The sequence below is a fragment of the Streptomyces sp. NPDC031445 genome (genome assembly GCF_055581365.1).
Genome location: NZ_JBVIJO010000010.1, coordinates 173,015 through 229,989 on the forward strand (window position 1 = coordinate 173,015; position 56,975 = coordinate 229,989).

Consider the following 56,975-nt stretch of genomic DNA (forward strand, 5'->3'; position numbering starts at 1 on the left):
ACTACTCGGTCGGCGTCGGCAGGGACCTCGACCACGGCGGCCTCTCGGTCACCGGCGGCCTCCAGGACAACGGCCAGTCCGTCCTGCGCGGCGACGACGAGGTCATGGGCTCGAACTTCGGCGGCGACGGCGGCGACACGCTCACCGACCCGGCCGACGGCTGCCACATCGCGGAGGAGTACGTCTACCTCGCCGTCCAGGTGACCCGGAACTGCGCGGTCAACGACGGCGGCTGGGTCACCGACCCGGGCAAGGCCACCTCGTACAACGTCGCCCCGGCCGACAACGCCACCGGCGAGGCCCGCTTCATCGCCCCGCTCGCGGCCGACACGAAGGACAGCTCGACGTGGATCGCCGGCGGCCGGCACATCTGGGTGCAGACCCACGGCTACGCCATCCGCAGCGGCGACGAGTGGAAGAGCGTGTACGACCTCGGCGCCGGCCGCACGGCGACCGCCGTCGCGGCCTCGGGCGGCACGGTGTACGCGGCCTGGTGCGGACCCTGCAACAACCAGGGTTTCGCCCGCGGCATCTCCGTCGGGCACGTGGGGGACACCTCCCGGACGAAGTCCGGGGGAGGCACCGGCTGGCACGACATCAGCCTGCCCGTGGACGGGACCGTGCCCAACCGCTACCTGAGCGGCTTCGCCGTCGACCCGAAGAACGCCGACCACGTCTTCCTCGCGGTCAACGGCTTCTCCCGGCACTGGACCGAGGGCCCCGGCGCCGGCGTCGGCCACGTCTTCGAGTCCACCGACGCGGGAACCACCTGGAAGGACATCTCGGCGAACCTGCCCGACGTGCCGGCCAACTCCGCGGTCGTCACGCCGAACGGCGGTCTCGCCGTCGCCACCGACCTGGGCGTCGTCTACCGCGCGCCCGGCCGCACCACGTGGCAGCGGGTCGGCAGCCTCCCGGCCGTCGCCGTGCTCCAGCTGAAGCCGAGCCCCGACGGCGGCACCCTGTACGCGGCCACCCACGGCCGCGGCATCTACGCCGTCAAGGTGCGCGACCGCTCCTGACGCACACCGCGTGGTGAGGGCAGGGGTGACCCCGGGCCGTCCGGGGTCACCCCTCCCGCGGGTACGGGGTGACCGTCACGTCGAGGACGAACGCGACCCGTGCCGCTCCCGCCACGTCCGGCGCCTTGGCCGACGCGGTGATCCGGGCGACGCCGCCCCGGGCGCCCGCGGACCGCAGCGTGGCGTGCGCGGTGCCGTCGGCGTCCACGCGCCATCCGGACACCTGGACGAGGGCCGGTGCGGAACTGCGCACGGCCGTCCACCGCTCGTCATCCGTGCGGGGCCGCAGCACCAGCGACACCACGGTCCCGGGGCGCACGCACACCCGCCGCCGCGGCGGATCACCCGGCGCGACGGCGACCTCCGCCCGCCCCGCGACACATCCGGTACCCGTAGTACCGCTCGTCGGCGTGCTGCTCGCCGGCTCCGGCGAGCGGTCCCCGGACGCTCCTTTGGCTGCTCCGCCGCCGGGGGACGTGCCGCAGGCGGCCAGGACGACCACCCCGGCGACCGTCCACCCCGCGAACCGGCACCGCATCCCCGTACCTCCCTGCGTCAACCGCGCGATCGACCGGCTCCCCGTGTTCGAGCGGCGGTCGCTCAACGGCGCCTTGCGGGGGCGGTGTTCGCCCCGACAGACCCGGCGGGCTCGTCCTCGTCGCAGGCCAGGTGGGGGCTCTCCTTGGAGCCTGAGCCGCTCGCTGCTACTCGCCGGGACGCGTGTCCTCGGGGGCCAGCAGCACGGCGATTCCGCCCGTGTGCGCGACGGCGTCGCTGACCCGCGGGTTGAAGAGGGCCGCGACCGAGCCACGGTGGTGGGGGCTGACGACGAGCAGGTCCGCCTTGAACTCCTCGGCCGCGGCGGAGATGACGGAGGGAACCTGCTGCGTCAGGCTGTGCGCCAGGTGCCCCTCCGCCTCCACACCGAGCCCGCGGAGGGTTGCCAGGGCCTCTTCGAGAATCGCCTTGCCCTGTTCCTCTTCCTCCAGCTTCACGACGGTGTCGCCGGCGACCATGGACGTCACGACGTGGAGCACGTGGACCGTCGCGTTCGCCGGGCGGGCCAGCTCACCGGCCATCAGGAGGGCCGTCTTCCGGGCGGCGCTGGGATCGATGGCCACCAGGATGCGTTCGAACACGGCGTTCTTCCTCTCTGCGACCGCTGCGGCCGGGGCCCGGCGGTGGGGTGATGATGGACGAGGACGGAAGCCGACGTCCATCCAAAAAATATGACTGGTCATCTTATAAGTCAATATCAACAACGTACTGTTCCGACATTGTCAAGCAGACCGACCAATTGAGGTTATTCCTCAGGTGAGCGCCAGGGGAAAGCTGATCGAACAGAGGCGTGACCGCCGCGCTCCACCGGTGAACGGGGCCGACCGGCCCCCGGCCGGCACCGCACCGATGCCCCCTCGACCGTCACAGGCGATGCCGACGAGTGGTCGGCGGCTCGTACTGGCCGTCGGCCCGTGGTCAAGAGCGGGACCACAAACATTCCACTCCGGCACGCGACGCTGGGGCCGACGACCGGTGTGACGCACACGGACCACGCCTTCCGCGCACACTCGCCCCTCTCACACGGAGTTACCCATGGCCACGTATCGCGCAGTCGAGGTCGCCCCCGACGGGGGCCTGCGTCCCACTGAGCGGGAACTGGTCCCACCGGGCCCGGGGCAGGTACGCATCCGGGTGGAGGCGTGCGGCATCTGCCACAGCGACTCGGTCGCCGTGCGTCCGCATGACGAGGGGGAGCCGGGCCGGGTCCCAGGACACGAGGCCGTCGGCCGCGTCGACGCCCTCGGCGACGGCGTCACGGGGTGGAGCGAGGGCGACCGGGTGGGGGTGGGCTTCCTCGGCGGGCACTGCGGGGTGTGCGCGCAGTGCCGGCTGGGCGACTTCGTCGGCTGCACCGACCAGCCGTACACGGGTGTGCACGTCGACGGCGGCTACGCCGAGTACATGTACGCCCGGCAGACCGGCCTGGTGTCCGTGCCGGAGGAGATGAGCGCCACCCGGGTGGCGCCGCTGCTGTGCGCGGGGTTCACGGTGTACAACGCCCTGGTCGAGCACGTCCGGCAGCCGGGCGGCCTGATGGCCGGTGACCTGGTGGCCGTGCAGGGCATCGGCGGTCTCGGACACCTGGCCCTGCAGTACGCGCGGGCTCTGGCGCTGCGGGTGGTCGCGGTCGCGCGCGGGGCCGACAAGGAGGAACTGGCCCTCCGGCTGGGCGCGCACCACTACGTCGACAGCACGGCCACGGACGCCGCCGCGCAGCTCACCGGGCTCGGGGGCGCCCGGATGGTGCTGGCCACGGCGGCGGGCGGGGACGTGAGCCCGCTGCTGGCCGGCCTGGCCCGCCGGGGCCGGCTGGTCCTGGTGGGGGTGTCACCGGAGCCGGTCCGTGTCGCACCGCGCCAACTGGTCTTCGGCGCCGTGCAGGTGTCCGGCTCCCTCACCGGAACCCCGGCGGAGAACGAGCGGAACCTGGCCTTCGCGCAGGCCCATGACGTGGCTCCGATGGCGGAGCGGACGTCGCTGGCCGACGCGCAGGCGGCCTACGACCGGATGCTGCGCGGCGAGGCACGGTTCCGCATGGTCATCGGCGTCTGACGGCGGCGCACGCGCGTACGCCCACACAGCCCGACCGGCGCCCCGGAACGGTGCGCCGTCCTTCCTGAACAGGAGTCCTCAGTATGTCTGTTTACGTGGCCGATGCGGCCGAGACCCGGTACGTCGAGGGGCCTTCGGGTGAGCGTTTCGCCTACCGCAGGTTCGGCCGGACGGGCGGCCGTCCGCTGCTGATGCACATGCGGTTCCGCGGCACCATCGACCACTGGGACCCCGCCTTCCTGGAACCCCTGGCCGCCGAACGCGAGGTCGTCGTCTTCGACAACCGGGGCATCAACCTGTCCACCGGCGACGCGCCGGCCTCCATCGAGGACATGGTGGAAGGCTCCCTCGCCTTCATCCACGCGCTCGGCCTGACGGACATCGACGTCCTGGGCTGGTCGATGGGCGGCATCGTCGCCCAGGGCGTGGCACTGGCGGCCCCCGGCATCGTCCGTCACCTGGTGGTGGCGGGCAGTTCGGCCGGCGGTGTGCCCGACCTGCCGCCGCCCTCGGACCGCACCCGGCAGACCATGGCGAAGCCGGCCAACGCCGCCGAGGACTTCCTCTACCTCTTCTTCCCCGAGACCAAGGAGGCGACGGCCGCGGGCCGGGCGTCCCTGGAACGCCTGGAGCACCGGCTGAAGGACTCGCGGGCGGTCGTCGGCCCCGAGGCCGTACGCGGCCAGCTCGGTGCCATCGGCTCGTTCGGTGGTTACTGGCACCGGCAGGAGGAACTGACCCTGCCGGTCCTGGTCGCCAACGGCGCCCACGACGTCATGATCCACGCCTACGCCACCTACGCGATGTCGCAGAAGCTCCCCCAGGCCAAGGTGATCCTCTACAGCGACGCCGGGCACGGCTTCCTCTTCCAGCATCCCGACGACTTCGCCCACGACGTCAACCGCTTCCTGTCCGCCTGACCTGACCCGCACTGCCGCACGAGGGCCGTCCGCCCCCGCCGCCGGTGAGGCGCGCGGGGGTGCGGCTCCTGCACCGGGCACCGAACGGGGTCACCCGTCGGGTGTCCCACGCGGACGTACGTGGCCTCCGCGAGCCCGCGGACACACCTGCTGCGCACGGCGTCAGGCCGAAGCCCGGTCACATGTGTCGCACACCCGCCGGGGCGTGGCCTCCTCGGACACGGCCAGCACGAAGTGGACGATGCCGTCGCCGTCCTCCGTGCCGTCCCGCGTACCGCCCAGGGCTCCCGCCGGCGCGACGTGTGCGCCGAGCGAGTCGCAGATGGCGGCCATACGGCGGTTGTCGCGCGTCGTGACGACCACCGCTCGCCGTATGCCGAAGAGCGGCGCCCGGGACAGCGCCCAGCGTGCCAGTGCCGTGCCGAGGCCCCTGTCCTGCCAGCCGTCCTCCACGAGCAGGGCCAGCTCACCGCCGCCCTCGGTGCCGTCGGGCAGCAGGTGGGTGAGGGCGACGACCACGTCAGGGCGGTTCACGGGGCTCGTCACCCAGCTCGTCCCCTGCCGGGTCAGCCGGGTCCATTCGTGCTCACGCAGCGCGAAACGCCCGGTCTGGTAGCGGCTGAAGAGCGTCTGTGGGGAACAGCGGCCGTGCAGGGCGTTCACCGCGGTGAGATCCGCCGCCTCGGCTCGCCGGGTCACGGTCGTCCGGCCCGAACGGGTGCGGATCCGGTGGCCCCCGGCTCCGGGCGTGCCGGCGGAAGGGGCTGTCGGGGCATCAGGTGTCACGGTGAGGTCCTGTATCGGGCGTCGGGCGCAGGCGTCCGCGCCGTGGTCGACATGTGGGAACAGTCCAGCGGGGAAAAGGGCTGCCCGCTACCGTCGAACGACTGTCGGCGGGGAAGAAGTGACCGACGCCCCGGCGGTCGGCCGCGCCGTCCCCGGTGGCCGCGACGGTGGGCTGTGGAATCTCCTCCGGCGGGCGCACCGCACGTGACCACGAACCTCCTGGTGAACCTCGGGACGGCCACATGTGACCCGTCACTTCCCGAGGCGCCGGCCCGGTCCCGTCAGGAGGCGCGGGCGGGTTCGGGGGCGGCCTTCACCAGGCCGGCCCGCTGCCAGTCGGCCACCTGCTCGTGGAGGAGCCGGCGAACCGCCGGGACGTCGGCGTTCCACGCGCTGCCGAGCACCGCGGCGGCGGCCCGGACGTTCCCGCCGTGCTGCCGCAGGGCGATCCACATGGCGGTGGCCTCGGGTGCGTAGGAGTAGGGGGCGCCCTGGGGCGACAGCAGCGTGAGCGCCCCGTCCTCCGCGATGCCCGCCGTCACCCCGGCCTCGATCACGATGTGCACGTCGTCACGACTCCCTTTCCGGCGGCGCTTGCGGAAAGCACGCCTCATGTGTCCGAAGCCGCTTCGCTCACGTTCCCCGATGTGAGCCGAAGACACCTGGGTCCGCCGTGGGCAGGGCGCCAACGTGCGACCTGCCTGCCCGAACCGTCGGGACCCGGGTGCGCGGCGCCCCGTCTCCCGGCCGTCTCAGAAGCCGGTGAGGGTGATCTTGCCGATGGCGGTGCCGGATTCCATCATGCCGTGGGCCTGCCGCAGGTTGGCCGCGTTGACGGGGCCCAGGTCCCTGGTCGCGGTGCTGACCATGACGCCGGCGTCCACCAGACGGGCCACCTGGGTGAGGATCTTGCCCTGCCGGTCCATGTCCGCGGTCCGGAACAGGGAGCGGGTGAACATGAACTCCCAGTGGAAACCGATGCTCTTCGCCTTCAGCAGGCCGACGGGCAGATCCTCGACGTCGTCGATCGCGACGATCTGCCCGAACGGGCTGAGGACCTCGGCGTAGGCGGTCAGGTTGCGGTCGGTCCCCGCGGTGCTGAAGACGTGGTCGATGCCGTTCGGGGCCACCTCGGCGAGCTGCGGCGGCAACGGCCGGTGATGGTCCACGATGTGGTGGGCGCCCATGCGGCGGGCGAAGTCGACGGTCTCCGGGCGGGACGCCGTCCCGATCACCGTGAAGTCGGTGAGCGCGTGGGCCAGTTGGCTGACCACGGCGCCGACACCACCGCCGGCCGCCGTCACCAGCAGCGAACCCGTCTCGTCGATCGGGTCCTGGTGCAGTCCGATCCGCTCGAACAGACCCTCCCACGCGGTGAGGGAGGTCAGCGGCAGCGACGCCGCCTCGGTGAAGGTCAGCGTCGTCGGCTTCAGGGCGACGAGACGCTCGTCGACCGCGTGGTACTCGGAGTTGGCGCCCGGCCGGTCGAGCGCTCCGGCGTAGAACACCTCGTCGCCGGGCCGGAAGTTCTCCACTTGGGAGCCGGTCGCGACGACCGTGCCGGCGGCGTCCCAGCCCAGCACCCGCTCACGGCCCTTCGGGTCCTGGTTCTTGCGGACCTTGTGGTCGACCGGGTTGACGGCGACGGCCTCGACCTGGACGAGCAGGTCACGGGGGCCGGGTTCGGGGACGGGCAGCTCGACGTCGAGGAGGCTCTCGTCGTCGGTCACCGGCAGGGACGCGCGGTAGGCGACGGCGCGCATGGTGGTGGTCATGTCGCAGGGTTCTCCTGGTCGGACGGGTCGTGATGAGGACGAGGCCGCTCGGGCGGCTGGACGGCGGTGCGGCTGGACGGCGGTGCGGCCTCGGGTTGCGTGGCTCGGTACCGGGTCACGCCCCCGCGCACCGGTCCGCCGCGGTGGCGCCCGTGTGAAACCGGGCCCACCGCGGCGGAGGCGCGCGGTGCGCGGGTCAGGACACCGCGACGTTCTCGAGCCGGACCGAGACGACGAGCGGGTCGGGGACCTTGTCGCCGTTGTCGTCGCGGCTGTAGATCATCCGGGTGGTGGGGATGACCAGGCCGGACACCTCCTGGTGGCCGGAGACGTAGTGCGCGGCGGGGGTGTTCCCGGCGATCTCCACGCTGTAGTCGCGCCGGCGGATCAGACCCTGCGCGTCGACGTACACGGTCTGCTCGGTGCTGAGGGTGGCGATGCTGTCGGGGAAGGTGATGTGCAGGCGCCGGAACTTCTCCCCGTCCTCCGTCCACGGGCCGATCTCCTCCGTCCGCACGCCGGGGTAGGTCAGCGAGAGCGGCTCGGCGAGGTACGTCCACATGGCGCTGCCGGAGAAGTAGGCGAGCTGGAGCCTCGTCCACGGCGTCATCAGGTCGTGACCGGCGAAGGAGGCGCGGGGATCGGTCAGTTCCTCGATCACGTTGCCGTCCTGGTCCTCCACCGCCACGCGGCCGGCGGAGAACGCCGTGTGGTGGCCGGGGTGGAAGAACGGCTTCTGGGTGACGTACTCGCGGCGCAGGTCGACCGTGACGTCGACGTCGTTCAGGGCGCCGGGGTGGCCCTTCATGCCCCACAGGGCGCCGCCGAAGAACTGCCGCGCGGTGATCCGGCTGGCCTCTTCCCAGCGGGCGCGTCCGCCGTAGGCGTCGAAGATGGTGCTGAGCAGGTCGGACATGGTGTTCTCCCGATGATCTGGCGACGGTCAGCCGAGGAAGGCGTTGACGTCCTCGGCGGCTTCGGCGGGGTACTGGAACAGCGAGGCGTGGGCGGCGTCGGGGTAGATCCGGATCCGCGCGTCCGGGATCAGGCCGGCCATCAGGTGGCTGTTCCTCGTGGGGATCATCAGGTCGTCGTCGCCCTGGATGATGAGCGTGGGGCACTGGATGCCGGTGAGGCGCTGCAGTGCGGAGTGGTCCGGGATGCCCCACTCCAGCACGGCGTCGTACTGGGCGTCACGCGAGGCGAGGCTGCTGGGCACGTCCCGGCCCTCGGTGCGGGCCGTGAACCGGCCGAGGAACTCCACGCCCTTGGCCTGGCTGGTCTCGGTGTGGGCGAAGAAGATGTAGAGCAGGTCCTCGCCGGTGGGCACCTCGGCGCGGGCGTGCGTCTCGATGTCCTTGCGCCAGCCGTGCATGCCCGGGGCGCCCTTGGGACCGGTCCCGGCGAGGACGAGACGGCGGACCAGGCGGGGCCTGACCAGCGCGATGTCCTGGGCGGCGAAGCCGCCGATGGAGAAGCCGAGCAGGTCGACGCGTTCCAGGCCGAGGGCGGCGGTGAAGGTGATGATCTGCTGGGCCATCTGCGCGATGGTGGTGGCGAAGGCGCCGGTGGAGGAGGCGACACCGGGGTAGTCGACCAGGATCACCTCGCGTTCGGCGGCGAGCGCGTCGACCAGGGCGGGATCCCAGTTGTCGAGGTTGCCGGTGAAGTGCTGGAGCATGACGAGGGGGACCTCGCCGCCGGAGCCGAGCCGGCGGTAGGCGTAGCGGACACCGTCGGCCTCGACGAACTGCGTCGGGGCGGTGTGGTGGGTAACAGCGGACATGTCTCTCCCTGCCGGACGGGGGTCGGAATCTGGGGGTGGCGCAGCCGGGGCGGCTTTCCGCGGGCTCGCCGTCCGTTCCGGAACGGGCCACGCGCTGCCTCCCGAACAGCATGCGGAACGGGCAGTGGAAACTTTGTGGCGCGTGTCTTGACGGGGTCGCTTCCGCGCCGCTCCCCGCCCGCCGGGCGAGCGGGCCGGCCGCCGGCGGAGTCCGAACGCCGCCTGGGCGGTGCCCGGTTGAGCCGTGCAGGCCCCCGCGGGCCCGGCAGCGAGCCGCCGGGCGCGAGCCGTATCCAGCCGTGCTCCGTCTCCGGCCGCGCGCCACGTCGTACGGCGTGCGGGCCGCCACGCCGTACGGCCTGCCGGTCGCCCCGCCGTACGGCCTGGGCGGCGGTACGGCACTCGCGGCCCGCGCACACACCTGCCGCACCGGCTGTGTTCAGCACCGGGTGTGTTCAAAGGGCCCATTCCTCCAGGTGTGCGTCGGCCCGGCCGGGCAGCGGCCGCGCCACGGGCCGCGCGGAGCGGCGGGAGTGCACGTACGAGCGCCGTGGAGCGGCCGGACGGTCCGCTTCCGCTACCCGGCCGAGCTCGTCCGCGTAGGCAAGTACCAGGTCGTGCGCGCCGTACCGGTCGCGGCCCCGGACGTCCAGCAGACGGGCGCGCACCAGCTCCCCGGCGGCCGCGGCCGCCGCCTCCCGCGTGACACCGGCAGCCCTCGCCAGGGCGGCCGTGCCGACGTCGGGGGCCCGGAGCAGGGGGAGCAGGCGGAAGACGCGCCTGGCCTCGGCACCGAGCGTCCGGTAGGACCAGGAGAAGACACCGCGCACGGCGTTGGCGCTGTCGTCCTCGTCGAAACCCCCGAGGCCGCCCTGCGCGGCGGCCAGTTCGGCGGCCAGCCGGGTCAGCGGCTGCTCGGGACGGCTCGCCGCGCGGGCGGCCACGAGGGCCAGGGCGAGCGGCAGCCGGCCGCAGCGCGCCACGATCTCCTCGACGACGGCCACGCCCGTGTCGGTCCGCGCGGGACCGACACGGCGCAGGAAGCACGCCGTCGCCTCGGCCACCGAGGGCACGTCCAGGGAGAGCAGCCGTGCTCCGTGCGCGGTGGCCAGACCGATCAGCCGGCTCCGGCCGGTCACCACGACCATGCACGCGGAGGTTCCGGGCAGCAGCGGCCGTACCTGCTCCGCGTCGGACGCGTTGTCGAGCACCACCAGCACGCGACGGCCGGACAGGACGCTGCGGAAGAGCGCCGACCTGGCCTCCGTGGAGGCGGGGATGCGGTGCCGGTCCACGCCCAGTGCTTCCAGGAACCCGTGCAGCACGTCACCCGGATCCGCGGGGTCACCGTGGTCCGCGAAGCCGCCCAGATCCGTGTAGAGCTGCCCGTCGGGGAAGTCCGCCGCCACGCGGTGGGCGAAGTGGACCGCCAGCGCGGTCTTGCCGACTCCGGGGATGCCGTCGACGGCCAGGACACGCAGGCCGTCGCCGCCCCGGTGCGCGGTGTCCAGCGCCTGGCCGAGGGCCCGCTCGCGTCCGGTGAACGAGGGCAGGTCCGGTGGCAGCTGGGCGGGCTCGATCCACGGCGCCCGGGACGGCGGGAGCGGCGCCGCGGGCGGCGTCCCGGACCCGGTGGCCGCCTGCACCCGGGGCTCCGCCGGCCCGCCGCGCAGCACGCTCTGGTGGGCGGCCCGCAGCTCCGCCCCGGGGTCGACCCCCAGCTCCTGCGACAACCGGGCCCTGATGGTCTGGTACTGCATGATCGCTTCCGCCTGCTTGCCGTCCGCGGCCAGCACGAGCAGCAGGGACGCCTGGAGCGCCTCGTCGAGCGGGCAGCGGTCGGCGGCCTGCCGGACGGGCAGCAGGACGGAGCCGGCCCGGCCGCAGCCCAGGGCCGCGGTGGCCGCCTCGCACACGGCCGGAGCGTACTCGTGTTCCACCATGGCGAAGGCCGGGTGCACCGCGGCGACGGCGCCCAGGTCCTCCGCGCAGTGGCCCTGCCACAGGTCCAGCGCCTCCAGGTACAGGTCGACGGCCCCCGGGAGGTCGCCCGTGGCGGCCGTGGCGCGGGCCCGCCGGACCAGGTCGCGGAACCTGAGCAGGTCCAGGCCGTCCGCGTCGACACGCAGCAGGTAGCTCCCCGCCTGCCGGACGAGCCACCGGCCCGGCGACCTGATCGGCAGGCCCGGTTCCAGCAGCCGCCGCAGCGAGCCGACGTACCGGTGGACCGCGTTCACCGCGCTGACCGGTGGCTCACCGTCCCACAGCAGGCCGATGAGTTCCGTCAGCGGGACCGGCCGTCCCGCGCCCGCCAGCAGCGCGGCGAGGAGCAGGCGTTGCTGGCGCGGGCCGAGCGGGAGTTCCTCCTCGGCCCGCCAGGCCCGCACCGGCCCCAGCAGCGTGAAACGCACCGCTTGTGCCGGCCCTTGTACTTCGCCGATGCGTAGACGCGGTGTCACGGGCATCGAGGCGTCCTCCTTTCACCGTCCGGACGGTTTCCCGGCAGCGGTCCGCCGCCTGTGCACCGCCGTACCCCTCCACGGGGTGGTGCTCCGTCCGGCGGCCACGCCGAAAAACTAGGTCCCGGCCGCACGGTGGTCATCAGTCGGTTGACTCACCGCGGTGGACGGCACCCCGGCCTCCCCCCGGCGGGCCCGCCGCGACCCCCGTGACGACCGCCGAAGCCCGCGTCCCGGCGGCCCGGCGGACGTGTCGTCCCGCCCCCGTGTCCGCCGTCGCGCGCCCCGTCACAGCAGCACGGGGGAGGGTGTGTGGCATCGCGCCGCGGACGGACTGGTCATTCGACTGATGCGTCCACCCGTGACAGCGGCGAGGCTGGACCGGGGCGGCCGGTGTGTGACGCGCCGGCCGTCCCGCCCACCGCTTGTGCACGGCCGAGGAGGACGAAGAGCGAATGAACGTTGCGGAGGAAGCCGTGGAAGACGTGGACCTGCTGGTGGTGGGTGGCGGCAAGGCCGGCAAGACGCTCGCCATGGACACCGCGCGGGCCGGCCGCAGAGTGGTCATGGTGGAACGCGGGATGATCGGCGGCACCTGTATCAACGTGGCCTGCATCCCCACCAAGACGCTGGTGACCAGCGCCCGGCTGGCCCGCAGGGCCGGCACCGCGCAGTCGCTGGGGATCCGGCTGGGGACGCCTCGGGTGGACCTGGAGCTGCTGCGCGCGCACAAGGACGGCGTGGTCTCCGGCATGGTCGAGCTCAACCACCGGCAGTTCCTGGACAGCGGCATGGACTTCGTCCTGGGCACCGCGCGCTTCGTGGCGGAGCGGACGGTGGAGATCGACCTCAACGACGGGGGCCGCCGTGTCGTACGCGGCACCGACGTGGTGATCAACACGGGGACGACGCCGCACATCGCGGCCATTCCCGGCCTCGCCGAGGCGGAACCGCTGACCAGCGAGAGCATCATGGACCTGCGCCGCGTCCCGGACCGGCTCCTGGTCCTCGGCGGCGGTTACGTCGGCCTGGAGTTCGCGCACATGTTCGCCGCGTTCGGCAGCCGGGTGACGGTCCTGGAACGCGGCCCCCACCTGCTGCGCGGCGAGGACCGGGACATCGCCACGGCCCTGGCGGACTGCCTCCGGGAGGACGGCGTCGAGCTGATCACCGACGTCACGGTGAAGGAAGTGGTCCGGGAGCGGGAGACGGTGCGGGTGCTGCTGGAGGACGGGCGGACGCTGACCGCCGACGACATCCTCGCGGCGACCGGCCGGGACCCCGTCACGCGCGACCTCGGCCTGGAGGCGGCGGGGGTGCGGACCGACGACCGCGGGTTCGTACGGGTGGACGACAGGCTGGCGACCGACGCCCCGCGCACCTGGGCGGTGGGCGACGTGGCCGGCAGCCCGCAGTTCACCCATGTGTCCCTGGACGACTACCGCATCGTCAAGGCCAACATCGACGGCGGCTCCCGCAGCACGGCCGGCCGGCTGGTGCCCTGGAACCTGTTCACCGACCCGGAACTCGCCCGCGTCGGTCTCACCGAGGAGCAGGCCCGTGCCACGGGCCGTTCCATCAGGGTCGCGAAACTGCCGGTCAAGGCCATCCCGAGGGCGCGCACCCTGCGGGAGACGCGGGGTCTGTGGAAGGCGGTGGTCGACCGGGACACCGAGCAGATCCTGGGTGCCGCCCTGCTCGGCCCCGAATCGGCGGAGGTGCTGTCCGTGGTGCAGACGGCCATGTGGGCCCACATGCCGTACACCCGTCTGCGGGACGGCATGATCGCGCACCCGACCATGGCGGAGGGACTCAACGCGCTGTTCGCCTCCTGGGCGGACTGAACGGCCGAGCCGTCCGCCGCCCGGCGGCGACCGGAAACGTTCCCGGTCGCCGCCGGCATGCCGGGCAATTGCGTACGTCGGGGACGCCCGGACGGGAAATCAGGGACTCAAGCGACCCAACTTCCGGATGTACCACGCCGCTCGCGTGCGCCTCGCGCTTCCTGCCGCGCGCCACGGCCACCGTCAGGACCGGTAGTTCTCCACCTGGGACTGCGGCCGCACACGGGCCTCGTCGGGGTCCTCCCCGAACTCGGTCCTGGCCCGCCGCTGCCGCAACAGGTCCCAGCACTGGTCCAACTCCCGTTCGAGCGCGCCGAGCCGGTCACGCTCCGCCGCGCGGTCCGCGCCGCCCCCGGCGAGGGAGTCCCGCAGCCTGCGTTCCTCGTCCGCCATCTCCGTGATCCGGTGCAGGATGCGCTGGTCGGTTTCCATGGGTGTGCTCTCCTCGTTCATCGGAATGCGGCGGCCCGGCCGGCGCGCCTCATCACGCGGTCGGGCGACGACATGTCATCCGGCCGGGCACGGCGTGGGGCACGGGACGCCCTCGGCCCCCGATTCTTCCCTCCTCACCGTCCGGTGTGATCCGTTGTTTGACTTACCGGTCCGGACGGGAGCCGCCGCCACACTCGATGGCATACGGTGCCCCCACCGAGCGGGAAGCGGGGCCCCGGCGGAGTGGAGCGTCCCGGACCGCGGCGCTCCGCACAGGCTCTCCGCGGTCGGGCAACCCGCGCTCGTGGTGCACGGGGACGACGACCGCGTCATCCCGCCCGCCGCGTCCCGTCCGCTTGTCTTAAGCGCTCCGAAACCCGGCCGATACCAGTCGACCGACAGATGCGTCGCCCGCCCGCCGGCAGCCACCATGTGAGCGCCGGCAGGGGCAACCGCCCTCCGGCGTGGGAGGAACGTTGTCGTTGGTGGGCCGTACGTCCGAGTTGCACGCACTGGAAGCACTGCTGGTCGAGGCGGAGAACGAGGGAGCGGCGCTGCTGCTGCGGGGCGACCCCGGGGTGGGGAAGACCGCGCTGCTGGACGCCGTGACCGCCCGCGCCCGCTCTGGCGGGGTGCGCGTGCTCCAGGTCGTCGGGGTCGAGAGCGAACAGGAACTCGCGTTCTCCGCGCTGCACCAGCTCCTCTATCCGCTGTTCGACCACCTCGACGGGCTGCCGGCCTTCCAGAGCGGTGTGCTGGAACAGGCGCTCTCCATCCGTGAGGGCTCGGCGCCGGGACGCTTCGCCATCTCGGCGGCGGCGCTCGCGCTGCTCCAGGCCGCGTCCCGGCGACGGCCCCTGTGCGTGGTGGTGGACGACGTGCACTGGATCGACCGTTCCAGCGCCGAGGTGCTCACCTTCATCACCCGCAGGCTCGGCAGTTGCCGGGCGGCCTTCATCATGGCCGCGCGCAGCGCCGCACACGGCTTCCTCGACCCCACGGGCCTGCGCGTGCTCGACGTCGGACCGCTGCCGGCCCCCGACGCGCTGGCGCTGCTCGACAGCAGTCACCCGGGACTGGCCGAGACGACCAGGCGGCGCCTGCTGGACGAGTCGGAAGGCAACCCGCTCGCGCTGGTGGAGCTCGCGAGCCAGCTCACCGACGCCCAGCGGGACGGCGCCGAAGCCCTGCCGGCGAACCTGCCGCTCAACAGCCGCCTGGAGAGCGTGTTCGCCGACCGCGTCCGGCAGCTCGGCTCCGTCACACGTTTCGCCCTGTTGCTGACGGCCCTGGACGGAGAGCGCCCCGGCAACCTGGGGGACATCCGGGCGGCCTTCGGCGCGGGCGGCGAGGAGTGGGACGACGGCCTGCTGGAGACCAGCGAGCGCACCGGACTGGTCCGTGTCGACCACGTAGCGGAGCAGGTCACCTTCCGGCACCCCCTGGTCCGCTCCTGCGTGGTGCACATGTCCCCGGCCGGACGCCGCAGAGCCGCGCACCGCGCGCTGGCCGGGGTCCTGACGGCGGAGCCGGAACGGCGTGCCCTGCACCTCGCCCACGCCGCGGACGACCCCGACGAGGCGGTCGCCGTCGAACTCACCCGCGCCGCGGAGCGGGCCGTGGCCCGTGGCGGCGCCGCGGAGGCCGCCACGGCGTACCGCCGTGCCGCCGAACTCAGCCAGGACCCCACCGAGCGCACCCGCCGCCTGGAACAGGCCGCGTTCGCCGCCGGCATCGCCGGACTCCTCGGAACGGCCCACGAACTGGCCGGCCAGACCACGGAGTCACTGCGGGGCGCGGCAGCCGCGGGCTACGTGCAGTTCCACCGGGAGGGGGACATCGACGCGGTCTACCGCGTCCTGCCGCCCGCCATGGAGGCGGCGCGCGGAAACACCGTCCCGGCCGACACGGACGCGTTCGACGACGCGTTCTACGTCCTGCTCAACGCGGCGGTGTGGGGCGGCCGTGCGGAACTGTGGCCAGCCGTGTACCGCGCGCTCGACCGGGTCTCCGAGTCCGCGCGCATGTGCTTCGACTGCGTCGCCGACCCGGCGCGCACCGCTCACGACGTGCGGGAACGACTCGACAGGGCGACGGCCGCACTGTCCCCCGACACCCCCCTGTGGCGCGTCACCTGGCTGATCTACACCGCCATGTACCTCGACTGCTTCACGTACTACGACGGCGTGTGGCGGGAGGCCGTCGGACACGGCGCGTACGACAGCCTGCGCTTCGGCGTGGTGGCCAGGACCCACGAGGCGTTCATGCGGGGGGAGTGGGACAGGGTCCAGACGATCGCCAGTCAGGGCTTCGCGGACGCCACCGAGCACGACTACCACCTCATCCACATCATCTTCACGTACGGGCTGGCCATGGTCGCGTCCGGCCGCGGGGACGAGGAAGCGCTGCGCCGGCACTGCGACACGATCACCGCGTGGGCCCAGCCGCGCCGCATGCAGCTGCTGATGTCCACCGTGAACGAGACCTGGGCCCGCGCCGCGGTCGGCCGCGGGGACTTCGAGGAGGCCTACCTGCTGACCTCCGCGTTGACCCCGCCGGGAGAACTGCCCTCGCACTTCCCCCACTTCTCGCGCGTGTACCTGGACCTCGTGGAGTCCGCGATGCACACCGGCCGGACCGAGGCGGCCCGCGCACACGTCGAAGCCGGCCGGCAGGCGCGTCTGGACGCCATCTCACCGCACCACGCGCTCATCCTCGCCGCGGCCGCCGCGGTCGCCGCGCCCGACGACGAGGCGGGTGCGCTGTACGAGGCGGCCCTCGCGGTCCCGGACGCCTCGCTGTGGACCTTCGAGTACGCCCGCCTCCGGCTGTGGTACGGCGAGTGGCTCCGCCGGCGCCGGGAGTACACGGCCGCACGCGTCCAGCTGAGCGTGGCGCTGGACCTGTTCGAGCAGCAGTTGAGGGCTCCGCTGTGGGCGCAGCGCGCGCGGGACGAACTGCGGGCGGCCGGCGTGGGCGTCGGTGTCGCGGACGCCAGGGCCGGGGTGCGGATGAGCGCGCAGGAGCGTCGTATCGCGGAGCTCGCGGCGAGCGGCCTGTCCAACAAGGAGATCGGCAGGCAGCTCAACATCTCGCCCCGCACCGCCGGCGCCCACCTCTACCGGGTGTTCCCCAAGCTGGGCATCACCACCCGCGCCGCCCTGCGCGACGCGCTCAAGGCCTTCGACGAGGCGAACGGCACGTGACGGCCGCGCCGGCCGGGCCACAGTCCCCGGCTGGTCCGAGCTGATCTGCCGGCCAGGACGAGGCGAGGCTCACAGGGTCGCGAGGTACTGGTGGACCGAGCGGACCGCGCCGGCGCCGTCGCCGACCGCGGCGGCGACCCGCTTCATCGAGTCCAGACGCACGTCGCCCGCGGCGAACACGCCGGGCACGCTGGTCTCGTACGGCAGCGGCTCGCGCCCCAGTTCCTTCCAGCGCGGTCCGAGGTCCGCCACCGGCAACTGCCGGTCCGTCGGCACGAACCCGTCCGGGTCCAGCACCACTCCACCGAGCCAGGCCGTCGCCGGCCGGGCCCCGATGAAGCAGAACAGGCCCGCGCAGTCGACACGGCGTGTCCCGGCGCCCCCGTCCCGGGTGGTCAGGGACACCGCGTCCAGGTGCGGCCGGCCGTGCAGCGCCGTCACCTCGGTCCCGGTGAGCACGGTGATCCGCGGGTCGTTCACGATCCGTTCCACGAGGTACGCGGACATGCGGGCGCCCAGATCCCGTCCCCGTACCACCAAAGTGACCCCGGAGGCGTACCGGGCCAGGTGCAAGGCGGCCTGGCCCGCGGAGTTGGCGCCGCCGACCACCGCGACCGGCCGGCCGGCGACCGCCTGCGCCTCCAGGTCGGTGGCCGCGTAGTAGATGCCGCAGCCGGTCAGTTCCGCCCAGCCGTCGAGGGGGAGCGCCCGGTACTCCGCTCCGGTGGCGACGATCACCGCCCGCGTCTCGACGCGGGTTCCGTCCACCAGGGTCACGACGTGGCCGCGGCCCTCGGCGCCCAGCCCGGCGACACCGCATGGACTGGCGATGCGCACACCGAACTTCAGCGCCTGTACGGCGGCACGCGCGGTCAGGTCGGCTCCGCTCAGCCCGAAGGGGAAACCGAGGTAGTTCTCGATGCGCGCGCTCGTGGCGGCCTGGCCGCCGACGGCCACCCCGTCCAGCAGTACCGTCTCCAGACCCTCGGAGGCGCCGTACACCGCGGCCGTCAGCCCCGCCGGTCCGGCGCCCACGACGGTGAGGTCGGCCGAGCCGCGCCCGGTACCGCGGTAGGCGAGATTGAGCCGCTGGCTGAGCACGCCCGGTGTCACACGGGGCGTCGCCTCGCGCGAGGACAGTGCCGCGGGCAGGTCCTCCTCGGTGAGACCGGACGAGCGCATCGCCTCCCCGCCCTGCGGGGAGCCGCTGTCCAGCCACCGGTGCGGCACGCCCTGACGGTCCAGGAAGGTGCGCATGGCCAGGCCCTCGGCCGTGCCGGCGTCCCCGACGATCCGCAGCGTCTGCCGCGTCGCCTGGCGCAGCAGCCGGCGCCGCGCGAGGATCGCGCGCAGGAGCAGGTCGGAGAGTTCGGTCTCCTGGGCCATCAGCCGGCGGAAGGCCGCGGGCCGCACCCGGTGGACGGTGCCGCCGGAGGCGACGCGCACGGTCAGCCCGCGCCGCTGTCCGGTGAGCAGGTTGAGTTCGCCGGCGAACTGGCCGGGGCCGTGCGTCATGAAGACGTGCCCGTCACCGCCCTCCGAGGACGGGATGACCGCCTCCAGCGTCGCCGTCCCGCACAGGAAGAGGTCGACCGAGTCGTCCTCCACCTGGTACAGGACGTCTCCCGCCCGGACCTCCTCGCGGGTCGCGTACCGGGCGGCCAGTGCGAGCTGACCGTCGTCCAGCCGCACTCCGGCGGCGGTGGCGAGATCGTCGGGGCGATCACCGATCTCGGGGAATGAGGTTGCCATGCCCGAAGAATGCCACCGGGTCACACCGCCGGGCGACGGATCGCCCCGTGTGTGTGGCTCCGGCGACGCACATGTGCACGACAGGACAGTGTCGTTGCACGAACGGCCCCACACGTTGGGAGTGTGTGCGGTGGTGTGCGGGCATCGCCTGGTACGGCTCCGTCCTGCGGGCGCGTCGCGTCCCGGAGTACGACCCGTGGACCTCGCGCCCCCCTGGCCGCGCCCCGGCACTCATCGCGCCGTCGCCTCACCGCGCCGGTGCCGTGCTCGGTCCGCCGTCCCAGAAGCCCGTCATCGCCCGCGCCGTCGCCCGGGGGCGCCGCACGTGCGGTGCGTGCCCCGTGTCCGCAAGGACGGTGTGCCGGGCGTCCAGCCGGCGTGCCATGTCCGCGAGCAGGGCCGGCGCCCAGGTGCCGTCCCGGTCGCCGTGCACCACGTGCACCGGGAGCCCGCTCACCCCGGCCAGTTCCGCGGTCCGGTCGGGCTCTTCCAGCACGTTCCGTCCGGTGGCCAGCAGCTGGGTGCGGCTGGTGCGCAGCCAGCGCGCGCGACCCTCCTCGGCGCCGGGCGACGCGGCCCGCTCGGCACGCGGTCGCCGCAGGGCCTGCCACACCTGCTCCATCGTCATCGTGGTGAGCGCCCCGGTGAGCAGCTTCACCTCCGCTCCGCGCTGCTCCCCGACCCGCCCGGGCCCCGAGGACAGCAGCGTCAGGGACGCGAACGCCGAGGGTGCGGCGAGCGCGGCGCCCCGGGCGATCTGGCCGCCCGTGGAGTGGCCGGCCAGATGCGGTCGGGTGCCGAGCGCCTCGGCCAGTGCCACGACGTCCGCGCCGAGTTCCTCACGCCGGTACGCCGTCGCGTCATGGCCGCCGTCCGTCTCGTTCTGGCCGCGCGGGTCGACCGCGAAGGCCCGGTAGCCGGCCTCGGACAGCAGCGGCAGCAGCGGGAGGAAGTCCTCCTTGTCCTCGGCGTAACCCGGCAGCAGGAGCACCGTGCCCCGCGCGGCCGGCACCGGCTCGGCACAGAGGGCGGCGAATACGCCTCGACGGGTGCTCAGATCACGGCGGACGAGGGCAGGAAGGGATATGTATGTCACGCCGTACAGGCTATGTCGGTTTTGCCGGACTCGTCGCGCCGAAGCCGGACTTGAGACCCCGCGGCATGCCGGGCCCGTCGTCACCGCCGGCGGTCAGGTGTCCATCAGCGCGCGCACCCGGTCGCTGTCCCGCTGGGCGGTCTGCCGTTCCTCGGGCGTCGGCAGCTCCAGGCGTACCGGCATGTCCTTGTGGTGCGGCGTGCCGGCGATCGGGTCGCGGTCGGCGGCGTCGGTGAGCAGGTTGATCCGCGGGCCGTGGGTGACACGCTCACCGCGGCCGTCGGGGACCGACATGCCGAAACCGTGGGGCAGCGCCACCTGCCCGGCCCGCAGCGTCTCGTCGGCCTCGGCCCGCGCGACCAGGCGTCCGGTCCGCGACACCACGGCCACCCAGTCGCCCGGGGCGACACCGGCGGCGGACAGGTCCTCGGCGCGGGCGCGCAGGGCGCCCTCCGGGTCGGTCCTGCGCCAAGCGGGCGGGCGCAGGATCTGGTTGGCGTTGTGGCTGCGGCGCTGACCGTTGATCAGGGACAGCGGGAAGCCGGGGTCACGGCGGTCGGCGGCCGGGTCCAGGGACGTGAGCCAGCCGAGCAGTTCCGGCACGGCGAGCGTGACGCGTTCGCTGCGCATCAGGCTCCACACCTCGTCGTACTCGTGCGCGCTGAAGGCGAGACCGCTCGGCGACCGCAGGACGCGGTCGAAGAGTTCCTCGCCGAGCGCGGTCCCGGACGCCTCGGTGTCCAGCGCCCGTCGGACGGCGGGTCCCAGCCGGTGCGCGGCGGTGTGGCAGCCGGGCCACAGGACCGCCGCGGCGGCCGCGCCCTCGGGCAGCGTGCGGCCGAGCGTGCGGTACAGCAGCGCGGGGGCGATGCCCGGAGCCTCGCGCAGGGTGGCGGCGGCGTGCCGCAGCAGGTTCGGCCGGTCGGTGCGGGCCAGCTCCGTGAGCCGTTCGAGCTCCGCCCGGTCCGGCAGGGCGCCGAGTTCCTCCAGGAGCCGGGTGTAGATCTCGGCCTCCACCAGGGTGCCCGGCAGCGGGGCGAACAGCGGCCGGCGGAGCTGGAAGTAGTTCGTCGGCCACTCGAAGTCGAAGAACGTCCACTCCCACTTCTCGTGCTGCGAGGCCGCGGGCAGCACGTAGTCGGCCAGCGCGGCCGTCTCCGTGTAGGCGATGTCGACGACCACCGACAGCTCGCACTCCGTGAGGGCGCGCTCGACGGACGCCGTGTCCGCCGCGGTGTTGGCCGGGTTGGACGAGTCCACCCAGACGGCACGGGCCCGGTGCGGATGGTCGGCGAGGACCTCTTCGGCCAGGGTGTTCATGGGCAGGTACCCGCCGATGTACTCGAACCCGGTGATCTGCGAGCGCTCCCCGCGGGACTCCTTCCACAACGGGATCAGCCAGGAGTGCAGGGCGTTGGTGCCCGGCCGGCCGAAGTGCCCGGTGACCAGGTACAGCAGCTTCTCCAGGTAGCTGTTGAGCGTGGAGTTGCGCCCCTGCTGGACGCCCAGTTCGACGCGGACGGTCATCGCCCGGGCGGCCAGGATCAGCTCCACGGCCCGCTCCACCTCCGGCCGCTCCACCTCGGCGTGGGCGATCCACTCGTCCACGGGGATGCGCAGCAGGGCGTCGGCGACCTGTTCGTAGCCCTCGGTGTGCGCCCGCAGGAACGCCTCGTCCGCACCGCCGCGCCGCACGACGAGGGCGAGGATCGCCCCCAGCAGGTAGGCGTCGGTTCCGGGCCGCAACGGCAGGTGGACGTCGGCCACCTCCGCCGTCTCGGTGCGCCGCGGATCGATGACGATCATCTTCCGGCCGGGGTCGTTCTTGATGGCGTTCACCTCGGTGCGGGCACGGTTGAAGCCGTGCGCCAGCCACGGGTTGCAGCCGATGGCCACCAGCAGGTCGCACTCCTCGACGCCCTCGGACGTGTGGCAGACCTGCCCGCCGAACAGTTTGCCGTTGACCCAGAAGTCCCCGGTCTTCTCCTGTGACAGGGCGCCGAAGAAACGCGTGGAGTTCATCCAGCTCATCAGCGCGTTCCCGTACGCGCCACCGGAGTGGTTGCCCTGGCCCCCGCCGCCCACGTAGGCGAGCGCGCCCGGGCCCGACGGGTCGGTGGTGTCCCTGATGTCCCGCAGGCGTCCGGCGATCTCGGTCAGCGCGGTGTCCCAGTCCACGGGCTCGTGGCCGCCGTCGGGGCGGCGGCGCAGCGGTGTGGTGAGACGGTCCGGGTGGTCGCCGTACCACGTCAGCCGCTGCGCCTTCTGGCAGAGGTAGCCCCGGGTGCGCGGGTTCTCCTTGTCGCCGCGTACGCGGGTGATCGCACGCCCGTCGGTCGCGACCTCGAGACCGCAGTTGACGTAGCAGAGGCTGCACGCCGTCTTGTGCCAGTCGGTCATACGTGTTTCCCGCTTCCGCGCCGGCCCCGCACCGGGTCACGGTCCGCTCGGCGAGCGGCGACGTCCGGGTATCTGCGGGGTACACCTTCCGGACCACAGGGTTTCTTCACCGAACTCTCCTTGTCAAGGCGGTGACTTTGCGTGTTCCACCGTCACCCCGCCGGGTGTGCCGGGTGACCCCACAAGGTGTCGTCGGCCTCGACGGCCGTCCGTGCACGGTCCGGCCCTCACAGCGCGCCGTTGCGGATGGCGTAGGCCACCGCCTGCGTCCGGTTGCGCAGGCCCAGCCGGGTGATGACGTCGTGCAGCACGTTCTTGATCGTACGTTCCGAGTAGTTGAGGCGTCCCGCCACCTCGGCGGTGCTCAACCCCTCGGCCAGCAGCCGCAGGACGTCCACCTCCCGGGCGGACAGGTCGGACGGGCCCGGCTGGTGCCCGGGCAGCGAGCGCAGTCGCTCGACCAGGGCGCGCACCAGGGTGGGCGGCAGCGGCGACTCCCCCCGCAGAGCCCTGCGGCTCGCCCGCACGATGTCGGCGTGACCGACCTCGCCGCGCAGCAGCACCCCCACCACTCCGCGGTCGACCGCGTACCACAGGTGCCGCTCGCTGATCGAGTCCGCCACCAGCAGCACCGGCAGTCCCCGCCCCTGCTCCGATCCGGTCACCTCCTCGACACGCTGGAGCGTCGCCAGGGAGACCTTGTGCGCCAGCACCAGCGCCACGTCCGCACCGTGCCGGTCCTCCCAGGGCACCACGCGCACACCCGACGCCGCACGGAGGTAGGCCTGCGCGCCCTCCTCGGTGAGCATGTCGCTCGCCGTCACGGTGAGCGTCACCGGCCGGGCGTCCCGCTCCTCGCCCGCTCCGAGGGCCCTCGTCGCCGGCGCGTCCGGCACGGACGTCAGCCGGAACCGGCCGGCCGGACCCGGACGCTCCCGCACCGGTGCCTTCACGGCACTTCGTGTCATGTGTGATCACCGAGTTCCTGCGATGCGCGGTCGGGTCCCCGCCGGGAGCCGAAGCCCGGCCGCGGGAACACGTGGTACGGATGGGAAGCCACCGTGGGTGGCGAGATGGCCGACTGCCCGGCGTTCTCCTGGCGGGACGGCTTCGGTCGGGCGTGCACCGCTCGCTCTCCGGGCCCCCGGCGGGACCGTCCCTGCGCAGGCGTGACTCGGCGGTGTGCCCGGGTGGCCCGCACCGCCGGATCACGGGGTGGGCCACCGTGGCAGCGGCGGGGACTACTTGGCGAGGAAGGCGAGGAGGGCGTTGTTGACTTCTTCGGCGTGGGTCCAGAGCAGGCCGTGGGGGGCGCCGTCGATCTCGACGTAGTCGGCGTGGGGGAGGGCCTTGTGGAAGGGGCGGGCGGTGGAGTCGATGGGGAGGACGTTGTCGGCGGTGCCGTGGAGGATCAGGGCCGGGACGTCGATCCTGGGGATGTCGGCGCGGAAGTCGGTGGGCCAGGTGAGGGGTGCGGCCCAGGCGGCGTGGGCGCTGCCGCGGGTGGCGACGTTCCAGCTGTTGCGGACGGCCTCCTCGCTGATGCGGACGCCGAGGTTGTCGGCGAGGTTGTAGAAGTCGTCGTAGAAGGAGGTGTAGTAGGCGTAGCGGTCGTTCCGGGCGGTGTCGGAGACGCCCTGGAAGAAGGCCTGGTCGCCGGCGCCGGTGGGGTTGTCGTCGGTCTTGAGGAGGAAGGGTTCGAGGGAGGCGAGGAAGGCGGCCTTGGCGATGCGGGCGGAGCCGTAGGTGGCGAGGTAGCGGGCGACCTCGCCGGTGCCCATGGAGAAGCCGACGAGGGTGGCGCCGTGGAGGTCGAGGGTCTCGACGAGGGTGTTGAGGTCGGCGGCGAAGGTGTCGTAGTCGTAGCCGGTGGTGGGCTGGCTGGACTGGCCGAAGCCGCGGCGGTCGTAGGCGATGACGCGGTAGCCGGCTTCGAGGAGGGCGGTGGTCTGCTTCTCCCAGGAGTGGCCGTCGAGCGGGTAGCCGTGGATGAGGACGACGGGTCGTCCGGTGCCGTGGTCCTCGTAGTAGAGGTCGATGTCGGTGGTGTTCTCCTGGCCGACGGTGATGTAGGGCATGGTGTGGCCTTTCAGGTGTGGGCGGAGCGGGGGAACCGCGCCGCCGGGCGACGCACCCACCGTCTCCCGACAGCGGACACGGCCGAATCCGTCTAACGACTTAACTCCTGGGCCCGGGTGCACATCGCGGCCCGCGCGGCAGGCCGGCACACGTGGTCCGCCCCTCGCCGTGGCCCCGGGTGTCCGACGCCGCCGAGGGCGGACCCGCCTCCGTCGAAGGCTCGCCGGGGCCGTCGGCGGCGGCCCCACGCGGCCGGGGAACCTCCGGATGGTCAAATGACCGATGCGGCGGCCCGGCTGACCGTAGCCGCCGTCCCGCTACTGCCTGACGGTCTCCAGCCGGGCCGGTCCCCCCTGGCCCGCGCCGCCGGCGGCAGGAGCCGCACGTCGCCGAGCGCCGTCAGCTCCTCCGCCAGGTTCACCCGGCCGCCGGCCGGCCGCACCGGGACGGCGGTGCGCAGCAGCCGCAGGGCCGCCTCCATGACGGCGCGGGGCACGAACGTGGTTCCCCGGGTGTGATGCACGACCTGGAAGGTGCGCGGCACGTGTGCCCGGTCGTCCGCGGAGCGCGCCTGTCCGAAGCGGCGCCGCGCACCGGGCAGGCCGCCGAGGTGGCGCAGGGCGCCGGCCGGGCCGTGGTGGGCCCGCGCCATGTCCTCCCCGTCCTCGGCCTTGCCCGCCGCTCCCAGGGCGGCCCGCATGGCGGCGGCCCGGTCGTGCCACCATCCCGTGCCCCGCCAGATCACGTCGGACAGCCCCAGGGCCTCGGCCTGCTTGCCGTCCGAAGCCGGCGCCGGCGGCAGGCGCGCCGGCAGCGCCTCGTCCAGCGGATGGCGCTCCGCCGCCTGCCGCGACGGCCGACCGGTTCCAGGTCCGCCGCGCACCGCCCCTGCCGGAGGCCCAGGACGGTGGTGAACAGTCCGACGGAGCCCGTCGGGTCGCCCGCAGCGTCCGCCTGCCGAGCCTGATCGACCGGGGCCCGGAAGTTCAGCGGGTCGAGGCCGTCGGCATGACGGCGACGACCGCGACGATAGGCTCGGCCCATGGCCGCACCCGACACCGTCCCGCCCGCGCCGCCCCGCCGTACGCGCAACCCGGAACTGCACCGACGGGCCATTCTGGAGGCCGCCTCACAGGCCTTCGCCGAGCGCGGCTACCACCGGGCCACCCTGCGGGACATCGCCCGGCGCGCCGGCGTCACCCATGGCTCGGTGCTGCGCCATTTCGGCAGCAAGGAGAGCCTGTTCCTGGCGGCCGTCCCGGGCACCCGGGACGTCGACGCCCTGGCCGAGGACACCCGGGAGCCACTGCCGGCCCGTATCGCCCGCGGCTACGTGCACCGCATGGAGAGCGCCGACGGCAACGACACGTTCGTGGCACTGCTGCGCAGCGCAGCCGACGACACCGGCAGTGCCGCCGCCCTGTACGTGGCGATGCAGGAACGTACCGACGAGGTGTACCGCCGGCTCCTGGACGAGCACGACCTGCGGCACCGGCTGCCGTTCGTCGCCGCCTTGCTCGTCGGCGTCACGTTCAGCCGGTATGTCGTACGCGCCGGGGCGCTGGCGGAGATGACCGCGGAACAGCTCACCGCGGACCTCACCGCCTCCCTCGAAGCCCTGCTCCACGGGGATGCGGGCGCCGAGGACGCGCCCGTCGGGCGGGGCCGGGGACGGTGACGGCCGGTCCGTGCCGCCGCTGTCGCCCGCCCGCCCGCCCGCCGGACGGCCCGCCTTACCTCAGGTGCCGGTCGAAGAACCGGCAGCCGTCCTCCAGCTCGAACCACGGAGTGCCGGTGTGCCCGCCCAGGTTGGCGTGCAGCGTCTTCTCCCTGCTGCCGAAGGCGTCGAACAGGTCCAGGGCCCGTTGCCGGGGGTTCCCTTCGTCGTCCCACTGAAGCAGGAACAGCAGCGGAACGGTGACCTGCCGGGCCTCCTCCCGCTGGGCACGGGGCACGTACCCCCCGGCGAAGAAACCGGCGGCCGCGATGCGCGGCTCGGCCACCGCCAGCCGGATGCCGAGGGCGGTCCAGCCCCCGGAGTAGCCGACCGGGCCGTCGACGCCGGGCAGTTCGAGGAGGGCGTCCAGAGTGGTCCGCCACTCCGGGACCGCGGTGTCGACCAGCGGGCCGATGAGGGACTCGAAGATCTCGTCGACCGGCTCGCCGGCCCGCATCGCCCGCCGGAGGTCGGCACGGGCCCGCTCGGCGGCGGCGGAACGGGGACGGTCACCGCACCCGGCGGCGTCGATGGTGGCCACCGCGTAGCCGCGCGCGGCGGTGTAGCGGGCCCGGGCCACCAGCCGGGGGTCCGCCTTGGGCAGGCCGTTGTTGTGGGCCATCAGTACCAGCGGGGCCGGTGCGGAGCCAGGCGTCCACAGAGTGCCCGGGATCTGACCGAGGAGGAATTCGCGCTCGAGGACGCCGTCTTCGAGGCGCTGTTCGGAAGTGAAGTGCACGGTCGTGCCTTTCGGGAGTGCGCTGGAACGGCGCTCCCGGACGACCTACCGCCCGACCGTGACCCCGGAGGGGAGCACCCATGTCGATACGTTCACGGGTACCACCTCCTCGTTCTCTCGCACGGCCTAGCGGAGACTAGCAAGGCTCTCCGTGGCCCGCCAACGGGTTTTTGCCGCCGCGGCCGTGGCTGCGGGTTCGGCGGCCCCGGCCGACGCGGAGCCGTTCCGTCCCCGCGGTGCGGCGGCCTCGGACGCCCGGGCGCGGCGGGCGGCCGGTCCGGCATCCGGGGACACGCCGGACCGGCCACTCCGCCTGCCGGTCCACGGCGGGACACGCCCGGACCGGCCCCACGAGCGTGGCAGCGGCCGGCACCGGCTCACAAGACCGACGCGGCCGGCCTGCCCTCCCGGCCCGCATCCGGTGACCTGTCAGGCAACGCCGGGCCCGGTGACCGGCCGGCCAGGGCACGGCCCGTGCCGCCGCGGGCACCCTGTCGCGCAGCGACGTCATCAGGTTCACGAACCCCACCAGCGGCGCCGCCGCGGCCGACAGCCCGGTGGGCGTGGCGGTGTCGAAGCCGAGCCCCAGGAGCAGGCCGTGGGGGAACAGGTGCCAGGGGCGCGTCGTCGACGAGGTGAGACGGCGCAGCAGGCATCGATCACACGGCTCACGGCTCACGGCTCACGGCTCCGTGCGGGCGGGTGTGCGCCGGTACGGGAACGGCCCGGCATCGCGGGTGCGGTGCCGGGCCGTGGAGGCGTGGCGTCGGAGACGGTCGGTGGCGGTCGGTGGTGGTACGGCCGTAGCGGCGCCGGAAGCGTTCCGCCCGGCCGGCGGCGTCCGCGACGCGCGCGGTGCCGGCGCGGGAGGCTTCCAGCCGCCCACCCGCTCCACCGTCGACACCCACCGCACGGCCGAGCGCACGGCCGAGTGGGAGGACGCGCGGGGTCAGCGCTCCTCGCGGAAGAGGACGTGCGCGCCGGCCACCGGGTCGTACTTGCGCAGGACCATCCGGTCGGGGTCGTTCAGACGGTTCTTGCGGGTCACGTAGGTGACGCCGGTGCCGGCCGTCGACTTCAGCTTGACGACGGGGCGTGTGGTGCTGCGTGCCATGAGGGACTCCTTCCGCCGACCGCCCGAGCCCGTTGACTCGAACATGTCAGACGGTTCTCTCAACACCGTCACCCCGTGACGCATTCCCGGCCCTCACCGCCCCCCGCGGGCCCCGATCGCGCCCGCTCGGAACCGCGCGGGCAGAGCGTCCAGGGCCTTGACCGTCTCACCGGCGAAGTCGGCGGTGGCGGCGGGCCGTTCGGTCGCCCACCACACGTGTCCGTCGGGCCGCAGCAGTGCCGCCGTCACGCCGGCCCAGTGGTCCCCGCCGGTGGTGGAGAGCCGGCTGCGGTGCACCGCGACGCCGGCCGCCGCCGCCCGTTCGGCCACCTCGCCGGGGACCGGGGTGTCGCCCATGGCCAGCAGCACCGGACGGCCGTCGTGCAGCAGCGGGAGGACGCCCAGGCCCTCGGGGTCGTAGGCCCGGACGCCGGTGAGGGGGTGGGCGCCCGCGTCGGCCGGCGGGTAGGCCGTGTCGAGACCTGACAGCTTGCCCGCCAGCATCCTAGAGAAGTGCGGATCGTCGGCGATCGCGTCGCTCAGCAGGGACCGCAGTGCGGTGACGTCCGGGGTGAGACCCGTGATCAGCGCGCTCTGCGCCAGCGTGTGCTCCGCCAGCTCCTCACCCACCGCGTGCCGTTCCGCGTGGTAGGTGTCGAGCAATTCCGAGCCGGCCCTGCCCTGTGCGACGGCGGCCAGTTTCCAGCCGAGGTTCATGGCGTCCTGGAGCCCGACGTTGAGCCCGACCCCGCCCGCGGGGAAGTGGCTGTGCGCGGCGTCCCCGGCCAGCAGCACCCGGCCGGCGCGGTAGGACGCGGCCAGGCGCGTGGCGTTGCCGAACCGGGTCAGCCAGGACGGGTCGCGCATGCCGAAGTCGGTGCCGGCGATGCGCCGTGCGGCGTCCCGGAGTTCGTCCAACGTGAGCGGATCGCGGCGCTGGTTGAGCGGGTCGTACCCGGTGACGCGGTACCCGCCGCCGGGCAGCGGCACCACCAGGAGGCGACCGGCCTCGTTCAGGGCCTGGAACCCGGCCGGCGGCGGACTGTCCAGCACGACCTCGCCGAGGTACCCGTACGCGGAGGTGTCCGACCCCGGGAAGTCGACGCCCGCCTGCCGGCGCACGGTGCTGCGGGTGCCGTCGGCGCCGACGACGTACTCGGCCACGACCTCGTAGGTGCCGGCGGGGCCCCGGACCCGGAGGGTGACGGACGTGTCGTCCTGGGTCAGGGAGACCACCTCGTGACCCCGCCGGACCTCCGCGCCCGACTCGACCGCGTACCGCTCCAGCAGTTCCTCGGTGGCCGACTGCGGGAAGGCCAGCATGAACGGGAAGGGCGTGGGCAGCGCCCGGAAGTCCAGACGGTTGTCCAGCATGCCGAAGTGCCAGTTCGGCAGGGGCCGGCCGCCGGCCAGGAACGCCTCGTGACGTCCGCGCATGGCCAGCACCTCGATCGTGCGGGGATGCACACCGAGGGCCTTGGAGTGCGGACTGCGGTGCTCCCCCTGCTCCAGGACGAGGGGGCGTACGCCCGCGAGGGCCAGTTCGTGAGCGGTCCACAGGCCGACGGGACCGCCGCCGACGACGACCACCCGGTGCCGCGCGGGCTCCCTGTCTTCGGACATGCCGTCTCAGCTCCTGACGAGTAGGTGCGCCGTCGGGCCTTAATGACCAGGCGGTCACTAGGGATGGTACGACGTGGGAGCCTTAATGACCAGGCGGTCATTAAGGCTCCCGCGCACGGGTACCGGGACGACGGCGGTCCCGTCGGCTCACTCCGCCCAGCGCCCCACCGCGGTCAGCCAGGCGATGCCCGGGTTCAGCCACGCCGGGAACCTCTGCGTCATCGCCGCGAAGTACTCGGCCCGGCCGGTGGCACCGGTGAAGACCTCCGCGGCCGCGCGCAGGTAGTCGCGGGTGTCGTCGATGACGGACGCCGGGTCGTCGCGCTCGGGATTCTTGTGCCCGGCCACGACGGTGGCCGGGTCGAGGGCGGCCACGGCGTCGATCGCGCCGAGCCAGCTGTCGATGCCGTCGGCGCCGGCCTCGGAGAGGTACTGGTGCACCTGGTTGTAGATGACGTCGCCACCGACGACCAGGTCCAGGGACGGCACGTGCAGGAACGTCGTGTGATCGGTGTCGGTGTGCCCGGCGGCGTGCGGCACGAGCGGCTGCCCGTCCACCTCCAGGCCGCCTTCCGGGACGGCCTCGGCGATGACCGGGGTGTCGCCGATCAGACCGGGGAACGCCGCTCCCCAGAACGGGTCCGGCCGGCCGCCGGGAGTGGTGCGCTCCATCTCCGCGATCGTCTCGGCCGTGGCCCACACCTTCAGGTCCGGGAACCGCTCGCGCACGGGCGCCGTCGCGTACCAGTGGTCGCCGTGCGCGTGCGTGACGTAGACGCCGGTGATCGTACGCCCGAAACCGGCGGCCCAGTCGGCGACGGCGACCCCCTGCTCCGTGGTCAGTCCCGGGTCCACCAGGACGGCCTCGCGGGGGCCGTAGACGAGGGTCGTGGACAGCGGGGACCACAGCAGCGGGCCACCGTCCGGCCGGGGCGGCAGGGCGCCCGGCGCCAGCGGCTGCATCGGACTGACGTGTACGGCATGGGCCAAGGACGTCATCGTCGTTCCTCTCACCTGTTTCGCGGATGGAGGGGAACGGGCGCTACCGCGTCCCCTCCGTGCGGGTCGTCCACGACCCGCCGCCGCTCATCCTGCTGCCCCCAGGTGTGTGCGGGGCCGCGGAGGAACCGGTACGGGCCGTTGGGGCAGCTCTTCTGCCTCACCTCACGCGTCCCTCACGCGTGTAGGCCAACTCATGCGGCGGACGAGTTAGTTGGAATATCAAACTTGATGGCTCCGTTGGTCCGAACAGCGACTCTGGCGTGGGAGGACACCGATCGTGAACAGAACACTCAGTCCCGACCGGGAAGGTGTGCCGGTGGAGGTGCGACCTTCTGCGGGCGCCTGCCGGGTGATCAGCCTCGCCGGTTCCGGCCGGGCGGAGCAGCGGGCCAGGGAGGCGGTGCGGACCACCTGCTCGGAGTTCCTCGGAGCGAGGTTGCCGGACGCGCTCCTCGTCGTCACCGAGCTGGTGGCGAACGCGGTCTCGCACACGGCCGGTGTCCGGGGCCTGATGCTCCATCACGACCGGAACACCACGTCGCTGACGGTCTTCGACCGGGGCGGGACGGCGAACTGGCCGCACGCGACGGAGGCGGACCCCCTGGCCGAGTCCGGCCGGGGCCTGCACCTCGTCAACGCCCTCGCCGACTCCTGGCACGCCCGCCCGGCACTCGACGGCAAGGCGGTCACCGCCGTCTTCCGCACCGGCACCCGGGCGGCGGACTCGGACTGACCGGGCAGGGCCGCCGTCCGCCTCTACACCGCCAGTTCGGTCAGCCGATCGATCTGGATGCCGCCCACCGTCAGCGTCTCCGCGAGCTCCGCGAACCGCCGCAGGTGGTCGCTGCCCGCGTGGGCGCGCAGGTGCTCCTCGCTCTGCCACACCTCGTGCATCACCAGCAGCCCGGGGTCGTCCAGGCCCTGGTGCGGCACATACGTGAGGCAACCGTCCTCCTGCCGGGTGGCGGCCACCAGGGCGGGCAGCGCGTCCCGCAGTTCCTGCTCCTTGCCGGGACGCGCCCGCATGCGCGCGACGAGGACGATGGGTGCGTTTTCGGGGTGGGTCATGGGTTTCTCCGTACGTCGTCGGGGTGGCCCTGGAAGGGGCCGGGGGGAGAGGCGGCCGTGGACGCCCGCGTGGGCCCCGCACGGCCGGATGTGTCCGCGGGGGCCGCCGCACGGACGGCCGCTGTCCGTCACAACTGTCGTCGCCGTGGATGCGCCGGACCGGTGGTCGCCGGTGCCGCTGCCCGTTGACGCACGTCATCGGCGCCCGCGGGCAGTGTTGCGGCTCCCGTCCGGCCGGCGGCCGGTGGCGGGCGGGTTCAGAAGCCGGTGAGGGTGATCTTGCCGATGGCGGTGCCGGACTCCATGACGCGGTGCGCCTCGCGGAGGTTCGCCGCGTCGATCCTGCCGAGGTCCTTCACGGCGGTGGTGGTGAGGACGCCCGCGTCCACCAGGCGGGCGATCTGGGTCAGGATGTGCCGCTGCCGGTCCAGGTCGGGTGTCCGGAACAGGGAGCGGGTGAACATGAACTCCCAGTGGTAGGAGATGCTCTTGGCCTTCAGCACCCCGATGGGCAGGGAGTCGAAGTCGTCGATGGCGACGATCCTGCCGAAGGGCCGCAGCGCCTCGGCGTAGGCGCCGAGGTTGCCGTCGGTGTTGGCGGTGCTGAACACGTGTGTCAGGCCGTCCGGGGCCACCTCGGCGATCTGGGGAACCAGGGGCTGGCGGTGATCGACGACGTGCCGCACACCCATGCGGGTGGCGAACTCGACGGTCTCCGGACGGGAGGCGGTGCCGATGACGGTCAGGCTGGTCAGGGCGCGGGCCAGCTGGGCCGTGATGGCGCCGACGCCCCCGGCCGCGGCGGTGATCAGCAGGGCGCCCTCCCGGTGCAGTCCGCCGTTCTCCAGGCCGAGGTGCTCGAACAGGCCCTCCCAGGCGGTCAGCGAGGTCAGCGGCAGGGCCGCGGCTTCCGTGAAGGACAACGTGGCGGGCTTGAGGGCCGCGATGCGCTCGTCGACCGTGTGGTACTCGGCGTTCGCGCCGGCCCGGTCCAGGGCGCCGGCGTAGTACACCTCGTCGCCCGCCTTGAACGTCCCGACCTTCTCGCCGACCGCGACGACCGTGCCCGCGGCGTCCCAGCCGAGCACCTTGATCGCGCCGCCCGGGTCGTTGCTCTGCCGGATCTTGTGGTCGACGGGGTTGACCGCGACGGCCTCGACCTTCACCAGCAGGTCGTGCGGGCCGGGCTCGGGGACGGGCAGTTCCACGTCGACCAGGCTCTCCGGGTCGCCGACGGGGAGGCTCTTGCGGTAACCGACGGCCCGCATGGTGGTCTTGTTCATGGGTCGATCTTCGCTTTCCGTGTGCTGCTCGAAGGGGTAAGGGGGTGTGTACGGGCGCGCCGCCGCGTCCTCGCGGGAGGGGTCACGGCGTCAGGGCGTGGCCGTGCTTCGCGAGGTAGCGGTCGGCGGCCCGCAACGGGGTGAGGCCGTCCACGTTGATCAGGGTGTCGATCTCCTCGACACCGTCGTTGCCCAGATGCAGGCTGTCCAGCCGGGCGACCGCGTCGGGGTGCAGGTGGTCCAGCGCGTCGAGCCGGACGACCGCGCTGGCGTCGTCCACGGTGCCCAGCAGGCCCTTGGGCTCCTGGAGGGGGCGCAGGCCGTAGAGGCGGTTGAGGTACTGCGGGCGCCACAGCGGGACGACGAACCACTCCCGCGCGGCGACCCCGCGCTCCACCCGGGACAGGAAGTTGGACTCGGCGCCCGGAGCGAAGGAGTAGCCGAGCTCGCGCAGACCGTAGGCGTCCACCATCCGGGCGGAGAAGCGGCTGATGCCCGCGCCCGGGTTGATGCCGTCGATGGTCTTCGTCATCCGCCCGGCCACCTCCCGCCGCGTCAGGTCGGCGACCTCCCGCACCGCGTCCTCGGGGACGTAGGGCGGCACCGCCCACACGCAGTACGGCCGGTAGTGCGGCGCCAGCACCCGGACCCGGTCCCGGTAGCGGGAGAGGTACGTGTCGTGGCTGGAGGGCAGCCACGCGGAGACCAGGACGTCGACGCCGCCCTCCTCCTGGAGCCGGAACAACTGCTCGTGCGGTGCCTCCACGCTGTTCACCCGGTGTCCGTGGGCCTCCAGGACGCGGCGCGTGACCGCGGCGGCGGCACGGTGGAACGACAGGGCGACGTTGCCCACGGTGACGGTCGGCTCCGAGCGGGAGGGTGACATGGGGACTCCTTGGACATGTGCGCCTGAGCTGCGGAAACTCCGCCATGTATGACCGGGCGTGCGGAGTCGTCCGGCCCCTTCGGGCCGTCCGTCCCCCGGGCACGCGTTCATCGTGCTCCCGCGTCCGCCCATAAGTCCAAGAACTCTTCCGCATTCTTTCTATAAGCTGAGCACATGCCGACGCTGCGACAGCTTGAGTACCTGGTGGCCATCGTGGACGAGGGATCGTTCACCCGCGCCGCCGAAAGCCTCAACGTCACCCAGCCCGGACTCTCCCACCAGTTCCAGGCGCTGGAACGGGAGGTCGGCGGGCCGCTGCTGGAACGGCTGCCGCGCGGCGTGCGGCTCACCCCGGCCGGCCGGTCGATGCTGCCCCACGCCCGGGCCGCACTGGCCGAGGCCGGCCGGGCCACCGTCTCCGCCCGCCGCGCCGCCGGCGTCTCCACCGGCGAGCTGCACCTGGCCACGCTCTACTCGGTCAGCGCGGGCGTGCTGCCCACGGTCCTGGGGCTGTGGCGCCGCGAACACCCCGGTGTGCGCATCCGGTTGTTCGAACACCGGCGGAGCGACGAGTTGGCGCAGGCCATGACCGCGGGCCAGGCCGACGTCGCCGTGGGACCGCTGCCGGAGGACTGGGAGGGCACCGCCCGGCACATCGGCGCCGAGCAGTTCCTGGTCGTCACCCGCTCCGACGACCCGCTGGCCCTCTCCGACCGCGCGCCGGACGTCCGGCTGGCCGACCTCGCCGAGCGGGAGTGGGTGCACTTCACCCCCGACAGCGGCCTGTCCGACATCCTGGAACGGGCCTGCGGCGCCGCCGGATTCCGGCCCCGGGTCGCGGTACGCACCGAACAGGCCGCGTCGGCCATCGGGTACGCGGCGGCCGGGCTCGGTCCCACACTCGTGCCCGCCAACACCATCCCGCCGCACTTCGCCGGAGCGTTCCTGCGTCCCGACCCGCCCCTGCGCCGGCAACTGACCGGATACACCCGCACCAGCCCGGACCCGGTGACCTCGTCCTTCCTGGAGACCCTCGGGGAACACGCGCCGCTGATGCCCGCGCACGTGGCCAGACGCCTGCGCAAGGGGGGAAGCCGGTAGCGCGGACGGACACCGGCGGTCACTCGTGCCCACCGGCCGGCGTACGCGCGCTCTCCCGGCTTCCTGTGGACCGTCGGGTGCTGCGGACCGCGTCTCGGTCACCTCCGCCCGGGCGCGCCGGCTGATGTCCGGCCGTGCTCGATCAGCGGGCGGAGGTCCCGCTGATTGCCCCGAGGCGGGCGGCGGCGGTCTCGCCGTCCGGCCGGCGGGTGGCAGGCACCGGCCGCTTGCCGCTTGCCGCTGCCTGCGCCCGCGTCTGCGTGCGGGCGGAAGCCGGTGGTGCCCGCACCCGTCCCGGCTTCTTGAGGGCCGTCAGGTGCTGCGGACCGCGTCGCCCAGATCCGTGCGGGCGCGCCGGCTGATGCCCCGGCCCGGATGTTCGGCCGTACTGGACCAGCGGGCGGACTTCCCGCTGGTCGTCCTGAGGCGGTCGGCAGCGGTCTCGCCCGGAGCGACGTCAGCGGTCGCTCGGCTGTCCACCGGGCGGCACGCCCGCACCCGTGCCGGGCGCACTGGCTGGTCGTCCTGAGGCGGTCGGCGGCGCGGTCGATCCGCGGCCGGCGCGTCGCCCGCACCGGCCGCCTGCCGCTGCCTGCGCCAGCCTCCCAGCGCCAGCGCCGGCGCCGGCGCCCGCGTGTGGGCGGAAGCCGGGCGCGGGGACCTCGAAGGAGCGACCGTCATGCGTGGAACTTATGGAGAGCGACGAAAACAGTCATTGGCCTCATCTCCGCTTGGGGGAGAAGAGTGAAGCCCGTGCCCCACCGGCCGCGCCACGGCGCTTCACCCAAGGAGATTCGCGTGACCACGCAGGAACGTTCCGGACAGCGCATCGTCGTCATCGGAGCCGGCTCCGCCATCGGGCGGCACCTCGCGCGCACGGCCTCGGCCGCCGGCGCCGAACTGGTTCTCGCCGGGCCGGACCTCGGCAAGCTGAAGGACACGGGCGGCGAACTGACCGGCCCGTGGCGCACGGTGGAGTTCGACATCACCGACGACGGGTCCGCCGCACGGCTGGCGGACGAGGTCGGCCCCTTCGACCACCTGGTGTCGACAGCGGCGGTGCCCGCCAACGGGCCGCTCGCCGAACTCGACCCTGCCGACGTCCGGCGGGCCTTCGCGGCGAAGGTGACCGGTCCCCTGTTCATCGCCAAGCACCTGGCCGGCCAGGCACGCGAGGGCGGTTCCCTCACCTTCTTCTCCGGGGTGGCCGCCTGGCGCCCGGCCCCCGAGCGCACCGTCATGGCGACCACCAACGGCGCCCTGGCCTTCCTCGTGCAGGCCCTGGCCGTCGAGGTGGCCCCGCTGCGCGTGAACGCCGTCTCCCCCGGCATCATCGACAGCGGTGCCTGGGACAGGCTCGGTGACGCCAAGCCCGGATTCCTCCGGCAGATCGCCGGCGACAACCCCGTACGGCGCGTCGGAACCGCGGACGACGTCGTCAAGGCGGTGCTCTTCGCCATGGACAATCCGTACGTCACCGGAACGGTGCTGCACGTCGACGGCGGCGGACGCCTGGCCTAGCCAGGGTCCTTCGTCCGGATCACGCCGCGTCAGCCGGGCGTGTCGGACGCGAGGGCGGCGGCGAGCTGCGTCCGCCGGTTGATCTGCAACTTCGCGTAGACCTTGTACAGGTGTGCTCCCACGGTGCGGTGGGAGAGATACAGCTGGTCGGCGATCTGCCGGTTTGTGTACCCCTGGGCGGCCAGCCGGGCGACGTGCAGTTCCTGCGCGGTCAGCACGGCCTCGGCGTCGAAGGTCTGACGCGGCTGTGCCGGCTGGACGGTGCTGCCGGCGGCGCCCAGCTCCCGTGCCGTGCGTTCCACGAGCGGCGCCGCGTGGTGGGACTCGAAGACGGGCAGCGCCGCGGAGAGATGGCTGCGCGCCTCCACGATGCGGCGTTCCCGGCGCAGCCACTCGCCGAAGAACAACCGGGTCTTGGCCAGGTCGAGGAACGCGGTGGTCCCCTCACCGTGTCGTATCGCCCGCTCGAAGTGGACGCGGGGATCGCCGCCCAGCGGCAGGAGCGCGCGCGACCGTTCGACGAGCATCGCGAGATGGCCGGAGTCGCCGGACGCGAGGGCGGCCGACGCCATGTCGAGCCAGCCCTCCGCCACCTCCGGCCGGCCGGCTCGCACGGCCGTGTCGGCGAGGTCGCCGCCCGCCCAGACGCCGACGGGCGGGTGCTCGAGACTTGCCAGCAGGTGGACGACCGCCTCCTCGGCGTGGCCCTCGTTCGCCGCCACCTGGGCGGACGCCCACGATGCCACGGCCGCCACCCGGGGGACCGGGGTCGGGCCGGACAGTTCGGCACAGGTGTCCAGCGCGGCGGTCGCGAGCTGGTGTTCGCCGCGCCACGCGCGTGCGCGTGCGATGTTCGCGGTGGCGAGGGCCCCGACCACCGGCAGGTCGAGGTCGTAGCTGAGGCGCAGCGCGAGTTCCGCGTCGGTGAGGCCGGCGGCGATCGCGTTGGCGGTCACGCGGACGGTGCTGCGTCCGGAGAGGGCCACCGCCACGTCGCCGGCCCGCGCCGACTGGTGGAACATGTCGACCCCGGCGCCCCAGACCCGGTCGGCGACGGCGAGGTCATGGGTGTCCTCGACGGCGAACGCCAGGCAGTTCAGCAGGGTCGCGTACCCCTCGCGGGCCTCCCGCTGCATGAACGACAGCGCCTTGTCGACCGAGCCGATCCGGTCCGCCGGGCTGATCAGGGCCAAGCCGATGTCACGGAGCACCTGCTGCGGCTCGGTGGCGGCGTCGGCCCGGCGCAGTTCGTCCGCGACGGCCGCCGCGAGGCCGGCAGAGGTGTCCTGGCGGAGGTAGCCGCGCACCGCGGCCCAGGTGAGGACCTCGATCCGGTCGGCGGGATCGCTGAGTCTCCGCGACAGCGCGACGAGTTCGTCGCCGCCGCGCCCGAGCAGTGCCGAGCTGCTGCCGGCGAGCATCCATTCGGTGCGGGCGAACTGCACCGTCGACGCCTCGTCGTCGACGATCGGTCTGGCCTCGGTGAGCAGGGCCACGGCGTCGGCCGTCGCGCCCGCCTGCCGTGCCGTCTCCGCGGCCATCACCGTGCGCCGCGCCCGGTCCGCCGCGACCGGGGTGAGCGCTGCGGCGCGCCGCCAGGCGGCGGCGGCTTCGGTCCGCGCCCCCCGTCGGCCGGCCGTCATGGCGAGTGCTTCGAGTTCGGCGGCGACGTCCTCGTCCCAGCCGGCGACGGCCGCGGCCCGGTGCTGGACGGCGCGTGCGGGTTCGACGACCACGGCAGCGAGTTCGGTGTGCACGCGCGACCGCGCGCCGAAGTCGGCGTTGTCGTACACGGCCGAACCCACCAGCGGATGGCGGAACTTGTACGTGCCGGCGGTGAGGGTGATCAGCCCGAACCTCTCGGCCGGCGCGAAGTCGCCCTGGTCCAGGCCGAGGTTGCGGGCCGCCGCGAGCACTTCGTAGCTGCTGGAATCCTCCGCGGCGGCGGCGACGAGGAGGGCGTGCCGTGTCGCCGGCGGCAACAGGGCGACCTCGGCGAGGAAGGAGTCCTCTAGGCGCCTGCCCATCGGAACACGGCCCCCCTCGGCGGAAGGCGGCCCTTCGACCCAGGAGGGGTTGGCCGACCACTCGGTCAGGGCGAGCGGGTTGCCCAGCGCGCGCTCGACCAGACGGCGCCGTTGCGGCAGCGTCAGCGCGGGCGCGCGCAGGGCGACCAGCTCCAGCGCGTCCTCCTGCCCGAGCGGCGCCAGCGGCACGTGATGCTTGAAGTGCGACTTGCGGTCGGGGTAGACGCGATCGGTCCGGCTCGTGGCCAGGAGCAGCGCCGGCATGACGCTCATGCGGGCCGCGAGGAAGGTGACGATGTCGGCCGTCGACCGGTCGAGCCAGTGCAGGTCCTCGACCAGCACCACGAGGGGACCCCGGGCCGCGGCCTCCTCCAGCAGTCCGAAGACGGCGAGCCCGGTGAGGAAGCGGTCGGCCGGCTCCCCCTCGCCGCCGAACGCGACCTGGAGGGCCGTGCGCTGGCGCGGCGGGAGGGCGTCGACACGGTCGAGCAGCGGCAGCAGCAGTTCGTGCAGGCCCTCGAACCCGGCCGCGCCGGAGCCGCGGATGCCGTGGCAGGAAAGGACCGTGAAGCCCGACGAGGCCGCGGCTTCGACGACCGCGGACGCGAATCTGCTCTTGCCGATCCCCGCTTCCCCGTGCACGAGCGTCGAGGCGCCGTGCCCCTTCCGGGCCGCCTCGACCAGGACGGTCAGCTGTTCGAACTCCGGTTCCCGCCCTATCACACAGCCACCCGTACCGATGTGTCGCGACATGCGCTACTGCAAGTCGATCAACCGTACTATACGGCTCTTTTCGGCCATGGCGACATGTACACGCTCAGGTGAGGCCGAGGGGCCGCGGGAATCAAATTTAACGAAACGCTGTTCTCTTGACTAGGAGAACGGCGTTCTTTTAACGTGACGGCCGCTCCCGCCTCCCGGCGCCACCCTCGCGAGAAGGAATCCCAGTGATCACTTACGACAGGCTGTACATCGGCGGACGCTGGACCGAGCCCGCCAAGAAGGAGCTGCTGGAGGTCCGCTCCCCGCACGACCGGTCCCTGGTCGGGCTGGCCGCCGAGGCCACGAAGCCCGATGTGGACCTCGCCGTCGACGCCGCCCGCAAGGCCTTCGACGAAGGTCCCTGGCCGCGCCTGTCCCCGGCCGCACGCCAGGACGTCATCGCCCGCTTCAACGACCTGTACGCCAAGCGCACCGAGGAGATCGCGGACCTCACCACCGCCGAGAACGGCAGCGCGCGCTGGTTCACCGGGTGGACCGCCACCGCGCTGCCCCGGCAGACCGACGCCTTCCTGCGCGCCGCGGCGGCCCTCCCGTGGGAGGAGGCCCTGCCGCGCACCGACGGCACGACGGGCCGCGTCCTGGTACGCCGCGAACCGGTCGGTGTCGTCGCGGCCGTCATCCCCTGGAACGCCCCGCACCAGTCCGCGCTCGTCAAGATCGTCCCCGCGCTCCTGGCGGGCTGCACCGTCGTGCTCAAGAGCTCACCCGAGAACGCCCTCGTCACCCTGCTGCTGGGGGAGATCCTCACCGAGGCGGGTGTGCCGGAGGGCGTGGTCAGCATCCTGCCGGCCGACCGCGCCACCAGCGAGTACCTCGTCTCCCACCCCGGCATCGACAAGATCGCGTTCACCGGTTCGACGGGCGCCGGACGCGCCATCGCGGCCATCGCCGGCCGGCAGCTGAAGCGGGTGAGCCTGGAGCTCGGCGGCAAGTCCGCCGCCATCGTGCTTCAGGACGCCGACCTCGACGCCATGGCGGAGGGCCTGAAGTTCCTCTCCTTCGCCAACAACGCCGAAGCCTGCGTCGCGCACACGCGGATCCTGGTGCACCGCAGCCGCTACGACGAGGCCGTGGCCAAGCTGAAGGACCTCGTCGAGTCGCTGACCGTCGGCGACCCCTCCGACCCCGCCACCTTCATCGGACCGATGGTCAGGGCGGACCAGCAGGAGCGCGTGCGCGCGTACATCGAGACGGGGATCCGGGAGGGCGCCCGGCTCGTCACCGGCGGCCCGGAGGTCCCGGCCGGCCTGGAGGACGGCTACTACGTCACCCCGACCCTCTTCGCCGACGTCGACAACTCCATGCGCATCGCACAGGAGGAGATCTTCGGTCCGGTGCTCGTGGTCATCCCGTTCGACGACGACGACCACGCGGTCCGCATCGCCGACGACTCCCCGTACGGCCTCGGCGGCGGCGTGTGGTCGGCCGACGAGGACCGGGCCCTGGAGATCGCCCGGCGCGTCCGCACCGGCACCTTCTCCGTCAACGGCGCGCCGTTCTCCTTCGACGCCCCCTTCGGCGGGTTCAAGAGCAGCGGCATCGGCAGGGAGTTCGGCACGGCCGGCCTGACCCAGTACGTCGAGTACAAGACGATCGCGGCCTGACCCCCGCCCCTCGCCTCCGGCGTTCCTCGGCTTCGACCTGCGGGGCCACACGCCCACCCTGGTGGTGCCCCTCGCGCCGTACAACTGACGTCTGTGCCCGGTTGCCTGACGCTTTGTCACCTCGCCCGTGCGGATCATCGGTGGTGGAGCGGGGCGCCGGGGCGGGGACCGGGGGCGCGCTTTGCTCCACCGCATCCGTCACCTCGCAGCGCGCGAGCAGCGTGAGGCGGTACGGCACTCTGCCGGCGTTCCTCGGCTTCGACCTGCGGGGCCACACGCCCACCCTGGGCGGTGCCCGGTGCTGTGACCGGGAACGTTCGCCGGGTCGGTGGTTGGGGAGGTTGGATGGGCGGTGACGTCGGTTCCGACCGCGGGAGGTGTGGTGGCTGAGCCTGTGCGGGTGCGCAGACTGACCGATCAGGAAGGGCAGAAGCCGCAGCAGATCGTGCGCCGGGGAAGTACCAGCTCGGTGCGCTACCGGCGGGCGATGATGCTGCTGGCCTCAGCCGGCGGGAACCGCGTCCCGGCCCGCCAGCTCACCCCTGACGACGAGGACTTCGTCGTCCAGACGGCCACCACCCGCCCCGACAAGTTCGGTCAGCCTTTCACCCGCTGGTCGATCCGCAAACTCGCCGCCTACCTGCGCCGCGTACGAGTTCGGGCCGCTGGGGATCCGGCCCACCGCGGGCTCTTGCTGGGCGAAACAGAGCGGCCCAACCGGCTCCCGGCGGCCTACCGCCGCACCCACGGCGTCACCTACCCCCACGGCTGCTACTCCGTCGGCGACGACCGTCTGTGGGGCGTCAACCGCCGCCGCAAAGGCACCGCCAGCACCCTGGCGGCGCTGAAGTCGATCCGCGCCGCCCGACCCGACGGAGCCCCCATCTACATCATCCTGGACAACCTCTCAGCCCACACCGGTCAAGGTCGAACTGTGCTTCACCCCGACCTACGCCTCCTGGGCCAACCCGATCGAGGCCCACTTCGGCCCGCTGCGGCAGTTCACCCTGGCCGACTCCCACCACCGCACCCCCCCCCGCACAGACCCGGGGCGTGCACCGCCACCTACGCTGGCGCGACGCCAACGCCCGCCACCCCGACGTCCTCGCCGCACAACGCCGAGAGCGTGTCCGCATCCGCAGCGAGAAAGGCATCCGCTGGGGCGGACGCCCCCCTCACCCCAGCGGCCTGAACACAACCCGGCGAACCTCATGCGGTCACAGCACGAGCAGATGGTTGGTTGCTGTCGAGGCCCAGGATCCTGGGGCTGGGAAAAGGCTTTGACGCGCGGTTCGCTGTTCATCGATGGTGAGCCGGACGTCCGGACCGAGCGGTCACGAACCGCCGCGTCGGCGACGGCTACACCACGGTGAGGGAGTTGCGGATGATTGTTGTGTCGGCCGCTTCGGGGGCTTTCGGCCGACTGGTCATCGACCAGTTGCTGGCCCAGTGCCCCGCTGATCGCATCGTTGCCGCGGTGCGCAATCCCAAAGGGGTCGCGGATCTCGCCGCTCGCGGGGTCCGTGTCCGCCTCGGTGACTACGATGACCCGGCAACGCTGCGCACCGCGTTCAAGGGAGCCGACCGGCTGCTGCTGATCTCCTCTCCGGAGCTGGAACCCTCCCGCCGTGCCGGCCAGCACCAGGCAGCCATCGACGCGGCCCGCACCGCCGGAGTCGGGGCGATCATCTACACCAGTTTCCTGGGTGCCGACACTCAGGCCCACGGTGTCACCGCAGCTCATCACGCCACCGAGCGCACCCTCTCGGCAAGCGGGCTGCCCCACACGCTGTTGCGCCACCCCTACTACAGCGAGGCATTCCTCAACGCGGGCCTGCGCGCCGCCGTCACCTCGGGTGAACTGGTCAGCGGCACCGGCGGGCGTGGCATCAATACCGCTTTCCGCAGCGAACTCGCCGAGGCCGCCGCCCGCGTCCTCACCGAGGACTGCCACCTCGGCCGCGCCTACGACTTCACCGGCAACCTGTGGACCTACAGCCGGCTCGCCCACGCACTCAGCCGTATCTCCGGCAGACCCGTCGTCCACCGAGACCGGCACGGCCGCGCGCCCGGTGCCCAGGGCTGGCTTGAGGACCAGGTCCGTGCCGGCGCACTGGAGCGACAGACCGACGATCTCCAGCACGTCCTCGGTCACCCAGCCGCCACCCTCGACCAGGCCGTCACCGCAATCCTCACCCAACCCGCCCCACCAGCCGCCAGTCCTGCCCCGGAGTGACATTCCGGCCCTACGCGACGATGTCGCATGGGAGCGGGGGTGGGGAATCTGCATGCCCCGACAACCCGGCGAACCTATGCGGTCACAGCACTGGCGTCGTACAACTGACGCCCGCGCCGCCTCGACTGACGCTCCGTCATCTCGCCTGTGCGGATCACCGATGACGGAGCGGAGCGGGGTCGCGCCCTCGGGTCTTCACACCCCCCGGGCGAGCCCCGTGCGGTCGTCGCGGCGGGACCGCAGGGTCAGTGAGAGGGCCGCGCTCGCGGCGAGGAGGGCCACGACCAGGCCGTAGACGGCGACGGTGGCGGTCAGCGGGAAGAAGTCGCTGGCGATGCCGGCGACGAGGACCGGAGCACCGTATGCCGTGTAGGCGACGAGGTAGACCGCCGCGAAGAGGCCGCCCCGGCTCGCGTTGTCCGCGAGCGGGCCCAGTATGCGCAGGGAGGAGCCGAAGGCCGCGCCCTGCCCGGTGCCGCCCAGCAGCGCGCCGGCGACGACGAGCGGCAGCGTCGCCGTCACGACACCGGTGACCGTGAGGACGGCGCCGGCGAACACCAGCAGCGCGCCGGTGCGAGTGGCGCGCCCGGCGGACAGCCGGCCGAAGGCGATGCCGGCCAGCGCCGCCGCCATCGGCTGGACGGCGACGACCGCACCGTTCACCGCCGCGTCGCGGATGCCGAACACCGTGGCGTCGAAGGACGGCGCCAGCCCCAGGAAGAGGCCGGAGAACATCCAGCCCGCGGCGACCAGGGGGGCCAGGGACCAGAACCATCCACGGGCCGCGCGGACGACGCTCAGCCTCGGGCGCAGTGAGGCCAGCACCCCGGGATGCCGGTCCGCGGTCTCGGGCGCGGCCAGCACGGAGGCGATGCCGTAGATGAGGACCACCGCCAGGCCGAGGAACACGATCGCCGTCGGATGGGTGCTGGACTGGACGGCCAGGCCGGCGAAGAGGGCGCCGAGGGCCAGCCCGCCCACCGGTGCGGCGCTGGTCAGCACCGTCATGACCGGCCGGTGCCGCGGGGCGGCGAGTTCGATGATCGCCGCGGTGAACGTACTGGTGGCCGCTCCCGTGGCCATGCCCTGCACGGCCCGCGCGGCGATGATCCAGCCGATGCCGTCGGCGGCCAGGAACAGCGCGCTGGTGACCAGCAACAGGAGCATGGCGCCGACCAGCACCGGCCGGCGGCCGATGTGGTCCGAGACGGAACCCGCCACGAGCAGGGTGGCCAGCAGCGTCACCGCGTACACGGTGAACGCCGTGGTGAGCTGCCAGGCGGGAAAGCCCCACTCGCGCTGGTAGAGCACGAACAGCGGGCTGCCGGCGCCGGCTCCGAAGGCGACGGCGACCGAGGCGATCACCACACCGGCGGTGGCCGGCGGCCGGCCGCGGCCGGAGGGCGGAGCCGGGTCCGCGGAGGACCCCGGGGGCCGAGGTGAGGAAGGGACTGCAGACAGCTTCACGGCGTCTCCTCGGGCCGCTTGTCCGGAGGGGTCGGGCGGGGGCCGACCCGTGAGGTCACCCCGGTGCTCAGACCGCGGCGGCGAGCGCCCGGCGTCCGGCGCCGACCAGGGCCGCCTGCCGGGCGACGCGCGCGCCCAGGTGCTCGGCCGTGGCGATGTCCGCGCCGTGGACGGTGTCCGCCCCGCCGTCCATCGGGGTCTGCGCGCCGGCTCCGCCCCAGTAACCGAGGCGGTTCAGGTCGTGCTCGGAGGCCGTGGTGGAGTTCCAGCCCGGAGCGAGCCCCAGGCTGACCCAGAGCATCTGGTGCTGGGCGGCGAAGGCGGCGAAGTACGCGAGTGTGTTGTTCTTGTCGCCGCTCTTGGAGGCGGAGTTGGTGAATCCCGCCGCCAGCTTGTCCGCCCACCGCCCCTCGGCCCAGCGTCCGCTGGTCGCTTCGGCGAAGGTGTGGAAGCCGGCCGAGGCGCCGCCCATGTAGGTGGGCGATCCGAAGACGATCGCGTCGGCCTGGTCCAGCCCCTGCCACTGTTCGTCGGTGACGGCGGTGACGTCCACGAAGGTCACGTCGGCTCCGGCCTGCTCGGCCCCGCGGCGGACCGCTTCGGCGAGGACGGCGGTGTGTCCGTAGCCGGAGTGGTAGGCGATGGCGACGGCCGGGCGGACGGGGGACGGTGCGGACATGGGAACTCCTGTGAGAGTGAGTGTTCGGGGGAGGGATGGGGGAGGGGCGGGGAGGGCGACAGGAGGCCGCGTGCCTCCCGACCCCGGCGAGGGGCCTCGCGGTCGTGTCACGGCGCCGGCCGAGGGAGCCAGCCGGTGGGCCGGTCCTCATCGCGAAGCCGCACGGCGTGGTCCGGCGGGCGCCGGCTTCGGGTGTCGCGTTCTCAGCCCCGGGCGAACGGGTCGCCCAGGGCCTCGTGATCGGCCCGCGTCAGCTCCAGCGCGGCCGCCGCCACGTTCTCCTCCAGGTGCTCGACCGACGACGTCCCGGGGATCGGCAGGACGACGGGCGAGCGGCGCAGCAGCCAGGCCAGCGCCACCTGCGAGGGCGAGGCACCCAGGCGGGCCGCGACACGGGCGAGCGGACCGCCGGGCCGGGCCAGCTGACCGGTGGCCAGCGGGAACCAGGGCAGAAACGCGATGTCGTTGGCCTCCGCGTACCGCAGGACGTCCTCGGAGTCGCGCTGGGCGATGTTGTACAGGTTCTGCACGGAGGCGACGGGCACGATGCCGCGGGCCCGCTCCAGCTCCCGCACGCCGACCTCGGAGAGCCCGACGTGCGCGACCTTGCCCTCGTCGCGCAGCTCCTTGAGGACACCGATCTGGTCCTCGAAGGGCACCGAGGGGTCGATGCGGTGCAGCTGGAAGAGCGGAATGCGCTCCAGACCGAGTCGGCGGAGGCTGGACTCCGCCTGCCGGCGCAGGTATGCGGGCCGCCCGTTCGGCCGCCACTCCCCGGGGCCGGGACGGGTCAGCCCGGCCTTGGTGGCGATGACCAGGTTCTCCGGGTACGGGTGCAGGGCCTCGCGCAGCAGCTCTTCGGCCGTCCCGGGGCCGTAGGAGTCGGCGGTGTCGAACAGGGTCACGCCCAGTTCCACGGCGCGGCGCAGGACCCGCACACCCCTGTCACGGTCGGGGAAGGGACCCCACACTCCCGGCCCCGTCAGCTGCATGGTGCCGTAGGCGAGTCGGTTGACCACGAACTCTCCGCCGAGGGTGAACGACCCCGATGACTCCGCTGAGATGGTGCTCATGTCTCGCTGCCTTTCTCGTCCGGGCCGCCCGCGGTGGGGCGGCCCCCGGCACCGGGGAGGTGCCGTGTCGTCTGTGCGTGTGCCATCACCGCGCCGGCGGTGGGCTGCGCGGGGGCGACGCCGTCCGCCGGCGGTGGGATCCGCGGGGACGCCTGCACGGCCGGTGTCGCACCGGCGACCGCGACGTCGTGGTCACGTGGTCACGTGGGCGCCGCGGCCCGGAGCCGGCCACGCGCGGCGCCCGCCCGGCGCCGAGGGGCGGTGACGCCGCCGGGGACGCGCCGGCCGGCCGGCGGAAGCCGTCGCCGTCCCGCGCCCGCGTCCCCCCGCGGTGTGTCACTGGGGCCATCACGTCTCCTCGGCGAACCGTGACGGTTGAAGGGACTGGAGGGGGCGCCGACGGGGTCACGGGCTCGTCCGGAGCGGTCCGCCGGTCGCGTGGCCGACCCGGTCGTCGGGCCTCTCGCTGCCGGCCCGACCAGCATGGCCGCCGCTTGTGGACACTTTGTGGGATCCGTTCGGGCGGGGCGGTGCTCAGAAGCCGGTCATCGTGATCTTGCCGATCGCCGTGCCCGACTCCAGGACGCGGTGCGCCTCGCGCAGGTGCTCGGCGCTGATCGTGCCGAGGTCGGTGGTGGCGGTGGTGGTGAGGATGCCCGCGTCGACCAGGCGGGCGATCTGGTCGAGGATGTGCCGCTGCACCGCCTGGTCCGGCGTCCGGTGGAGCGAGCGGGTGAACATGAACTCCCAGTGGAAGGAGATGCTCTTGGACTTGAGCACACCGATCTCGACCGGGCCGAAGTCGTCGATGGCGACGAGCCGTCCGAGCGGCTTGAGCATGTCCGCGTAGGCGGTCAGGTTCCGGTCCGTGCCGGCGGTGCTGAAGACGAAGTCCACTCCGCCCGGTGCCACCTCGGCCACCTGCGGGGGCAGGGGCCTGCGGTGGTCGACGACATGGGACACCCCCATGCGGCGGGCGAACGCGGCGGTCTCCGGGCGCGAGGCGGTGCCGACCACCGTCAGACTGGTCAGCGCGCGCGCCAGCTGGGCCACCATCGCGCCGACACCGCCCGCGGCGGCGGTGACCAGCAGGGTGCCGGTCTTCTCCAGGGCGCCCTCGCGCAGGCCGAGGTGCTCGAAGAGGCCCTCCCACGCGGTGAGCGACGTCAGCGGCAGGGCCGCCGCCTCGGCGAAGGAGAGGGTGGCGGGCTTGTGGCCGGCGATGCGCTCGTCCACGGTGTGGAAGAGGGCGTTGGCGCCGGGCCGGTCGATGGCTCCGGCGTAGAAGACCTCGTCGCCGACCTCGAACGCCTCCACCTCGTCGCCGACGGCGACGACCGTGCCCGCGGCGTCCCACCCGAGGACCTTGGGCTCGCCGCCCGGGTCGTTGTTCTGCCGCACCTTGTAGTCCACCGGGTTGACCGCGACGGCCTCGACCCGGACGAGCAGGTCGCGGGGGCCGGGCCGCGGCACCGGCAGCGTGACGTCGACCAGGCTCTCCACGTCGTCCACGGGCAGGCTCTTGCGGTAGGCGACCGCCGGCATGGTGGTGGGGATCTCACTCATCTCTGACTCCTGATGGGCCGTAGGTGCTGGCTGCGGCGATAACGTAGACCGAGGGAGGTAGTAACTTTCAACGGAACCTACTTCCCTTTGGGAAGTAGCCTGGTTGAGGCCGATTTAGGAGCGGAGGACGCGACCGTTGGCGACGACATGCGCATCCGAACGACACGACCACCACGACGTCTACGCGGCCCAGTGCCCCTGCCGTGAGGTGCTGGACCTGCTGGCCAACAAGTGGTCGGCGCTGGCGATCGGGGCGATGGAGGAGGGACCCCAGCGCTTCGGAGCGCTGCAGCGGCGCCTGGAGGGCGTCAGCCCCAAGGTGCTCACCTCCACGCTCCGCCGCCTGGAGGAGAAGGGGTTCGTGGACCGGACCATCTACCCCGCGGTGCCCCTGCACGTCGAATACGCGCTCACGGACCTGGGACGCAGCGTGGCCCAGCCGCTCGCCCAGCTGCGGAACTGGGTGGAGGACCACGTCGACGAGATCGCCTAGGGCCTGTCGGCGCCGGGCGGTCTACGGTCAAATGGCCTATGACCCCGACGGAACGGGGCGGCACACTCGACGACGTCCGTGGTCTTCACGCACCCCCATGACGAGGAACCGAGATGTACGTCGACGCCCCCAACCAGGTGGTCGATGCCGCAGGCGGTGTGCGGTACGCATACCGCCGCTGTGGCCCCGCCGACTCCCCGCCGCTCGTGCTGCTCCCGCACTTCCGAGGCACCCTGGACAGCTGGGACCCGGCGTTGGTCGACGCCCTGGCCGCCGAACGCGACGTCATCGCCTTCGACAACGCCGGGGTGGGCCTCAGCACCGGTCAGGTGTGCCGCACCGTCCGGGAACTGGCGGCGGACACGCTCGCCTTCCTGGAGGCGCTCGGCCTGCGGCAGGCGGACGTGCTGGGCCATTCGCTCGGCGGCTTCACCGCGCAGGAGCTGGCTCTGCTCCGTCCTCGCGCGGTCCGCCGCCTGGTGCTCGCCGCCACCGCCCCCCGCGGAGGCCCGGGGATACACGGTCACCCGGACGACGTGCTGGCCCACGCCGGCTTCGAGCGGTTCGGCGTACAGGACTACCTCTACGTCTTCTTCGGCCACACCGGCACGAGCCAGCGCAGCGGCCTGGAGTTCGTCGGCCGCTGGCTGGAACGCGAGCGAGGCCGGGACCTGCCGGTCACCGCGGCGGTCCGGGCGGCGCACTACGAGGCCGTCGTGGAGTGGGGCGTACCCGACCCCGCGGCCCTCCAGCGGCTCGCGGCCGTCGACCACCCCGTCTTCGTGGCCGGCGGCGACAGCGACCTGGTGGTGCCCCCGCGGACGTCCCACCTGCTGGCGGGGCTGCTGCCGAACGCGCGGCTGAAGACGTACCCGGACTCGGGCCACGGCTTCCTCTTCCAGCACCACGCGGAGTTCGCGCGGGACGTGCTGGCGTTCCTGCGCTGAGCGGCGCCGCGCCGCGAACGCCGGGCGTGGAGCGCGGGCCGGTCAGTGATCGGTGAGGAGTGTGTAGCGGACGGTCTGGGCCTGGATGAGCCCGTCCCGGAAGACGAAGGTGTCGACGCCGTCCTCCACGCGGCGCCCGGCCGGGCTGGCCGCGGACCATTCGAGGAACAGGACGTCGCCGGCGAACCGCGGCTTCAGTTCCCAGTCGGCGTCCGGGAGATCCGCCAGCAGTCTGCCGAGCGCCTCCTTGACGCCTTCGCGGCCGTACAGGGTGCCGGACGGTGTGATGAAGACGGCGTCCTCGGCGTAGTTGGCGGCGACGCGGTCGAGATCCCCCGTGCCCAGACGCGCACCGTGGTCGGCGAACACCTCCTGCGGACGACGGTGAACCGATGGGGTGGGTCGTGTCATGACGTGCTCCTTCGCACAGGGGCCGGGGCCGTTCAGCGCCCGGGGACCGACAGGACGAGCTTTCCCCTGGTGTGACCGCCCTGGCTGACGCGCCACGCTTCCGCCGCTTCGGGCAGGGGCAGGACACGGTCGACATGGACGGTCAGCCGGCCCTCGTCGGCCAGGGCGGCGAGGGCGTCGAGATCGGTCCGGTCCGGCCGCACCCACACGTAGTGCCCGCCCTTGGCGGCGGCTTCCGGATCGACGACGGAGGCCAGCCGGCCGGGGTCGTCGAGCAGGTCGAGCGAGACGTCCACCGCGTCGTGCCCGGCGAAGTCCACGGCGGCGTCCACCCCTTGGGGGGCCAGCTCACGGACACGCTCACGCAGACCGGGCCCGTAGGTCACGGGGACGGCGCCCAGGGAGCGGACGAACTCGTGGTTGCGCTCGCTCGCCGTCGCGACGACCCGGGCCCCGAGGGCGGTGGCGATCTGGACCCCGAACGAGCCGACACCCCCGGCCGCGCCGTGCACGAGCACGGTCTCGTGCGGCTGGAGGCCGACGCGCCGGACGGCCTGGTAGGCGGTGAGCCCCGCGAGGGGGACGCCCGCCGCCTCCTCCCAGGTGAGCGAGGCGGGCTTGGGGGCCAGCAGGCGTACGTGCGCGGAGACCAGCTCGGCGTAGGCGCCGAGCTGGGCCCAGTCCTTGCGGACGTAGCCGAAGACCTCGTCGCCGGGGGCGAACTCGGTGACGTCGAAACCCACTCGCTCCACGACCCCGGCCACGTCCCAGCCGGGAACCAGCGGGAAGCCCGTCTCCATGACGGCGTCGAGCCGGCCTTCGGCCAGCTTCCAGTCGACCGGGTTGACCCCGGCCGCCTTCACACGGACGAGGACCTCGCCGGGTGCCACCTTCGGGTCCGGCAGCTCCATCCATTCGAGGTCTTCGCTATGACCGTACCGGCGCAGTGCCATGGCTTTCATGAACGGACGTGTTCCCTTCAGGCGGCGACAGCGATCGAGGCGTCGTACGATACTTGCATGCAACGTATATTGCAATCGCAAGTATGCTGCGCTAGCTAGTATCGAGCGTATGCAACTAGGTGACCGTCTGATGTCTCCCACTCCCACCGCACTCGAGCGGCTCGTCAACCCCGCCGGCCTGCCGACCCTGGGCCTCGAACTCCCCCTCGACAATGACTGGGGACAGACCCGTCTGCGCGCCGACCGGGCCGCCGGCCGTCCCTTCGGCGTCCCCGACCTGACCCGTCACACCGAACTGGCGCGCCTCGCCGACACCCTGGGCTTCGCGGCCCTGTGGGTGCGGGACGTGCCCCTGTACGACCCCGAGCAGTTCGGCGACGCCGGCTCCGTCTTCGAGGCGTTCACCCATCTGGGTAATCTCGCGGCCGTCACCGAGCGGGCCGTGCTCGGCACCGGAGCCGTCGTGCTGCCGCTGAGGCAGCCGCTGCTCGTCGCGAAGGCGGCGGCCACCGTGGACGTCCTGTCCGGCGGCCGGTTCGTCCTCGGGCTGGCCAGCGGCGACCGGCCGGTGGAGTACCCCTTGTTCGGCGAGGACTTCGAGGCCCGCGGCACCGCGTTCCGCCAAGGCGTGGAAATCCTCCGCGAGGCCTGGGCCACCCGTGCGGGCGGGCAGGGCATGAGCCTGCCGGACCTCGGACTCGGCGCCGAACGCCGTCTCGAGGTGCTGCCCAAGCCGACGGGCCGGTCCGTTCCGATCGCCATCGCGGGTCATGCGCAGCAGTCCGCGGAATGGATCGCGCGGAACGCCGACGCCTCCCTCAACTACCCCCGCCCCCTGGGAGCCCTGCGGCTGAAGACCCGCGAGTGGCGGCAGCTCACCGCCGGGGCCCCCAAGCCGTACCTGACCCCCATGCAACTGGACCTCACCGAGGACCCGGCGGTCGCCGCGACGGCGATCCGGCTCGGCCTGCGCACCGGGCGCGAGGCCCTGATCGAGCACCTGCGGGAGATGGGCGGCCTCGGGGTCAGCCACGTCTCCTTCAACCTGCGCCCCGGCGACCGTCCCGTCGAGGAGGTCCTGCGGGAACTCGCCGAAACGGTGCTGCCGCACTTCCCGGCCCCCGGCGTGGCGCCCGCTGCGGAAGCGGACCCCGTCACCGTGCTCTGAGGCCCGGTCCCGTTTCCCGGGGCTCCCGGGGTCACGCCGACCCCGCTCGGCGCCCGGCACGTGCGGATACGGGCCCGCCGGGGCCGCCGAGGACGTGTCGCGTGAGCGACCCTCGGCAACCCCGGCGGCGGACGGGTCAGAGCTGGCCGGACTCGGCGATGGTGATCTTCGCGGAGGTACGGCCGCTGGAGGAGCCGAGGGACTCGATCCGCTTGACGAGCTCCATGCTCTGGGTGTCGGCCACCTCGCCGAACACCACGTGCTTGCCGTCGAGCCAGTCGGTCACGATGGTCGTGATGAAGAACTGCGAGCCGTTGGTGTTCGGACCCGCGTTGGCCATGGACAGCAGGCCCGGCCGGTCGTGCTTGAGGGTGAAGTTCTCGTCGGCGAACTTCTCGCCGTAGATGCTCTTGCCGCCGGTGCCGTCGCCCCGGGTGAAGTCACCGCCCTGGAGCATGAAGGCGGGGATGACACGGTGGAACGAGGAGCCCGCGTAACCGAAGCCCTTCTCGCCGGTCGCCAGGGCGCGGAAGTTCTCCGCCGTCTTGGGAACCACGTCGTCGAACAGGTTGAAGACGATCCGCCCGGCGGGCTCGTCGTTGATGGTGATATCGAAGTAGACCTTGGTCGTCATGCCCCTATCCTGACATTCCACCGGGCACCGCTCGCACAGGCGGGTCCCCCCGGCCGTTCCGCCGGGGGGACACGGCGTGCCCGCATCAGCCGGACACCTCCCCGGCGGCCAGTTCCGTGAGCAACGCCCGGACGGTCGGCCGACGGTACAGGTCCCTCAGCCGTACGGCGGGCAGCCCCTCCGCGCGCATCGCCGTGCCGATGCGGATGGCGAACAGCGAGTTGCCGCCGAGCTCGAAGAAGTCGTCGTCGGGGCCGACGGGCACGCCCAGCACCTTGCTCCACACCGCGCTCAGCCGGGCGGCGAGGCCCTCGTCGGCCGGCGGCGGGGCGTCCGGCCGGGCGGACCGCGTCAGGACGGGCTCCGGCAGGCGGGACGCGTCGAGCTTGCCGTTCGCGGTCAGCGGCAGCGCGGGCAGCGCCGTCACCGTCGCCGGCACCATGTACGCGGGCAGTACGCCGGCGGCGCGCGCCTGGAGGGCGGAGGTGTCGCCGTCCTCGGTGAGCACCACGTACGCGTCGATCCGCGCGGTGGCCGCGTCGGCCGGGTCGTCGCGGCGGACCACCACGGCGGCTGCCCGGACCCCCGGGTCCTCCAGGAGCACCGAGCGGATCTCGTCCAGCTCGATCCGGAAACCGCGCACCTTGACCTGGTTGTCCAGCCGGCCGAGGTGGTCCAGGGTGCCGTCCGGCCGCAACCGCCCGAGGTCGCCGCTGAGGTACATCCTGCCCCCGGTGAACGGATCGGGCACGAACCTCCGGGCGGTCAGCTCCTCCTGGCCCAGGTAGCCCAGGGCGACCCCGGCGCCGCCGACGCGGATCTCGCCGGCGACCCCCGGCGGCAGCAGCCGTCCGTCCGGGCCGGTCACGTACAGGTGCCAGCCGGGCAGCGCCGTGCCGACGGAACGGGTGGCGGCCAGGGCCAGCCGGCGGGTGAGGGGCTGCGCGGTGACGTGGACGGTCGTCTCGGTGATCCCGAACATGTTGACCACCCGGCAGCGGGACTCCGGGTGCCGGTCGAACCACGGCAGCAGCATCCGCGCGTCCAGCGGTTCCCCGCCGAGGACCACGAGCCGGACGGCCAGGTCCGTGTGGTCCACGTCCAGCAGCTGGGCGAAGGCGGAGGGCGTCTGGCTGAGCACGGTGACGCCCTCCGCCGCCAGCAGGTCACGGAACCGGTCCGGCTCCCGGGAGACGTCGTACGGGACGACGACGATCCGGCCGCCGGTCAGCAGGGCGCCCCAGATCTCCCAGACGGAGAAGTCGAACGCGGCGGAGTGGAAGAACGTCCACACGTCCGACGGGCCCAGCGCGAACCCCTCACGGGTGGCGTCGAGGAGCGCCACGGGGTTGCGGTGCGGGACCACGACCCCCTTGGGCCGGCCCGTGGACCCCGAGGTGTAGATGACGTAGGCCGGATCGTCCGGCGTCACCGCCGACCGCGGCGCCCCGTCCTCGCCGGCCGTGACCAGCTCGTCCGGGGAGACGGCCTCGGCCCCGGAACCCGCGGGGAACTCCGCGAGGTCCGTGACGACGACACCGAGGCCCGCGTCCCGCACGGTGTGCAGCAGCCGCTCGGCGGGGTAGGCCGGGTCGGTCGGCACGTAGGCGGCACCCGCCTTGAGCACGCCGAGCAGGGTCACCACGAGGTCGGCCGTGCGCCCCAGGCACACCCCGACCCGGTCGCCGTCCCGTACACCGCGTGCCCGCAGCCCGGACGCCAGCCGGTCCGAGCGCTCGTCCAGCCGGCGGTAGGTCAGCCGCACGGTCCCGTCGCGGACGGCCTCCGCGTCCGGGGCCGCTGCCGCGATCCGGCGGAACGCCGCGTGCAGCGTCCGCGCGGTGGTGACCGGATCGGCGGCCGGGCGCCCCAGCGCGACGACCCTGGCCCGTTCCGCCTCGTCCAGCAGCTCCGTCCGCGCCACCGTCAGGTCCGGGGCGCGCAGCACCTGCCGGTGCACCTCGGCCAGATGCCGGACGAACTGCCGCGCCATCCGGGGGGCGACGCGGCCGGGCAGGTGATCGCAGCGCAGCCACCGGCCGTCGCCGTCCTCGAAGACCGACACGGTCAGCGGGAACGGCGGCGCCAGGCACGGCACGTACGTCCCCGGGCCCGGCGCGTCGTCGAACAGCAGCCCCGCGAAGGCGGGCCGGTCCGTCGGCAGGGTCTCCACGGAACGCAGCGGTCCGTCCGGGGACGCGGTCACCGCGCCCCGGAGCGTGCCGATCACCGGGGCCTGCCCGGGGTCGTAGTGGTGCAGGGTGACGGCGAGCGCGGTCAGCCAGCCGCGCTCGTCGCCGGGCGCGTCGCCGGTGAGGGCGATCCGGAAGCCCGCCGGATCCGCCGGACTCTCCTCGCCCAGGCCCCACGGGGGGCCGGATACGGCCACGGCCACGTCCGCCGGCGGGGGCTGGGCGGGCTGCCCGGGGTCCGCCCCGGTGGACAGCCGCAGCAGTGCCGCGCGGTCGAGCAGATCCCGCCGCGCCACCAGGACCAGTTCGGTGACGCCGTCCGACCAGCGCAGCAGCACCCCGCGTACGGTGTCGGCGGGCCTGCGCAGTTCCAGCGAGCGGCGGCGCTCCGCCCGAGGACCGGTGGAGGGCACGGGCAGGTCCTCCACCCACAGCCGGGTGCCGTGGACGCCGGCCAGCCGCGCGCCGAGCGCGGAGGTGTCCACCGGTTCGTCGATCGGGACCAGGACGGCGTGGCACCGCGCCCCCGTCCCGGGCCCTGAGCCCCTGTTGCCTTGCACGGCAAGTCCCTTCTGCCTCAGCGGGCGGTGAAGCCGCCGTCGACGGTGAGCACGGACCCGGTCACCTGCCGGGTGTCGTCGGAGGCGAGGTGGACGACGGCGGCGGCGACGTCCTCCGGTTCGATCAGCGCGTTCATGGGCTGCGCCTCCGTGAACGCCTGCTCGTGCTCGCCGGGCGCGACGTCCAGCGCCCGGGCGATCTCGGCGAGCATGCGGCCCTCGGCCGACGCCTCGTCCCGGACCGAACCGGGGCAGACGGCGTTGACCCGCACCTTCATCGGCGCGTAGTCCAGCGCGGCGGCCTTGGTGAGGCCGATGAGGCCGTGCTTGGCCGCGACGTACCCGGCGAAGTGCCGGTAGCCGACCAGCCCGGCGGTGGAGGCGACGTTGACGATGCTGCCCGAGCGCTGGGCGCACAGGGCCCGGCCGGTCTCGCGGATCACCCGCCAGGCCCCGGAGAGGTCGACGTCGATCATCAGCGCCCACTCCTCCTCGCTGATCTCGTCGACCCGCTTGCCGGACGGCGCCGCGATTCCCGCGTTGTTGACCACGACGTCGATCCGGCCGAACCGTTCGTGCGCGGCCGCCACCGCCCGCCGTACCGCGTCCGTGTCCCGGATGTCGGCGGCGTACGTCAGGACGGCGGAGCCCTCGGCGCGGCACAGGGCCGCGGTGTGTTCGAGCTGTCCGGGACTGCCCAGCGGATAGGGCACGCCGGGCAGGTCGGCGCAGATGTCGAGCAGGACCAGGTCGGCGCCCTCCCTGGCGCAGGCCAGCGCGGTGGCCCGGCCGAGCCCGCGGGCGGCCCCGGTGATGACGGCGGTCTTGCCGGTCAGACGCATGGCGCTCCTCAGAGACTGCCGGCGATGAGCCGCAGCAGGGCCGGCGCGCGGTCGGTCAGGTACATGTGGCCGCCGGGTATCTCGACGTACTCGAAGTCCCGGCCGGCCACCTTGGCCCAGCCGGCGGCGTCGTCGGAGCCGACCAGGGTGTCCTCGGTGCCGCGGATCGAGGTGACGGGGGCGTCCAGCGGCCGGTGCGTGCTCGGCGTGTAGCTCTCGTGCAGTTCGACGTCGGCCCGCAGGGTCGGCAGGATCATCTCCCGCATCTCCGGGTCGTCCAGCGCCTCGTGGCTGTAACCGGCGAACTCGCCGACCCGGGCCAGGAACGCGTCGTCGGGCAGCCCGGTCGCCCGGCGCGGCCGCTGGGTGCCGGGCTCGGGAGAGCCGCTGACGAACAGCCGCAGGAGCTCCAGATCCGGTGCGGCGGCCACGCGGTGGGCGAGTTCGTAGGCGAGGACCGCGCCGAGACTGTGGCCGAAAAGAGCCAGCCTGCGTGTCTCGCCGAGTTGCTCGACCAGGGCCCGGAAAAGCCCTTCGACCGCTTCTCCGGCTTCCCGGTAGGGGGCTGTGTCGATGAGGCGCTCGCGTCCGGGAAGTTGCAGCGGAAGTATTTCCAGCGAGTCGTTCAACTGCGACCAGGGACGGAAGAAGGAGGCGCCCGCTCCGGCGAACGGCAGGCAGACGAGTGTGGGGCGTCGGTTTTCTGGGGGCACGGTGGATCGCTTTCCGAAGTGGCGGGTCGGACGGGGCAGGAGGCGTGCGGAATCGACGGGTGGAATTCACGTCGAATTCACCGGAGAGTCGGCCGCGGATGACCGTCACGCTCTCGTCTTGTTGCGGAAGCGTGAGGTCGCCAGGGTCGTGAAGACCGCGATCAGCGCGGCGGACCACAGCAGCAGATAGGGGGCGGGGTGGTCCACGGGCCAGCCGTGCGGCCGGGAGAACCCGGCCGGGACGGGGGTGCCGAACTGCTCCCGCAGCGCGTTCGACAGCGCCGTGATGGGACTCCACGCGGCGACCGCGGCCAGCGGTCCCGGCAGGCTGGCGGTCGAGACGTAACCGGAGGAGACGAAGCTCGCCGGGAACATCCAGACCAGACCGAGGCTC

48 protein-coding genes and 1 pseudogene (2 of these 49 running past the window's edge) are annotated in these 56,975 nt (G+C 73.2%); 15 read left to right on the top strand and 34 right to left on the bottom strand.

The features are described 5' to 3' along the window. A protein-coding gene (locus ACZ5DC_RS25610; protein ID WP_468656376.1) for a beta propeller repeat protein crosses the window boundary here: on the top strand, positions 1 to 1,022 show its 3' portion. The gene continues 1,645 nt to the left of window position 1, outside the view; the window shows 1,022 of its 2,667 coding nt (coding positions 1,646-2,667); the start codon falls outside the window, past its left edge; it ends in the stop codon at positions 1,020 to 1,022. A 46-nt stretch (positions 1,023 to 1,068) separates the two neighbouring features. Here ACZ5DC_RS25610 and ACZ5DC_RS25615 read toward each other — a convergent pair whose 3' ends face one another. Together ACZ5DC_RS25615 and ACZ5DC_RS25620 are read right to left on the bottom strand one after the other, a co-directional pair. Then, complete coding sequence (locus ACZ5DC_RS25615) at positions 1,069 to 1,341, bottom strand: acetyl-CoA synthetase (RefSeq protein WP_468656378.1); 273 nt, start codon at positions 1,339 to 1,341, stop codon at positions 1,069 to 1,071. A 385-nt stretch (positions 1,342 to 1,726) separates the two neighbouring features. Continuing rightward, positions 1,727 to 2,161 carry a universal stress protein gene (locus ACZ5DC_RS25620; protein WP_468656380.1) on the bottom strand — a complete coding sequence of 145 codons (435 nt, stop codon included), beginning with the start codon at positions 2,159 to 2,161 and terminating at the stop codon, positions 1,727 to 1,729. A gap of 553 nt (positions 2,162 to 2,714) precedes the next feature. Here ACZ5DC_RS25620 and ACZ5DC_RS25625 point away from each other — a divergent pair. Next, positions 2,715 to 3,635 carry a zinc-binding dehydrogenase gene (locus ACZ5DC_RS25625; protein WP_468656707.1) on the top strand — a complete coding sequence of 307 codons (921 nt, stop codon included), beginning with the start codon at positions 2,715 to 2,717 and terminating at the stop codon, positions 3,633 to 3,635. An 83-nt stretch (positions 3,636 to 3,718) separates the two neighbouring features. Further along, positions 3,719 to 4,555 carry an alpha/beta fold hydrolase gene (locus ACZ5DC_RS25630; RefSeq protein ID WP_468656382.1) on the top strand — a complete coding sequence of 279 codons (837 nt, stop codon included), beginning with the start codon at positions 3,719 to 3,721 and terminating at the stop codon, positions 4,553 to 4,555. Between the two features lie 162 nt (positions 4,556 to 4,717). Here ACZ5DC_RS25630 and ACZ5DC_RS25635 read toward each other — a convergent pair whose 3' ends face one another. From ACZ5DC_RS25635 to ACZ5DC_RS25660, 6 genes are all read right to left on the bottom strand, one after another. Further along, entirely contained in the window at positions 4,718 to 5,254 is a 537-nt protein-coding gene (locus ACZ5DC_RS25635) for a GNAT family N-acetyltransferase (protein WP_468656384.1), read from the bottom strand. 368 nt (positions 5,255 to 5,622) lie between these two features. Then, a complete protein-coding gene (locus ACZ5DC_RS25640; protein ID WP_468656386.1) occupies positions 5,623 to 5,907 on the bottom strand; it encodes a hypothetical protein in 285 nt (94 codons plus the stop codon). A 186-nt stretch (positions 5,908 to 6,093) separates the two neighbouring features. Next, positions 6,094 to 7,116 (bottom strand): zinc-binding alcohol dehydrogenase family protein, encoded by a 1,023-nt coding sequence (locus ACZ5DC_RS25645; protein WP_468656388.1) that lies wholly within the window; start codon positions 7,114 to 7,116, stop codon positions 6,094 to 6,096. A 196-nt stretch (positions 7,117 to 7,312) separates the two neighbouring features. Then, complete coding sequence (locus ACZ5DC_RS25650; protein WP_468656390.1) at positions 7,313 to 8,032, bottom strand: hypothetical protein; 720 nt, start codon at positions 8,030 to 8,032, stop codon at positions 7,313 to 7,315. A gap of 27 nt (positions 8,033 to 8,059) precedes the next feature. Next, entirely contained in the window at positions 8,060 to 8,902 is an 843-nt protein-coding gene (locus ACZ5DC_RS25655; protein ID WP_468656392.1) for an alpha/beta fold hydrolase, read from the bottom strand. A 455-nt stretch (positions 8,903 to 9,357) separates the two neighbouring features. Beyond that, positions 9,358 to 11,367 (bottom strand): AfsR/SARP family transcriptional regulator, encoded by a 2,010-nt coding sequence (locus ACZ5DC_RS25660; RefSeq protein WP_468656394.1) that lies wholly within the window; start codon positions 11,365 to 11,367, stop codon positions 9,358 to 9,360. A gap of 449 nt (positions 11,368 to 11,816) precedes the next feature. On the opposite strand from ACZ5DC_RS25660, the gene ACZ5DC_RS25665 reads away from it, so the two are divergent. Further along, positions 11,817 to 13,205: a dihydrolipoyl dehydrogenase family protein gene (locus ACZ5DC_RS25665; RefSeq protein ID WP_468656396.1), complete on the top strand. Its 1,389-nt coding sequence runs from the start codon at positions 11,817 to 11,819 to the stop codon at positions 13,203 to 13,205. Positions 13,206 to 13,388: 183 nt separating this feature from the next. Here the strand turns inward: ACZ5DC_RS25665 and ACZ5DC_RS25670 are convergent, their stop codons facing one another. After that, positions 13,389 to 13,637, bottom strand: a complete 249-nt coding sequence (locus ACZ5DC_RS25670) for a DUF2630 family protein (RefSeq protein WP_468656398.1) — start codon at positions 13,635 to 13,637, stop codon at positions 13,389 to 13,391. A gap of 485 nt (positions 13,638 to 14,122) precedes the next feature. Here ACZ5DC_RS25670 and ACZ5DC_RS25675 point away from each other — a divergent pair, with 485 nt between their 5' ends. Then, positions 14,123 to 16,843, top strand: coding sequence for an ATP-binding protein (locus tag ACZ5DC_RS25675; protein ID WP_468656400.1), 2,721 nt, complete (start codon positions 14,123 to 14,125; stop codon positions 16,841 to 16,843). A gap of 69 nt (positions 16,844 to 16,912) precedes the next feature. On the opposite strand, the gene ACZ5DC_RS25680 is transcribed toward ACZ5DC_RS25675, so the two are convergent. From ACZ5DC_RS25680 to ACZ5DC_RS25705, 6 genes are all read right to left on the bottom strand, one after another. Next, entirely contained in the window at positions 16,913 to 18,595 is a 1,683-nt protein-coding gene (locus ACZ5DC_RS25680; protein ID WP_468656402.1) for an FAD-dependent oxidoreductase, read from the bottom strand. A 247-nt stretch (positions 18,596 to 18,842) separates the two neighbouring features. Beyond that, positions 18,843 to 19,691: an alpha/beta fold hydrolase gene (locus ACZ5DC_RS25685; RefSeq protein WP_468656404.1), complete on the bottom strand. Its 849-nt coding sequence runs from the start codon at positions 19,689 to 19,691 to the stop codon at positions 18,843 to 18,845. 93 nt (positions 19,692 to 19,784) lie between these two features. Continuing rightward, positions 19,785 to 22,091 (bottom strand): molybdopterin-dependent oxidoreductase, encoded by a 2,307-nt coding sequence (locus ACZ5DC_RS25690; protein WP_468656406.1) that lies wholly within the window; start codon positions 22,089 to 22,091, stop codon positions 19,785 to 19,787. Between the two features lie 227 nt (positions 22,092 to 22,318). Then, complete coding sequence (locus tag ACZ5DC_RS25695; RefSeq protein ID WP_468656408.1) at positions 22,319 to 23,059, bottom strand: helix-turn-helix transcriptional regulator; 741 nt, start codon at positions 23,057 to 23,059, stop codon at positions 22,319 to 22,321. Between the two features lie 273 nt (positions 23,060 to 23,332). Then, complete coding sequence (locus ACZ5DC_RS25700; protein ID WP_468656410.1) at positions 23,333 to 24,169, bottom strand: alpha/beta fold hydrolase; 837 nt, start codon at positions 24,167 to 24,169, stop codon at positions 23,333 to 23,335. A 272-nt stretch (positions 24,170 to 24,441) separates the two neighbouring features. Then, the gene (locus tag ACZ5DC_RS25705) at positions 24,442 to 25,053 is read right to left on the bottom strand and encodes a hypothetical protein (protein WP_468656412.1); all 612 of its coding nucleotides are present in this window, start codon (positions 25,051 to 25,053) and stop codon (positions 24,442 to 24,444) included. A gap of 159 nt (positions 25,054 to 25,212) precedes the next feature. Here ACZ5DC_RS25705 and ACZ5DC_RS25710 point away from each other — a divergent pair, with 159 nt between their 5' ends. Beyond that, positions 25,213 to 25,848: a TetR/AcrR family transcriptional regulator gene (locus ACZ5DC_RS25710; RefSeq protein ID WP_468656414.1), complete on the top strand. Its 636-nt coding sequence runs from the start codon at positions 25,213 to 25,215 to the stop codon at positions 25,846 to 25,848. A gap of 55 nt (positions 25,849 to 25,903) precedes the next feature. Here the strand turns inward: ACZ5DC_RS25710 and ACZ5DC_RS25715 are convergent, their stop codons facing one another. The 4 genes from ACZ5DC_RS25715 to ACZ5DC_RS25730 all read right to left on the bottom strand — a co-directional run bounded on the left by ACZ5DC_RS25715 (position 25,904) and on the right by ACZ5DC_RS25730 (position 30,362). Next, entirely contained in the window at positions 25,904 to 26,626 is a 723-nt protein-coding gene (locus ACZ5DC_RS25715) for a dienelactone hydrolase family protein (protein WP_468656416.1), read from the bottom strand. A 949-nt stretch (positions 26,627 to 27,575) separates the two neighbouring features. After that, a complete protein-coding gene (rpmG, locus tag ACZ5DC_RS25720; RefSeq protein WP_468656418.1) occupies positions 27,576 to 27,740 on the bottom strand; it encodes a 50S ribosomal protein L33 in 165 nt (54 codons plus the stop codon). A gap of 93 nt (positions 27,741 to 27,833) precedes the next feature. After that, positions 27,834 to 29,363, bottom strand: coding sequence for an FAD-dependent monooxygenase (locus ACZ5DC_RS25725; RefSeq protein WP_468656420.1), 1,530 nt, complete (start codon positions 29,361 to 29,363; stop codon positions 27,834 to 27,836). A 147-nt stretch (positions 29,364 to 29,510) separates the two neighbouring features. Continuing rightward, a complete protein-coding gene (locus tag ACZ5DC_RS25730) occupies positions 29,511 to 30,362 on the bottom strand; it encodes an MBL fold metallo-hydrolase (protein WP_468656422.1) in 852 nt (283 codons plus the stop codon). 280 nt (positions 30,363 to 30,642) lie between these two features. Between ACZ5DC_RS25730 and ACZ5DC_RS25735 the strand changes: the two genes are divergently transcribed. Continuing rightward, on the top strand, positions 30,643 to 31,098 hold the full coding sequence (locus tag ACZ5DC_RS25735; protein WP_468656424.1) for an ATP-binding protein: 456 nt from the start codon (positions 30,643 to 30,645) through the stop codon (positions 31,096 to 31,098). 23 nt (positions 31,099 to 31,121) lie between these two features. Here the strand turns inward: ACZ5DC_RS25735 and ACZ5DC_RS25740 are convergent, their stop codons facing one another. The 3 genes from ACZ5DC_RS25740 to ACZ5DC_RS25750 form a co-directional block, all read right to left on the bottom strand. Beyond that, positions 31,122 to 31,433, bottom strand: a complete 312-nt coding sequence (locus ACZ5DC_RS25740) for a putative quinol monooxygenase (RefSeq protein ID WP_468656426.1) — start codon at positions 31,431 to 31,433, stop codon at positions 31,122 to 31,124. Positions 31,434 to 31,690: 257 nt separating this feature from the next. After that, positions 31,691 to 32,716, bottom strand: a complete 1,026-nt coding sequence (locus ACZ5DC_RS25745; protein WP_468656428.1) for a zinc-binding alcohol dehydrogenase family protein — start codon at positions 32,714 to 32,716, stop codon at positions 31,691 to 31,693. A gap of 82 nt (positions 32,717 to 32,798) precedes the next feature. Then, positions 32,799 to 33,602 carry a glycine betaine ABC transporter substrate-binding protein gene (locus ACZ5DC_RS25750; protein ID WP_468656430.1) on the bottom strand — a complete coding sequence of 268 codons (804 nt, stop codon included), beginning with the start codon at positions 33,600 to 33,602 and terminating at the stop codon, positions 32,799 to 32,801. A 174-nt stretch (positions 33,603 to 33,776) separates the two neighbouring features. On the opposite strand from ACZ5DC_RS25750, the gene ACZ5DC_RS25755 reads away from it, so the two are divergent. Together ACZ5DC_RS25755 and ACZ5DC_RS25760 are read left to right on the top strand one after the other, a co-directional pair. Continuing rightward, complete coding sequence (locus ACZ5DC_RS25755) at positions 33,777 to 34,703, top strand: LysR family transcriptional regulator (protein WP_468656432.1); 927 nt, start codon at positions 33,777 to 33,779, stop codon at positions 34,701 to 34,703. A 798-nt stretch (positions 34,704 to 35,501) separates the two neighbouring features. Further along, positions 35,502 to 36,224 (top strand): SDR family oxidoreductase, encoded by a 723-nt coding sequence (locus tag ACZ5DC_RS25760; RefSeq protein ID WP_468656434.1) that lies wholly within the window; start codon positions 35,502 to 35,504, stop codon positions 36,222 to 36,224. A 29-nt stretch (positions 36,225 to 36,253) separates the two neighbouring features. On the opposite strand, the gene ACZ5DC_RS25765 is transcribed toward ACZ5DC_RS25760, so the two are convergent. Then, positions 36,254 to 38,974: an AAA family ATPase gene (locus ACZ5DC_RS25765; protein ID WP_468656436.1), complete on the bottom strand. Its 2,721-nt coding sequence runs from the start codon at positions 38,972 to 38,974 to the stop codon at positions 36,254 to 36,256. Positions 38,975 to 39,198: 224 nt separating this feature from the next. Between ACZ5DC_RS25765 and ACZ5DC_RS25770 the strand changes: the two genes are divergently transcribed. From ACZ5DC_RS25770 to ACZ5DC_RS25780, 3 genes and pseudogenes are all read left to right on the top strand, one after another. After that, positions 39,199 to 40,638 (top strand): aldehyde dehydrogenase, encoded by a 1,440-nt coding sequence (locus tag ACZ5DC_RS25770; RefSeq protein ID WP_468656438.1) that lies wholly within the window; start codon positions 39,199 to 39,201, stop codon positions 40,636 to 40,638. Between the two features lie 382 nt (positions 40,639 to 41,020). Beyond that, positions 41,021 to 41,811 (top strand): annotated as a pseudogene (locus ACZ5DC_RS25775) (transposase); the annotation flags it as partial. 211 nt (positions 41,812 to 42,022) lie between these two features. Further along, on the top strand, positions 42,023 to 42,874 hold the full coding sequence (locus ACZ5DC_RS25780; protein WP_468656440.1) for an NAD(P)H-binding protein: 852 nt from the start codon (positions 42,023 to 42,025) through the stop codon (positions 42,872 to 42,874). A 195-nt stretch (positions 42,875 to 43,069) separates the two neighbouring features. Here the strand turns inward: ACZ5DC_RS25780 and ACZ5DC_RS25785 are convergent, their stop codons facing one another. The 4 genes from ACZ5DC_RS25785 to ACZ5DC_RS25800 all read right to left on the bottom strand — a co-directional run bounded on the left by ACZ5DC_RS25785 (position 43,070) and on the right by ACZ5DC_RS25800 (position 47,659). Beyond that, entirely contained in the window at positions 43,070 to 44,239 is a 1,170-nt protein-coding gene (locus ACZ5DC_RS25785) for an MFS transporter (protein WP_468656442.1), read from the bottom strand. 169 nt (positions 44,240 to 44,408) lie between these two features. After that, positions 44,409 to 45,020, bottom strand: coding sequence for a flavodoxin family protein (locus ACZ5DC_RS25790; protein ID WP_468656444.1), 612 nt, complete (start codon positions 45,018 to 45,020; stop codon positions 44,409 to 44,411). 203 nt (positions 45,021 to 45,223) lie between these two features. Further along, the gene (locus ACZ5DC_RS25795) at positions 45,224 to 46,093 is read right to left on the bottom strand and encodes an aldo/keto reductase (protein ID WP_468656446.1); all 870 of its coding nucleotides are present in this window, start codon (positions 46,091 to 46,093) and stop codon (positions 45,224 to 45,226) included. A 534-nt stretch (positions 46,094 to 46,627) separates the two neighbouring features. Then, on the bottom strand, positions 46,628 to 47,659 hold the full coding sequence (locus ACZ5DC_RS25800; RefSeq protein ID WP_468656448.1) for a zinc-binding alcohol dehydrogenase family protein: 1,032 nt from the start codon (positions 47,657 to 47,659) through the stop codon (positions 46,628 to 46,630). A 136-nt stretch (positions 47,660 to 47,795) separates the two neighbouring features. Here ACZ5DC_RS25800 and ACZ5DC_RS25805 point away from each other — a divergent pair, with 136 nt between their 5' ends. Continuing rightward, positions 47,796 to 48,152 carry a winged helix-turn-helix transcriptional regulator gene (locus ACZ5DC_RS25805; protein WP_468656450.1) on the top strand — a complete coding sequence of 119 codons (357 nt, stop codon included), beginning with the start codon at positions 47,796 to 47,798 and terminating at the stop codon, positions 48,150 to 48,152. Between the two features lie 113 nt (positions 48,153 to 48,265). Further along, positions 48,266 to 49,099 carry an alpha/beta fold hydrolase gene (locus ACZ5DC_RS25810; protein WP_468656452.1) on the top strand — a complete coding sequence of 278 codons (834 nt, stop codon included), beginning with the start codon at positions 48,266 to 48,268 and terminating at the stop codon, positions 49,097 to 49,099. A gap of 42 nt (positions 49,100 to 49,141) precedes the next feature. On the opposite strand, the gene ACZ5DC_RS25815 is transcribed toward ACZ5DC_RS25810, so the two are convergent. Both ACZ5DC_RS25815 and ACZ5DC_RS25820 read right to left on the bottom strand, forming a co-directional pair. Beyond that, a complete protein-coding gene (locus ACZ5DC_RS25815) occupies positions 49,142 to 49,510 on the bottom strand; it encodes a nuclear transport factor 2 family protein (protein ID WP_468656454.1) in 369 nt (122 codons plus the stop codon). Positions 49,511 to 49,542: 32 nt separating this feature from the next. Continuing rightward, positions 49,543 to 50,472 (bottom strand): NADP-dependent oxidoreductase, encoded by a 930-nt coding sequence (locus tag ACZ5DC_RS25820; RefSeq protein ID WP_468656456.1) that lies wholly within the window; start codon positions 50,470 to 50,472, stop codon positions 49,543 to 49,545. A gap of 130 nt (positions 50,473 to 50,602) precedes the next feature. Here ACZ5DC_RS25820 and ACZ5DC_RS25825 point away from each other — a divergent pair, with 130 nt between their 5' ends. Beyond that, positions 50,603 to 51,640, top strand: a complete 1,038-nt coding sequence (locus tag ACZ5DC_RS25825) for a TIGR03571 family LLM class oxidoreductase (RefSeq protein WP_468656458.1) — start codon at positions 50,603 to 50,605, stop codon at positions 51,638 to 51,640. Between the two features lie 136 nt (positions 51,641 to 51,776). On the opposite strand, the gene ACZ5DC_RS25830 is transcribed toward ACZ5DC_RS25825, so the two are convergent. From ACZ5DC_RS25830 to ACZ5DC_RS25850, 5 genes are all read right to left on the bottom strand, one after another. After that, entirely contained in the window at positions 51,777 to 52,274 is a 498-nt protein-coding gene (locus tag ACZ5DC_RS25830; protein WP_225812527.1) for a peptidylprolyl isomerase, read from the bottom strand. 85 nt (positions 52,275 to 52,359) lie between these two features. Then, a complete protein-coding gene (locus tag ACZ5DC_RS25835) occupies positions 52,360 to 54,951 on the bottom strand; it encodes a non-ribosomal peptide synthetase (protein WP_468656709.1) in 2,592 nt (863 codons plus the stop codon). Positions 54,952 to 55,043: 92 nt separating this feature from the next. Continuing rightward, positions 55,044 to 55,868: an SDR family oxidoreductase gene (locus ACZ5DC_RS25840; RefSeq protein WP_366752231.1), complete on the bottom strand. Its 825-nt coding sequence runs from the start codon at positions 55,866 to 55,868 to the stop codon at positions 55,044 to 55,046. An 8-nt stretch (positions 55,869 to 55,876) separates the two neighbouring features. Then, positions 55,877 to 56,581, bottom strand: a complete 705-nt coding sequence (locus ACZ5DC_RS25845) for a thioesterase II family protein (protein WP_468656460.1) — start codon at positions 56,579 to 56,581, stop codon at positions 55,877 to 55,879. Between the two features lie 105 nt (positions 56,582 to 56,686). After that, positions 56,687 to 56,975 carry the 3' end of an ABC transporter permease gene (locus tag ACZ5DC_RS25850; RefSeq protein WP_468656462.1) on the bottom strand. 512 nt of this gene lie beyond the right edge of the window, so the window shows 289 of its 801 coding nt (coding positions 513-801); its start codon lies off the right edge, out of view — the gene reads right to left on this strand; its stop codon occupies positions 56,687 to 56,689.

Bases quoted from the DNA above. Each gene is read 5' to 3' on its own strand.
- ACZ5DC_RS25630 (WP_468656382.1), top strand. From the start codon at position 3,719: ATGTCTGTTTACGTGGCCGATGCGGCCGAGACCCGGTACGTCGAGGGG.
- ACZ5DC_RS25645 (WP_468656388.1), bottom strand. From the start codon at position 7,116: ATGACCACCACCATGCGCGCCGTCGCCTACCGCGCGTCCCTGCCGGTG.
- ACZ5DC_RS25650 (WP_468656390.1), bottom strand. From the start codon at position 8,032: ATGTCCGACCTGCTCAGCACCATCTTCGACGCCTACGGCGGACGCGCC.
- ACZ5DC_RS25655 (WP_468656392.1), bottom strand. From the start codon at position 8,902: ATGTCCGCTGTTACCCACCACACCGCCCCGACGCAGTTCGTCGAGGCC.
- ACZ5DC_RS25660 (WP_468656394.1), bottom strand. From the start codon at position 11,367: ATGCCCGTGACACCGCGTCTACGCATCGGCGAAGTACAAGGGCCGGCA.
- ACZ5DC_RS25665 (WP_468656396.1), top strand. From the start codon at position 11,817: ATGAACGTTGCGGAGGAAGCCGTGGAAGACGTGGACCTGCTGGTGGTG.
- ACZ5DC_RS25670 (WP_468656398.1), bottom strand. From the start codon at position 13,637: ATGGAAACCGACCAGCGCATCCTGCACCGGATCACGGAGATGGCGGAC.
- ACZ5DC_RS25680 (WP_468656402.1), bottom strand. From the start codon at position 18,595: ATGGCAACCTCATTCCCCGAGATCGGTGATCGCCCCGACGATCTCGCC.
- ACZ5DC_RS25690 (WP_468656406.1), bottom strand. From the start codon at position 22,091: ATGACCGACTGGCACAAGACGGCGTGCAGCCTCTGCTACGTCAACTGC.
- ACZ5DC_RS25695 (WP_468656408.1), bottom strand. From the start codon at position 23,059: ATGACACGAAGTGCCGTGAAGGCACCGGTGCGGGAGCGTCCGGGTCCG.
- ACZ5DC_RS25700 (WP_468656410.1), bottom strand. From the start codon at position 24,169: ATGCCCTACATCACCGTCGGCCAGGAGAACACCACCGACATCGACCTC.
- ACZ5DC_RS25710 (WP_468656414.1), top strand. From the start codon at position 25,213: ATGGCCGCACCCGACACCGTCCCGCCCGCGCCGCCCCGCCGTACGCGC.
- rpmG (WP_468656418.1), bottom strand. From the start codon at position 27,740: ATGGCACGCAGCACCACACGCCCCGTCGTCAAGCTGAAGTCGACGGCC.
- ACZ5DC_RS25725 (WP_468656420.1), bottom strand. From the start codon at position 29,363: ATGTCCGAAGACAGGGAGCCCGCGCGGCACCGGGTGGTCGTCGTCGGC.
- ACZ5DC_RS25730 (WP_468656422.1), bottom strand. From the start codon at position 30,362: ATGACGTCCTTGGCCCATGCCGTACACGTCAGTCCGATGCAGCCGCTG.
- ACZ5DC_RS25740 (WP_468656426.1), bottom strand. From the start codon at position 31,433: ATGACCCACCCCGAAAACGCACCCATCGTCCTCGTCGCGCGCATGCGG.
- ACZ5DC_RS25745 (WP_468656428.1), bottom strand. From the start codon at position 32,716: ATGAACAAGACCACCATGCGGGCCGTCGGTTACCGCAAGAGCCTCCCC.
- ACZ5DC_RS25750 (WP_468656430.1), bottom strand. From the start codon at position 33,602: ATGTCACCCTCCCGCTCGGAGCCGACCGTCACCGTGGGCAACGTCGCC.
- ACZ5DC_RS25755 (WP_468656432.1), top strand. From the start codon at position 33,777: ATGCCGACGCTGCGACAGCTTGAGTACCTGGTGGCCATCGTGGACGAG.
- ACZ5DC_RS25780 (WP_468656440.1), top strand. From the start codon at position 42,023: ATGATTGTTGTGTCGGCCGCTTCGGGGGCTTTCGGCCGACTGGTCATC.
- ACZ5DC_RS25790 (WP_468656444.1), bottom strand. From the start codon at position 45,020: ATGTCCGCACCGTCCCCCGTCCGCCCGGCCGTCGCCATCGCCTACCAC.
- ACZ5DC_RS25795 (WP_468656446.1), bottom strand. From the start codon at position 46,093: ATGAGCACCATCTCAGCGGAGTCATCGGGGTCGTTCACCCTCGGCGGA.
- ACZ5DC_RS25800 (WP_468656448.1), bottom strand. From the start codon at position 47,659: ATGAGTGAGATCCCCACCACCATGCCGGCGGTCGCCTACCGCAAGAGC.
- ACZ5DC_RS25810 (WP_468656452.1), top strand. From the start codon at position 48,266: ATGTACGTCGACGCCCCCAACCAGGTGGTCGATGCCGCAGGCGGTGTG.
- ACZ5DC_RS25815 (WP_468656454.1), bottom strand. From the start codon at position 49,510: ATGACACGACCCACCCCATCGGTTCACCGTCGTCCGCAGGAGGTGTTC.
- ACZ5DC_RS25820 (WP_468656456.1), bottom strand. From the start codon at position 50,472: ATGAAAGCCATGGCACTGCGCCGGTACGGTCATAGCGAAGACCTCGAA.
- ACZ5DC_RS25825 (WP_468656458.1), top strand. From the start codon at position 50,603: ATGTCTCCCACTCCCACCGCACTCGAGCGGCTCGTCAACCCCGCCGGC.
- ACZ5DC_RS25830 (WP_225812527.1), bottom strand. From the start codon at position 52,274: ATGACGACCAAGGTCTACTTCGATATCACCATCAACGACGAGCCCGCC.
- ACZ5DC_RS25840 (WP_366752231.1), bottom strand. From the start codon at position 55,868: ATGCGTCTGACCGGCAAGACCGCCGTCATCACCGGGGCCGCCCGCGGG.